This window comes from Hydrogenophaga sp. (assembly GCF_030656115.1).
Classification (GTDB): Bacteria; Pseudomonadota; Gammaproteobacteria; order Burkholderiales; family Burkholderiaceae_C; genus Hydrogenophaga.
In genome coordinates this window covers 1-46592 of the sequence record NZ_JAUSOO010000096.1, presented here as the reverse complement: position 1 = coordinate 46592, position 46592 = coordinate 1, and the positions used below count along the sequence as shown (strand labels likewise).

Below are 46592 nucleotides of genomic sequence, written 5' to 3'. Positions count from 1 at the left end.
CAAGCACCTGCTGATCCAGATGCACAGTGGCGCCAGTGACGACAACGACGAACACGTCGACACCATCGCACGCCTCACCGAACTCGCGCGCAACTCCTACTCAGCCGCATTCCGCAGCCACACCGGGCGCTGGGAGCCACTGCCCGGCACCGGCGATCTCGCCACGGTCGCCGACGGGGTCGTCTCTCTGCTCGGCTCTTATCTCGAATCCAATACGTAAAGCTATTTACAGGATGTTGTGCCAGCAGCTTTTGCATGCCGCCGGGCAGTGGGCGCACGCTGACCTTCAACATCTGCCCACGGTAGTCTTCTCGACTACCAACGCAGAGCCGCCGTGTGAACGGGTGCGCTCCATAGTGAAGACAGTTCGTCGTCAAACAGCGATACCGTTATCGAACCACCGGGGGTGTCCAACGAGGTGGCGTGGTTCCCGACCAGCGAGCGCTGAACGATCAGACCACGTTCCTTCAACTGCTTGGCTGCCGCATTGAACAACACATACAGCTCGACCAGAGGCGTTGCGCCGAAGCCATTGATGCACAACAGCACGCGCTGGCCAAGCTGTGGCTTGAGGTCGGCGAGGATGGTGTCCAGCATCCGGGTCGCCAGGGCGTCGACCGCTAGCATCGGGATTCGCTGCCGTCCCGGTTCCCCGTGCAGCCCGACGCCGAACTCGATTTCGTCTGCACCGATCTCGAAGGTAGGTGCGCCCGTGATCGGGTCCATGCAGCCCTGGAACGACACGCCGACGGAGGCCGTCTTTGCGTTGATGCGGTTGCCAACGGCTTTGCATTCGCTCAGGCTGGCGCCCGCCGCTGCCGCTGCCCCCACGATCTTTTGCACGATCATGGTCCCGGCCGCTCCACGACGCCCCACCGAGTGGGGCGAGCTGTCCACCGAGGCGTCGTCGTCCACCACCACAGTGGCACATTCAAAGTCCAGCATGTCGAGCGCGGTCTCGAAGTTCAGCAGGTCACCCCGGTAGTTCTTGACGATGAAGAGGCAACCAGCGCCCTGCTCGGCGGACTGGGCCGCCGCCAGGATTTGGTCGGGTGTGCAAGAAGTGAAGATCTCGCCTGGGCAGGCCGCTGCCAGCATGCCATGGCCCACATAGCCTACGTCCAGCGGTTCATGGCCAGAGCCACCGCCGGAGATGACGGCCACCCGTCCCTGCGCGCTGTCGCGCCGAATCACATAGGTCGGGTCGAAATGCACACGGAGGATGTCTGCATGGACCTCGGCAAGACCTTTCAAAGACTCGTGCACGAAGCTATGGGTGCTGTTCTTGAACTTCTTCATGGGTGTCTGTCGAGGCGGCAGGCGGTTGACGGGACGGGACTGTGGTCCATGTTGCAACTTTCGGGGCGGGGCTTCAAGCGAGGTTTTCCGGGGTGAGGATCTCGACGCGCGGGTTGCTGACCGACAAGGCACCGCGCACGCCTTCGCACAGGTCGCGCAGCACCTTGGCCGCCGTGTTCACCGCGTAGTGCACGTCCTGGTGCAGCACATAGGTAACGCCATGCGACATGAGCAACGGTCGGTTGACCTCCAGCAGGTCGTGGATGGCGACGGTCAGCCGCGTGTCGTAGCCCAGATCGGTCAGGGCGCGGCTCAGGCCAAACGAGCCCGGCCCCACGCTGTACACCGCGTGCAAGGAGGCCGCTGACGCCGCTGCCGGCACGTGCTGACTCACGAACCGGCGTGTGTCGTCTTCGGTCTCGGGCATGTCGCTGAAACGGACCAGGTCGATGTGCGCGCCGCGCTCCTGCAACACCTGCTCAAAGCCCACCACGCGGTCGATCTCGAAGGCGTAGCGGGTCTGGGGCGAGAGCAACGCACAGCGGGGCGAGGCGATGTGCGCCAGCTCACGGCCGATCAGCAGGCCCGCCGTGCGGCCAGCCGCCTTGTTGTCGGCGCCGATGTAGGTCTCGCGCAGCGAGCCGGCCACGTCTGAAAACAACGTGACGACGTGGATGCCGCTGCGCACCAGCTCATTGACCGCCAGCTTGACCGCCGGCACGTCCGGGGCGAGCAGGGCAATGCCATCGACGTCGGTGAGCTTGGCCAGCTGGGCGGCGAAGGCGTTGCCGTCGTGCGCCGGGATGCGGTGTGTCAGCTCGGCGATGTGTTTGTGGCGGAAGTCGCCGGCCGACTGCGCGATCACCCGGTCCACCAAGTCAAAGAAACCGCGCCGGGCCGCTGGCAACACGAACGCGAACTTGAAACTCTGGCTGGCCCGGGGGCGGCCGCGCACGGGGCTTATTGCACCCAGGGATTCCATCGCGTTGCGCACCCGCTCCACCGTGGCTTGCCCGACGCCGGGGCGGTTGTTCAGTACGCGATCCACCGTCGCTGTGCTCACGCCAGCGGCCTCGGCAATTTGAGGGATCGTGAAGGTGGATGCCATGGGTCCTCGTGCTTGATTGCTTTTTTGATGGAGTCATCCATCAGACAGATGGCCACAAGCATAGCGTTGACCAAGGTGCGATCTCGAGGTTTTTGCCAGATCTGGGTTGGAAGTGGGGGTGAATGAAGGGTAAACCCTCAATTCTTGGGGAGTGGGACCGCCCACTTAGGGTTTGCCATGAGTGATTTATTGATTGATTTATTTATCATTCGCATCACGTCATCGAATCAGCGCCGGCATCGACATGCAGCCCGCGCCAACCCCCGTTCGAGGCGCCCCTGTGGCGATGCCACTTCAACCCGGAGACACAACAAACATGAACCTGAAACCGAAACTGTTGGCGGCCGTGGCCGCTGTGGCGATGGGCATGAGCGCCAGCAGCGCATTCGCCCAGCAAAAGCAACTCACCCTGTGCTGGGCCGCCTGGGACCCAGCCAACGCGCTGGTCGAACTCTCGAAGGACTTCACCGCCAAGTCCGGCGTGCAGATGAAGTTCGAGTTCGTGCCATGGCCCAACTTTGCGCAGCGCATGCTCAACGAGCTGAACTCCAAGGGCAAGCTGTGCGACCTGATGATTGGCGACAGCCAGTGGATCGGCTCGGCCGCCACCGAAGGCCACTACGTCAAGCTCAACGACTTCTTCGACAAGAACAGCATCAAGATGGCGGACTTCATGCCCGCCACCGTTGAGGGCTACACCACCTGGCCCAAGGGCAGCAAGAACTACTACGCGCTGCCCGCCATGGGCGACGCCGTGGCCTGGACCTACCGCAAGGACTGGTTCGCTCGCGCCGATCTGCAACAGGAATTCAAGGCCAAACACGGCCGCGACCTGGCGCCCCCCCAAACCTGGGACGAACTCAAGCAGATCGGCCAGTTCTTCCAGGGCCGCACCATCGACGGCAAGAAGGTCTACGGTGCAGCGCTCTACACCGAGCGTGGCTCCGAGGGCATCACCATGGGCGTGACCAACACCATGTACGCCAACGGCATGCGCTACGACAACCCCGCCAAGCCCTACGACCTCAAGGGCTACATCAACGGTCCTGAGGCTGTGGCGGGCCTGAAGTTCTACAAGGAGTTGTTCGACTGCTGCACCCCGCCCGGGCACACCAACGCCTACATGACCGAGAACCTGGACGCCTACAAGTCGGGTCAGGTGGCGATGCAGATGAACTTCATCGCCTTCTTCCCCGGCATCAACAAAGATCCGGCGGTGGGCGGGGAGAAAACCGGCTTCTTCCCGATGCCGATGGCCAAGATCGCAGCTGCCCAACTCGGCGGACAGGGCATCTCGGTGGTGAACTACTCGGCCAAGAAAGACCTGGCACTGGAGTACATCAAGTGGTTCGCGCAACCCGCGATCCAGCAGAAATGGTGGGACGCCGGCGGCGCCAGCGCTCACAAGGCGGTGCTCGACAAGCCCGGGTTCGAGAAGAGCGCGGCCTACGCCCCGGTGTACCTGGACTCCATGAAGATCGTCAAAGACTTCTGGCAGGAACCCTCGTACGCCCAGCTGCTGCTGGCGATGCAAAAGCGCACGCACGACTACGTGATCGCTGGCAAGGGCACGCCGCAAGAGGCACTGAACGCGCTGGAAAAAGACTGGACCGAAATCTTCAAAGAGGACGGAAAAGTCAAGTGAGCATGACCGCGCGGGCGCAAGCCCGCGCTCCCAGCCCGGGTGCGCGTCACCCGGGCGGTTCATCCCCACACCAGAGTTCACCATGAGCCCCACCGTTCACCCCCAGCAGGGCCTCTCAGACAAGGCGCTCGCCTGGATCTTTGTCACGCCCACCATCCTGTTGCTGCTGGCGTTCAACATTTTTCCGCTGATCTGGACGATCTACCTGTCGTTCACCAACTACCGCGCCAACCGCCCGGGCGCCGAGGTGGTCTCGGTTGGCATCGACAACTACCAGCGCGTGCTCAACAGCGAAGCCATCTGGGAAAGCATGCGCGCCACGGCGGGCTTTCTGTGTGCGTCGATCACGCTGCAGATCCTGCTGGGCTTCGGCCTTGCGCTGCTGCTCAACCGCAAGTTCCGCTCGCACAGCTTCTGGAGCACCGCCATTCTGCTGCCCATGATGCTGGCGCCTGCGGTGGTGGGCACCTTCTGGAAGTATTTCTTCGAGCCGCAATACGGCATCTTCAACTACATCGTCAACTTCTTTGGCGATTTCGGCAGCTTCACCATGCTGGGCGACACGGCGCTCGCGCCCTGGGCCATCGTGCTGGTGGACACCTGGATGTGGACGCCCTATGTGATGTTGCTGTTGCTCGCCGGGTTGCGCTCCATACCGCCCTACCTGTACGAAGCGGCCGAGATCGACCGCGCCTCGGAGTGGACCAAGTTCTGGCGCATCACGCTGCCCATGGTGCTGCCCTTCATCGTGCTGGCCGTGCTGTTCCGCGCCATCGAGAACTTCAAGATGTTCGACCTGGTGGACCAGCTCACCAACGGCGGCCCCGGCTCGGTGACCGAGTTGGCCTCCATCACGCTCAAACGCGAAGCCTTCGAGAAGTGGCGCACCGGCTTCAGCTCGGCGCTCGCCATCATCATGTTCGTCGCCATCTACGGCATGTCGCTGGTGACGGTTCGATTCCTTGAACGGGTGAAACAGCGATGAACCGACCCATCCACAGTCCCATGGACCCCTCGCCGCGCTCGCGCCTGATCGCGGCCGTGCTGGTGATCACCTACGCGGTGCTCTCGCTGATCCCACTCGCGTGGATCTTCATGACCAGCGTGCGCACGCCGGAAGACGCCATTGCCTACCCGCCCAAAGTGATCGCCGCGCCCTCGGCGGTGGGCTTCGTCAACCTGTTCACCACGCGCTCGCGCGTCTCGGCCGATGAGCTGGCCGCGCTGCCGCCCCCCGCCAACTGGGTGGAGCGCACGGTGCGCGAACAGCAGATGATTTTGTCGGGACCGTCGCGCTTCATGGACCGCTACACCAACTCGCTGGTCATCGGTTTCGGCTCCACCATCCTCTCGATCATCCTGGGCACGCTCGCGGCCTACGCCTTCTCGCGCTTTCGCGTGCCGGGCAAGGACGACTGGCTGTTCTTCATCCTCTCCACGCGGATGATGCCGCCGATCGCGGTGGCCATTCCGGTCTACCTGATGTTCCGCGAGCTGGGCCTGAACGACACCCACACCGGCCTCATCCTGCTCTACACGGTGGTCAACCTCTCGCTGTCGGTCTGGCTGCTCAAAGGTTTCATGGACGAGATCCCGCGGGAGTACGAAGAGGCCGCGATGGTGGACGGCTACACCCGCTGGCAGGCCTTCGTGAAGGTGGTGCTGCCGCAGGCCGCCACCGGCATCGCCACCACCGCCATCTTCTGCCTCATCTTTGCCTGGAACGAGTACGCCTTCGCGCTGCTGCTCACCAGCGGCAACGCGCAGACCGCGCCGCCTTTCATTCCCACCATCATCGGCGAGGGTGGCCTGGACTGGCCCGCCATGGCGGCCGGCACCACGCTGTTCCTGCTGCCGGTGCTGTTCTTCACCGTCCTGCTGCGCAAACACCTGCTGCGCGGCGTCACCTTCGGAGCCATTCGCAAATGAACGCCTCACCCCAACCCGCCAAACGCTGGTACCGAAGGGGCCCGTGGGAGGCCGGCACCATGGCCCTCATCGCGCTCGGACTGGTCATGCTCATGCAGCCTTTCTCGCTCGACGTGTACTCCTACGGTTTCGTGGTGTTGCTGGCCGGTGTGCTCGGCTACTCCGTGGCCGGCAAACTGCCGCAGGCCTGAACACCATGGCCCAGATACAGATCAAGAACCTGCAGAAGACGTTCAGCGACTTCACGGCGGTCAAGAACTCGTCGCTGATCCTGGAAGACGGCAAGTTCGTCGTCTTGCTCGGCCCCAGCGGCTGCGGCAAAACCACCACCCTGCGCATGATCGCCGGGCTCGAATTCCCCACCGGCGGCCAGATCCTGATCGACCAGGACGATGTCACCTACCGGCGGCCGCGCGAGCGCGACGTGGCGATGGTGTTCCAGTTGTTTGCGCTCTACCCGCACTTCAACGTGCGCGAGAACCTGGCGTTTCCGCTGAAGAACGAAGGCCTGCCCAAAGCCGAGATCGGCAAGCGCCTGGACGAGGTGGCGGCGATCCTGCGCATCGAGCACCTGATGAACGCCCGCGTCGGCGGCCTCTCGGGCGGTGACCGCCAGCGCGTGGCGCTGGGCCGCGCCATCGTGCGCAAGCCCAAGGCCTTCCTGATGGACGAGCCCTTGGGCACGCTGGATGCCGAGTTCCGCGAGCTCATGTGCGTGGAGCTGCGCAAGCTGCACGACCGCCTGAAGACGACCACCGTGTTCGTCACGCACGACCAGAACGAGGCCATGGCGCTGGCCGACCACATCGTGGTGATGAACCGGGGCGAGATTTTGCAGGCCGACACGCCCGAAGGCATCTACCACTTCCCCAGCTGCATGTTCGTGGCCAGCTTCATCGGGCGCCCGCCCATGAACTTCGTGCCGATCAACGAGGTGGTGCTACAGGGCAGAGACGAGGTCACTGTGGCTGGCGCGTCCATCGAAGTGCCGCGCCTGAACGAGGCGTGTTCGAAAACGGTGCTCGGTATCCGCCCCGAGCACATCCGCCTGAGCGACCACGGCCCGGTGCGGGGCGAGGTCGCACACGTCGAATATTTCGGCTCGCACTGGATCACCGAAGTGATGACCAGCGCCGGCCGCATCAAGGCCGTGGCGCCCAAAGGCGCCGTGCCGGCGGTGGGCTGCCATGTGGGTCTGGGTTTCCAGACCGAGCGCATCGTGATGTTCAACCAGGAGACCGAGTTGCTGCTCGCCAGCGCCACCACCTCCCACCACCAGCAGGGCATGTCTCATGGCTAGCATTTCGATACAAGGCATGACCAAGCGCTTCGGCGCCACCACCGCCGTCGAGGGCCTCGACCTGGCCGTGAACGACAGCGAATTTTTCGTGCTGCTCGGCCCCAGCGGTGCGGGCAAAAGCACCACCCTGCGGCTCATCGCCGGGCTGGAGCAACCCGACGCCGGGCAGATCACCATGGACGGGCAGGACATCTCTGGCCGATTCCCGGCGGCACGCGACTGTGCCTTCGTCTTCCAGCAGTACTCGCTCTATCCGCACCTGAGCGTGTACGACAACATCGCCTTTCCGCTGCGCTCGCCGATGCGCAAGACACCCGAAGCGCAGATCCGAGAGCGCGTGCACGAGGTGGCCACGTTGCTGCACATCGAATCCAAACTGGATCGCAAGGCCACGGCCCTGTCGGGCGGCGAAATGCAGCGCGTGGCCATCGGCCGAGCGCTGGTGCGTTCGCCCAAGGTGTTTCTGATGGACGAGCCGCTGTCTTCCCTCGACGCACGCTTGCGCGAAGAGCTGCGGGTTGAACTCAAGCGCATCCAGAAACGCACCGGATCCACGGTCATCTATGTCACACACGATCAGGTCGAAGCCACCACGCTGGCCGACCGCATCGGCATCCTGGAAGCGGGAAAGATCCAACAGGTCGGCACACCGATCGAGGTCTACGAACAACCGGCCACGCTGCAGGTGGCGCAGCGCCTGGGCTCGCCGGTCATCAATGCCTTGCCAGCGAACTGGACCGGCTTTCGGTCGCCGCGCGGTGCCGTGCACGCCGCCATTCGCCCCGAAGACGTACAGGTCGTCGCCGGCGATGGCGCTTTGGTCTGCCGTGTGATCGAGGCCTCGCTGCTCAAGCACGAGATGGTGGTTGAGCGCGACGGCATTGAAATCCACGTGCACACCGCTCCCGAAGCTGTTTTCCATCCGGGTGACACGGTAACCATCCACTGCGAGCCTGCCCGCTGCCTGTACTTCGACGTCAAGGGACAGCGCATGGACCCGCTCCCCGCGCACCGCCCATCCCATTGAAAGGACTCCCCCATGAACACCCAAGACATCCTCCAATCGATCACCGCCGTGCAGGCCTCGGTGCTGCGCCGCGAACCGGACATTGAAGAGCTGGACCGTGCCATCGGCGACGGCGATCACTTCATCAACGTGCGCCGGGGCTGCGAGGTCATGGTCGAGTTGTCGCCCTCGTTGCAAGGGTTGGCCCCGTCGGATGCGCTCAACCGCATCGGCATGAAGTTGCTGTCGACCATCGGCGGTGCCTCCGGTCCGCTGATCTCCAGCTTCTTCCTGAGCATGGCCTCCTCGCTCAAGGGCATCGACGAACCCGACCGGGCTCAGTTCGCGGCGGCGTTCATGGCCGGTGTAGACGCCATCAAGTCGCGCGGGAAGGCCGATCTGGGCGAGAAGACCATGCTCGACACGCTGATTCCTGTGTCGCGTCTGCTGCTGCGGATGAGTGAGGAAGGCGCCTCGCTCGCCGACCTGTGCGCGGCCGCCAAGCTCGAGGCCACGCAGGGCATGCAGGCCACGCGCGACATGATCGCTACCAAAGGGCGCGCGCACTTTCTGGGTGACCGCGCCATCGGCCACATCGACCCCGGCTCCAAGACCTGCGAAGTCGCGATCCACGCCGTGTGCGACCTCATGACCAGCCGCTGAATCCAGGAGACCGATCATGAAAAAATTCATCAACCACGTGGATGCGGTGCTGCGGGAATCGCTCAGCGGGCTTCAGGCCGCGCACGCCGACATCCTCACCGTGCATTTCGACCCGACCTTCGTGCGCCGTGCAGAACTCAAACCTGACAAGGTGGCGCTGATCTCCGGCGGCGGTACCGGGCACGAACCGCTGCACACGGGCTATGTGGGCCAGGGCATGCTGGATGCGGCCTGCACCGGGCAGGTCTTCACCTCGCCCACACCCGACCAGATGTTGGCCGCCGCCGAGGCGGTGCACACCGGCGCCGGTGTGCTGTTCATCGTGAAGAACTACGCGGGCGACTCGATGAACTTCCAGATGGCTTCCGAAATGCTGGACATTGAAAACGCCACCGTGATCGTGAACGACGATGTGGCGGTTCAGAACTCCACCCACACCACCGGGCGACGTGGCGTGGCCGGCACGCTGGTGGTCGAGAAAATCGTCGGCGCTGCCGCCGAGGCGGGGCTCAACCTGGCGCAATGCAAGGCCATGGGCGACCGCGTGAACCGCGCCACCGCCTCCATGGGTGTGGCCTTCACCAGTTGCACCGTGCCCGCCGCCGGGCGCGCCACCTTCGACATTGGCGACGACGAAATGGAGTTCGGCGTGGGCATCCACGGCGAGCCAGGCCGCCGCCGTGAGCCGGTGCGTCCCGCCCAGTCCATCGTGGACGAACTGCTCGAGTGCATCCTCACCGACCTGAAGCCCGAGCCGGGCGCCGAGGTGCTGCTGCATGTGAACGGTTTCGGTGCCACACCGCTGATGGAGCTGTACCTGCTGCACCATTGCGCGGGCCAGACGCTCGCTGCACGCGGTCTGAAGGTGGTGCGCTCGCTGGTGGGCAACCACACCACCGCGCTTGACATGGCCGGGGCCTCGCTCACCGTGACGGTGATGGACTCCGAGCTGCTGCGTCTTTGGGACGCCCCTGTGCGCACCGCCAGCCTGCGCTGGAACTGAACCATGTCGCCGGATCGTCGCCTGGTGTTGCAAGGGTTGGCCGGAGGTCTTGTGGCTTCAGCATGTGCCAGCGTGTCGGCGGCCGAGACGGCGCTTTCCGGCGAAATCGTCTTGGGTCAATCGGCGCCGTTGTCCGGGGAGCTGGCCAAGACGACCCAGCAGTTCAACCGGGGCGTGCTGGCCTGGCTGAAAGAGGTCAATGAGCGTGGGGGTGTCGCCGGACGATCGCTGCGCTTGCAGAGCCTGGACGATGCCGGTTGGGTGGAGCAAGGAGAGGTCAACGCCAAGTTGCTGATCGCCGAGCACGGCGCTCAGGCGCTGTTCGGGTTCATGGGGGCCAGCGCCAGCCTGTCGTGCGCGCGCATTGCCGACGGGGAAGGCGTGCCATTCGTGGCGGCCGTGACCGGTTCCAGCGCGATCCGCGAGGCGTCGCTGCGAACGACCTTTCTGATGCGCCCGAGCCACCACGATGAGGTGCACCAGGTGGTGAAGCACGGGGCCACGATCGGATACCAGCGCATTCACCTGGTCTTTGACTACAACGCGCAGGGCTTCTCGATCCGACGCAGCTTTGAGGAGGCCTGCCAGCGTTCGGGCATCCCGATCCATCGTTCCGTGTCCATGGCGCGTCTGGACGACGACGTGCCCCAAGCGGTGGAGAAGCTGACCCAGTCTCCATCCGAGGCGATTGTCCTAGCGTGCAACCATGCTGTTTCTGGCGCTTTCATTCAGGGGGCGCGGGCGGCGGGCTACGGGGGTGCTTTCTATGCCCTGTCCACGGTTGACGCCAGCCGGCTGATCGAAAGCATCATGACCCGCGCGGTGGGCGTGAACTTTGTCCAGACGGTTCCCTATCCTTGGTCACGCGCCAGGCGCGTCACAGGAGACTTCCTCTTGTTTGCGCAGCGCCACGCCATCGAGCCCGACTTCGCGTCTGCCGAGGGCTACCTGGCCGCCCGCTGGCTGACCCATGTGGCTCAGCAAACAGGCGGTTCACTTCAAGCCTCGACATTGATACTGGCGTTTCAGAACGCTGCTCCCGTCGAGCTGGGTGGCTTCCGGCTCGCCCTGGAGTCTGGTCCCCGCACCGCCTCTCGGTTCATCGAGCTGGCCACGATCAACCGAGAACTGCGCTTCATCCGATAGCGCATCCTTTTGGTGCCCAGCCGTCTGGTTTCCCGCCCGGCTGGTCTTCCAGTTTCCTGACCCTACCTGTCAAATTCCGTCGCCGACGCTGCTACCCACTCCGCATAAGCAAACGAAGCCCGAACATCGTCCACCAGCCGGTCCATGCGCGCCGGGTCTTCGGTGATGGGCGCAGCCGCTTCGCGCAGCAGAGGTTCCCAGCGCTGCGCCACCAGCCCGGCGGTGTCCGTCAGCCATTGCATGGCTTCGTCGCGGTCCAGGCCCATGCGTTTCGCGGCGTCGGCAAGCCGCGCGATGCCGGTGCCGCAACGGCCATCGGTGCCCGTGGCGAGCAGCAGCAGGGGGCCTTCTTCGATCGGGCGGGGCGGGCTTGTCAGGTTGGGGGTGATGTCGAAGGCGGGCGAGAGGCCCCAGGCCATGCGGTGGCTGTCTTCGGCGTCATCGCTCACGCGGTCGTACAGCAGCCCGGTGTTGCGGGCGTGGTCGTCGGTGTTGCCGACCAGGGCGTTGAAGGCCATGCGTTTCCACAGCTCGGCCAGTTGCGCTTGCAGGCGCTCGGCGTGGTCGGCTGCACGGTCGGGCGCCGTGGGGCGGGTCCAGATGCGCAGGCGGTCGGCCAGGGCCAGGTACGAACGTTCCGGGTCGCCCCGCGTGGCGTCCAGCCGCAGGCGCAGGGCGGTGTGGGCGCTGGCGTAGAGCTTTCGCGTGGGCTTGAAGGGGTCACCGTCGCGGTCAAAGCGGCGGACCATCAACACCTGGTGCGCGCCAAAGGTGTGCAGCTTCACGCCGGCCACGTGCAGGCCGGCCTGTTCGGCCAGGCGCATGGTGACGAATTCGCGCGCGGGCATGGCGGGCCGGTCACCGCGGGCCTGCATCTTTACCAGCCACAGCTGCCCTTCATGCACCAGCGTGGCCTTGGGGCGTTCACCGCCGGCGCTGGTGTCCAGATCGTGGTTGAGGCGGCGCAGGGCGCGGCTGGCGGGTTCGTGGGCATCCAACTCCTGCGTGAGCTGCTGCAGGTCGTCCAGGCTTTTGGGGCGCCACTGCAGTTTGCGTTCGATGTCGTGGCAGGCCTCGATGGCGCCCACGCCGTCGGGCACGCCGCGTTCCAGCAGCTGCAGCGCGTCCAGGTGGTCGCCGTGAATGGCCTTGAGGCGGTCTTCGCCGTAACCGGCGGGCTTGGCATCGCGCACCACGCCGGGCAGGCCGTCGGCACCGAGCACGGCGGTGCCCCGGGACGAGCGCGACAGCCGCAGTTCCACCGGGTCCAGCGCCTGCGCGCCTTCGGTCTGGATGAAGTCCGGGCGGTAGACGAAGCGCGCGCCGACGCCGTGGACCAGTTCGCCCGCACGGGTCGGTTCGTCGCGCCCTGGCAGCCAGACCCAGACCGGCGTGACCACCGTCATGGCCCCCTCAGTTGGCGTTCGGCGTAGGCCAGGGTTTCGGGGTCGTGGCGCGGATCGAGCAGTTGACCCACCTGGCCCAGCAGACCCAGGGCCTGGAGCACCTTCAAGAAGTTGGCCATGGCCACGCCTTCGGCGCCGGCTTCCAGGGCGCGGACGGTGGACGTGGAGACGTCGGCCAGATGGCCCAGCTGTTCCTGCGTCAGCCCGCGCAGTTTGCGGGCCAGCGTGAGCCTCACGCCCAGGTCTTGCAGCGCGCCGCTCACCATCACGGGGGCAGAGCGGGCGGGTGGGGTGCTGCGGGGGGCAGGGGTGGCGCGAAGCATGACAATATTATAGGTGGATTTGTTTTTATCACAACGAAATCAGGTTTGAAAACATCGTCAAGACAACGAAAACACTTATCTCGGTTTGGGTCGAGAGCTTGGATCAGGATGCCGCGCGCCGACGCACCGTCACTTCCTGCGCTCGGGCGTTGCCGCACGAAAACACCCCCACCAACCGTCCACCCACCCCCAGCGCACAAGCCGCCGTCAGTCCACCCGTGATCACCAGATCACCCGCTTCCAGCCGTTGACCAAAAACAGCCAGTTCCCGCGCCAGCCGCGCCACCGCGTCCAGTGGGTGGTCATCCGCGTCAGCGCCCACGCCCTGGCCCAGCGTGCGGTGGCCGTCGCTCAGGCGCACCGCCACGGTGTCGAGCGCCATCAGGTCCAGGTCGAGTGCACGACTTCGAGGCAGGCGTACGCACCTTCCACGGCGGCGGCTACGGTGTGGCGGTCGACGGGCGCGAGCCGCGCGTCGAGGGCGGTGTGCAGGCGCAGCCCGATCTCGGGTTCCACGCGCGGCTGCACCAGGCGGTCGGATACCGCGTCGTCCGAACCGAGCAGCATCCAGTCGGTCAGCGGGCCGACGTTGGGCCGGTCAATGCCCATCTGGCGGTGCATCACCTGGGCCGTGTAGCCCAGCTTCCACCCGATCACCCGTTCACCGGCGGCAATGCGCAGGGCGAGCAGTGCGCGCTGGATGGCGTAGGCGGTGGCGAGTTCGGGCGAGCCGATGGTGGCCTCGGCGTCGAGCGTGCGCCCGGCCTGGCGCGCCGACCAGATCGCTTCGGCACAGCGCGCCACTTCAGGTGGGGGGTCATGCGGTCTCCGTTCTCGCTCTGTCCGGTCGTGAACCTGGGCGGGGCAGTCATGGTAGCCCTTTGAACCCGCTTGTTGGGGCCGTGGCGAAGGCCGCCCGACAGGCGTCAGAAGCGCCGTCCGACCGACAGGGACACCACCAGCGGGTTGAGTCGCACATCGGCCCGCGTTGGGGCGCCGCCGAAGGCCGGCAGCACGCCCGTCGCCTTGGTCTTCAAATAGATCTTTCGCGCGTCGAGCGACACCGACCAGGTCGGGTCGATGGGGAACTCCACGCCGGCCTGCAGCACCGTGCCCCAGGCGCTGCGGGTGTCGAGGTCCTTGATGAAGGCGTCGCGGTTGCGGGTGACGATGGTGTAGTTGATGCCGGCGCCCACATAGGGGCGCACCGGGCCGTCGTCCAGCAGCTTCCAGGTGAGTGATAACACGGCCGGGGCGTAGGTCACCTTGCCCAGCTGGCCGGCGCTGGCCAGGGCGCCCTTGCCGCTGAGCGTGGTCTCGGGCGGAATGCCGGCCAGGAAGCGGGCGGTCAGGCGGTCCGACACGTCATAGGCGAGCTCGATGCCCAGCGTGGTGCTGCCGCTGGCCGAGGCGTCGCCGCCGGGCACCGGGTTGCCGCCGACGCTCACATCGGCTTGGGTGCTGAAGCCGACGTGGGCCGGGCCAAGGCGAACGGTCCAGGGCGAGGTGTCGGCGGCGCTCGCGGCGCCGGCGCTGAGGCACAGCGCGCAGGCGGCCAGGGCGGTCTTGGTGTTCTTCATGGGGGTGTCTCCTCGTTGTATGTCAGACAAAACGGTCGAAGCGGATCTGCCCGAAGGGCACCTGGTGCCGCGCCATCAGCAGGTCTTGCATCGCTTCGATCATGGGCGGCGGACCGGCCATGTAGTGGTCGAATTCGCCGAGGTGCGGCGCGAGCTGGCGCTGAACCTCGGCGTGCACGAAGCCGGTGGCGCCGGCCCAGGCCGATGGGTTGGTCGGGCTGGACAGGACCACCGTGGCCGACAGCCGTTCGCCGGCCAGCGCGAGCAGCTGGTTGGCGGCGCCGAGGTCGCCCTCGTGGCGCAGCCCGAGGAAGAAGTGCACCCGCCGGGCGCTCTGCTCGGCCAGCACGCCGCGCGCGATCGACAGCATCGGCCCCAGGCCGGAGCCGCCGGCCACGCACACCACGTCGCGCGGCGAAGGCCGCAGCCAGGCGTGGCCATAGGGGCCGTCGATGTCCACCGTCGCGCCCACCGGCAGCTCGGCGCACATCACGGCGCTGCCGCGCCCGCCGGGGGTGCGGCGAACGATGAAGCGCCAGTCGCCGCTGCCGTCGTCCAGGTTCGACATGGAGTAGGCGCGCGCGCCGTCGGCGCCCGGCGGGTAGAGCAGGGCGTACTGCCCCGCCAGGAAGCCCGGTGAACGCGGCAGCGTCAGGCGCAGCTCGACCATGTCGTCGCTTATCGTGCGGCGATCGGTCAGCGTGGCGGTCACGCGTTGCGGCGGCACGGCGGGCTGTTCGGCCTCGCCGCCCAGCCGCACCCGGATGCGCGCATCGCCCTGCGGGCGCGACTGGCAGGCCAGGCGCTTGCCGCGCTTGCGGTCGCGTTCCGACAGGCCGGGTGCGCCTTCCCACAGCGTCTGCACCACGCCCTCCAGCAGCTCGAAACGACAGGCACCGCAACCGCCCACGCTGCATTCGTAGGGGAAGGCCAGGCCCGCGCGCAGCGCGGCCCGGAGCAGGGTGTCCTCTTGCGGCCCGGGCTGGAAGCTCGGGCCGTTGTCGATTTCGATGCGGGTGGGCTGGAGCAGTGCGGCGGTCGGCCCGCTCACAGGCCCAGCCCGCGACGGAACTCGCGGGTGGCAGATCGGGCGCGGGCGGCCGCACCGGCGGCGTCGGGCAGGGCGGCGCAGTAGGTGTCGATGGCGGCGTCGGCCAGCGGCTCCCATTTGGCGACCCAGCTCTGCAGCACCGCGCGGTTCTCCGGCTGTTCCAGCGCCATGCGCACCAGGGCTGAGGCCCAGCGACGGTGGCGCTGCGCGTCCAGCAACTGGGCGTCGACCAGCAGGCCGAGCAGGGTGTCGCCGTTGTGGCGGCCGGCGTCGCCCAGGGTGCGCAGCAGGCCTTCTTCGACGGCCGGGCGGATCACCAGGCTGAAGGCGGTGAAGCTCTCGGCCCAGTCCCAGGCCACCAGGGCGGTCTCGACCAGCTTGCGCCAGCCCTGCCAGGCCGGGTCGGTTTCCCAGAAGGCGCGTTCGCCCGTGCCCAGGCCGATGCCGGGGAAGGTCTTGGCCAGCTCGGCGGTGCGGTAGGCGGTGTGGGTCAGCCAGCGCAGCGAGTCGGCGGCCTGGTAGGTGGCGCAGTTGGAGATCGTCGAGGCCGGCGCCATCTGCGTCAGGTAGGCCGAGGCCATCTGCAGCGTGTGGAACAGGTAGCGCGCAGGGGTGTAGAGGCGGGCGAGGCTGCCGGCCCAGGTCTTGTCGAGCATGGCGTCGTGCCCACGCGCGGAGAACTGGTCGAACAGGCCCTGCACATAGGTCTCCTGCCCGTCCTGCTGCAGGTTGTAGGTGCGGTAGACCATCTCGTCCGGGTCGCGGAAGGCGTCCCAGTCGGGGTGTTTCAGCGGCGAGGCGTTGCGGTGCTGCTTGAACCACAACGCCATCGCAAAGTTCGGGTCGAGCTCGAACGGTGCGTCGGGGTTGTCGGTCGAGAAATGCAGGTTGGTGGAAACGATCTCGTATTCGCTGGGCTTGCGGCGGCGACCGGCCAGGTGGCTCCAGGTCTTGAGCGGCTTGAGGACTTCGGGTTGCGACATGGTGTGTCTCCGGTCAGAACGTCTTGTTGAAATAGAAGCGCACCTGCTCTTCGGTGGTCTCGATGCGGCCGGCGAACGAGCCGAGTTCGACCTCGAGCTCAGACATGCGGAAGGGCCGACCCAGCGCGCGCTCCAGCGTCTCGCGGCGCAGGATCAGCTCGCCTTCGCAGTCGATGCGCACATAGGCGACCTTGTCGTCGACGCGGATGGTCTTGTCGGGGTTGTCTTCTTCGGCCGCCTCGATCACGGCGGCGGTCAGCGGGCTGGCGCGCAGCACGGGGCCGACGCGGTTGTTGCGGTAGGCCTCGGCGGTGGTGGTATCGCTCATGGGGTGTCTTTCAGGAATGGGGGCTTCAGGAATGGGCGAACAGCGGCGTCATGCCCTCGACCTGCACCAGCACGTCGTTGCCTTCGATGCGCACCGGGTAGGTCGCCAGCTTGCAGTCGCCGGGGTTCAGGCCCTGGCCGGTGCGGGCGTCGAAGGTCCACTGGTGCGCGCGGCAGGTCAGCACCTTGCCGTCGAACTTGCCTTCGCACAGGGGAATGTCCTGGTGCGGGCAGACGGACTGGAAAGCGCGCACCTCGCCGCCCTCCACGCCGACCAGCAGCACCTCGTGTTCACCGATCTCGACCTCGGTCATCTCGCCTTCCCAGACGTCGTCGAGCGTGCAGACTTTGTGGAACGTCATGTGTGGTCCCTTCAGCTGTCGCAGAAGATGAACTCAAGGGCCTCCATCGGCTTGATGTCGGTCTCGCTGAGCTTGGCCTGGCGCGGGTAGAAACTGTCGCTGCCCTGGCGGCGCACGCGCACCACCTTGTCGGGCCGCGGTGCCACGCGCCGCCCCACCGAGTGGTGGGCGGCGGCAGCAGCCACTTCGTCCATGGTGTTCTCGGTGTCCACCGGAACGAGCTGCAGCACGAAGTCGTACTGGAAGTTGGAAATCACGGGAAAGAGGGCCATGGGTGTCTCCGGGTTCGGTGGGTTCAGGCGGCCTTTTTCTCGGCCCATTTGTCGCGGTAGGCCGCGACCCAGGCGTACTGGTGCGCGTCGTCGCCGATCTCGCCGGGGGCGAGGCTCATGTACTGCAGTGCCCCGCCCAGATTCGGCGGCTGGATGTGGCCGGCCAGGAAGCGGTCGACCAGCGAGAGGTGGTCGCGGTAGCGCACCGGGTCCTGCTGGAACACCCAGCGGTCGATCTCGGAGTTGAAGTGGTAGGTGCGGCCCTTGTAGTCCAGCGGGTAGTCCTTGACGTTCCAGCCCTTGCCGGGGATGGCGCAGATCGGGATCTGGCTCATGTTGCAGACGATGGGCAGCGTCTCCGGGTAGGTCAGCTCGGTGCGGCCGGCCAGCAGGTTGTCGATGATCACGTCCCAGGCCTGGCCGAAGCTGTCGTTCCAGCCGGGGTACTTTTCTTCGAGCCAGTCGCGGCAGTCGGGCGTGACGCCGGCGGCGACGTTCCACCACAGCGTGGGGCGCCAGAACCAGATGCCCATCTGGTAGGCGTGGTGCTGGTAGTCGAACTCGTTGATCATCTGGTCCCAGTACCAGGGCAGGTCCAGGCCCATGTCGAGCAGCGAGCGTTCGAACTGGCCCACGATCCACTCGCGCATGAACTCCTTGAACGACTGCTTGCGGTGGTGCAGCGGCGTGGCGTAGTCCATGGCGGTGCCGGTCAGCAGGCTGAACAGCCGCCAGGCGCGCGCTATCGCGATGTCGACCAGTTTCTGCGCCTCTTCCTTGCGGCCGTTGGCGATCAGGATCTGCAGCGCGGGCCCGCCGATCTGCGCGTGGCGCGACTCGTCGGTCTGGATGCTCGAGATCAGGCTGGAGAAGGTGAAGTCACCGGCCTCGGCCGCGTCGGCCGCCAGACCCAGGAACTGCATGTTGGTGAAGCCGGTCTCGAACGCGAAGGTCAGCATCACCGCGATGTCGGTGGCGCTGCGCGAGAGGAAAAGATCGTCAAAGGCGTGGCGGGCGGCGATGGCACCCCACTCGTTGGTGTGGTACGCCTTGTGGGCCCAGTCGAACTGCCGGTCTTTGGCGCAATAGCTGTGCGGGAAATACAGCTGGATCTGCGCGTGGCGGTTCTCGTCCATCATGCCGAAGGTGGCCATGTTGCGCATGCCCGGGGCACGGCCGAAACGGCACATGCGGGCCTCGGCGCTCATGGCAGCGTACTCGCCCAGTGCGATCGCACCGTAGTGCGATTTCAGGATCGAGAGCCAGCCCGGATCGGCCTCTTCGAACATCCGGCTGCGCTCCAGCGCTGCCTTGACCGAGTAGGCTCCCGCGTCCTTCTCGCGCTGGATCTTGACGTACTCGGGGTAGGACGTCTTGTAGGGTTCGTCGTACGACGTCCACTGTTCCATCGGTACGCCCATCGCACCGGTCATGAGGTCGGGGAAGAGTTCGGAATCGCTGACGTAGGTCGGCGTCCAGTTGGTGGTGCGCGCAATGTCGTACCACTCGCTGCGTTCCAGCAAGGCCATGGTTTGTCTCCAGTCGTTGTTGAAGTGGGTGCTTTCAGGGCCGGTCCGCTTGCGGGACAGAAGGCCGCTGTCACATCAGCAACTGTAGGGAGCACACCGCTCTTGCACCATTGGACTTTGGTTTATTTGGCGCCTAGGGAATTCCCTCGGACCGCCGTCTCCGGGAGCTCTCCAGCCGCGCTGCGCAGACGCTCCAGCATGCCGATCAGCATGGGCACCGAAGTGGCCTGCATCTTCTCCATGAGGTTGTGGCGGTGCACCTTCACCGTAACCTCGCTGATGCCCATGCGGTCGGCGGTCTGCTTGTTGCGCAGGCCCTGCGCGAGCAGGGTGAGCACTTCGTGTTCGCGCGGTGTCAAGGAGGCATGCCGGTCCTTGAGCACCTGGATGGAATCATGTTCGCGCAGCGCGGCTTGGGAGCGCTCCAGCGAGGCCTCGATGGCGTTCAGCAGGTCTTCGTCGCGAAAGGGCTTGGGCAGAAACTCCATGGCACCGGCCTTCATCGCGCGCACGGTCATGGGGATGTCGCCGTGAGCGGTGATGAAGACGATGGGCAGGTGGTGATGCAGAGGCTGCAACTGGCGCTGCAGCTCCAGCCCGCTCAGACCCGGCATGCGCACGTCCAGCACCAGGCACTCGGGCTCGCGCTTCGAGCGCACATAGTGGTTCAGGAAGTCGGTGGCCAGGGCGTAGGTCTCCACGCGCAGACCGAACGAGCGCAGCAGGCTGCTGACCGCCTCGCGCATCGACAGGTCGTCATCGACCACGTGCACCAGGGCGTTGCGTGGACTCACCATGCGCTGTCCTGCGACGCCACGGGTAGACTGAAACTGAAGGTCACGCCCGGCCCGGGGTTGGGCGTGTACCAGAGGCTGCCACCGTGCGATTCGACGATCGAGCGGCTGATGGCCAAGCCCATGCCCATGCCGCCGGCCTTGGTGGTCTGGAAGGCGTCGAGCAACTTGTCCTTGATGGCCGGGGCGATGCCGCTGCCGCTGTCGATCACGTCCACCTGCACCCCGTTGGCTTCCAGGTGGGCCACGATCTGAAGTGTGCCTTGGTGGCCGCCACCACCGCAGGCCATGGCCTCCAGGCCGTTCATCACCAGGTTCAGGATCACCTGCTGCAGCTGGATGCGGTCGGCCAACACCTCGGGCAACGGGGCCGTGTCCAAGTGCACGATGTCGATGTGTCGCGCCTGCGCTTCGCTGCGCACCAGTTCCAGCACGTCACGGATTGCTTCGTTGATGTCGAGCGCCGTGTGCTGGGTTTCGTGGCGTTGCACGAAGCGCCGGATGCGGGTGATCACGTCACCCGCGCGGTTGGCGTCCCGGACGATGCGGCCCAGAGCGGCCTTGGCTTCGGGCTCGTTGGGCGGAGCCGCTTCGAGCCAGCGCAGGCTGGCATGGCCGTTGGCCACGATGGCGGCCAGGGGCTGATTGACTTCGTGCGCGATCGAAGCGGTGAGCTCGCCCAGCGTGCTCACCCGAGCGAACCGGGCCAGCTCACCACGCGCCCGGGTCAGCGACTGTTCGGCGTGCCGCTGCTCGGTGATGTCGGCGGCCACCAGCACCAGCAAGCGCTCATCACCGGGGGCGCCCGGCACCAGCGACACGCTGGTGACGGCCCACACCATGGCGCCGTCCTTGCGCTGGAACCGCCGCTGCACGTGGTGGGTGTCGACCTCGCCGTTGAGCAGGCCCGCCAGACGGCGCAGGGCGGCGGCGCGGTCTTCCACCGGCGTGACCCGTGACAGATGGAGCGCCATCAGCTCGTCGCCGGTGTAGCCCACCATCGTGCGAAACGCCGGGTTGGCCGCCTGGAAGCCGCCACCGGCATCGATCAGGGCGATGCCCACCGGCGCATGCTCGTAAATCGCCCACCAGCGGTGCTCGGAGGCCTGCAGGGCGCGTCGGTTCTCGATCAGGCTGCGGGTCAGTCCGGCCAGGTCGCTGCTCTGAGACAGCAACTCGCGCTGCAGACCGTCGCGGGCCAGCTTCATGGTGGTCAGGTTGCGCACACGCGCACGCAGCTCCTGGGACGAGAACGGTTTGGTCACGTAGTCCTGCGCCGCGCTGGCGAGCAGGCGCGCCCGCAGGGTCGCATCGTCCTTGGCGGACAGCACCAGCACGGGCAGGTCTTTCAGCCCCGGTGTGGCATGCAGGGCATCCACCAGCCTGTCGCCGCCCAGGCGCGGCATCATCAGGTCGGTCACCAGCAGGTCGGGAGGGCAGGCCAGCGCGATCTCGAGGGCGGCCTCGCCGTCGGGCGCCGCGACGACGTTGAATTCGGTGCTCAGCGCATCGCAGACGAAACGCCGCATCTCGGGGTTGTCCTCCACCACCAGGATGCGCGGCGCGCCGGCGGGTGCCCGGTCCATCGGACCTGCTTCGTTGGGCGGGGTGAGCTCGGCCAGCGCGGTGTTGAGGGCAGGCTTCGGGAGCGCGCGCGCCGGTGAAACCGCCGCGTGCAGCGCGACTTCGCCGGGTGGTTCCAGGGGCAGCTCGACCTGGAACAGCGAGCCGCCACCGGCGGCGGCCGTGACCGTGATGGAGCCGTGCATCAGCTCGGTGAACTCCTTGGCAATCGCCAGCCCCAGGCCGGTACCGCCGAAGTTGCGGGTGGTGCCGGTCTGTCCCTGGCGAAAGCGCTCGAAGATCAGCTGTCGCATCTCAGGCGCCACGCCCGGCCCGGAGTCCTGCACCGTGATCAGGCAGCGGTTGTTGCCGGTTCTCTCGAGCGCGCAGCGCACCCGCCCACCCGGTGGCGTGAACTTGAAGGCGTTGGACAGCAGGTTTTGCAGGATGCGCTCGGTCTTGTCCTGGTCAAGGGTGGCGTGCAGCGACGGGGGCGTGGCGATCACATAGCTCAGGTCCAGCTGTGGCGCCACCGCATGAAACTGCTCGGCGTGTTCGCGCACCAGCGCCGCCAGATCGATGCGGGTGTGGTGCAGGTCCATCCGCTGGGCGTCGAGCCTGGCGAGATCCAGCAGATCGTTCACATGCTTGAGCAACGCGGTGGCGTTGCGCTGGATCACGCCAAGCTGGCGCCGCTGCTGCGCCGACAGGTTGGCGCCCGAGGCCAGCAGCTCTTCGGCGGGCCCGAGGATCAGGGCCAGCGGCGTGCGCAGTTCATGGCTGACGTTCGCGAAGAAGTCGTTCTTCTGCTGGTCGAGCAGGCGGATGCGCTCGAGCAGGCTTTCGAGTTCGGCGTTCTTTCGCGCAATCTCGTCCTCGGCGCGTTTCTTTGCGGTGATGTTGCGACCCTCGGCGAGCAGGAAGACCACCTCGCCCCGCTCGTCCTTCACGGGCAGCAGCGAAAAGTCGACCACGATGGTCTCGTCGCCTGCCGCCTGGCCATAGACCTCAAGGTCGCAGCGAATGAACTCGCCGCCCCGGGCGCGGCGGATGAAGTCGCGCTGCAACTCGGTCGTCTCGCGCGACACCTGGAACCAGCGCGCTTCCCAGAAAGGTTTGCCACGGATGTCGGCGAGCGACACGCCGGCGCCTTCGAGCGCGGCCCGGTTGATTTCCAGCGTCCGCCCGTTGGCATCGAGCAGACCGACGAACTGGTACATCGAGTCCAGGACGATGCGGGCGAGTTTCTCCCGCTGCGATTGAAGCGTGTCCGTCTGGTGGAGCGCGACCGAGCCGACCAGGTATTGATCAGATTCCGCGAACAGAGGTGTCATGGACGGGTTGTATCGGGTGAGGGGTAGAAGCAAGGAAACCACTGCCAGGAGCCATCGCTCCTTCGGCGGACAGACACGTTGATCGACCCGGTGTCGCCGGCCGAGAACCGGGCCAACAGACGATCGCCAGGCGCCAGAGGGTGAGCCGCTGTGAGCCCACCGGTGATGACCAGGTCGCCGGGCTCAAGCCGTCGGTCGATGCGCGCCAGTTCTCTGGCGAGGCGAACGAGCGCGTCCAGTGGGTGGCCATCCGCGTCAGCGCCCACGCCATGGTCCAGCGTCTGCGCTCCGTCGGACAACCGGACGCTCACGGTGTCGAGCGCCATCAGGTCCGTCACGGGCAGGCGCGGCCCGACAACGACCTGGCCGGCCGAGGCGTTGTCGGCGGTGTTCTGCGCGAGGTTGAAGCGGTAGCCGGTCCAGGTGGAGTGCACGACTTCGAGGCAGGCGTACGCGCCTTCCACGGCGGCGGCCACGGTGTGGCGGTCAACGGGCGCGCGCCGCGCGTCGAGGGCGGTGTGCAGGCGCAGCCCGATCTCGGGTTCGACCCGGGGCTGCACGAACCGATCCGACACCAGGTCTTCTGACTTGAGCAGCATCCAGTCGGTCAGCGGCCCGATGTTGGGCCGGTCGATGCCCATCTGGCGGCGCATCACCTCGGCCGTGTAGCCCAGCTTCCAGCCGACCACGCGCTCGCCGGCGGCGAGGCGCAGCGCGAGCAGCGCGAGCTGGATGGCGTAGGCGGTGGCGAGTTCGGGCGAGCCGATGGTGGCCTCGGCGTCCAGGGTGAGCCCGGCTTGGCGGGCAGCCCAGATCGCTTCGGCGGACTGGGCCACGGCGCTGGGCACGGTCATGGCGCGGCCCCTAGCGCCCCAGGTCTTCGGCGCTGACCCCGGCGATGCCCCAGTTTTCCTTGGGCATCTCATGTATCCAGACACGAATGGTCTCCCTCTTCGCGTCCGTGGCCTCGTGCGGCGCCTGGGTGACTTGTTCAATCACGGCCTTCTTCTGTTCCGGGGTGCGGCCTTCAAGCATGTAGATTTGTGCAAAGGGCATGGCGTGGACGCTGTCGGTTGGGAAAGACGGTGAAATCAGGACGTTGTCAGGCGGGCGGTCTGAGGTATGAACGGAGAGCGGGCGTTGTCAACCACTTCGAGGTTCCAGCGCCCTTGGGGGGAGTGCGTCCATTGCCCACCCACGGCGGGTGTTGTGCAGACATTCTGGTTCGGATGGCGGTCGCGCCAGTTGACAGGGCCAACAACAGTGTGGACGCGCATCCTGCGCAGGGCATTCCGGATGGCGGCCCGATCTGGTTGCTCGGCGGACCGACCTACTTCCGCAGCCACTTCCATCAACGCGTGGGAGAACCCCAACGTCTGCAACCATGGTCTGCCGGTGTGTGCCTCATATTGCCTGACAAGCGCCGCAGCAGTGGTTCCTGTCAATGACGACTTGAATGGCCAGGCCGGCGACCACCACACCTCGTTCGTCAGGGTCAGGCCTTTCCGGTGTACTTGCTCGACGGTCTCGTGAAAAGGGAAGGCCTTGGCGATGGACGCCATCTCCGGGCGGTAGCCCACCTTTTCGGCGGCCTTGAAGAAGGCAACGGTCACTGGCGGAGGCAATACACCTGTCACCATCCGAATCCCGGTATCCCTCAGCTTGACCGCCACGCTTTCCCAATCCGGGTTTGCCAGGCTGACGCGTCGTGGCACCACCAGTTCGATGCCTCTCTTGGCGAAAGCAGGTGGAAATGCGTTGAGAAAGGCGTCTGCGTCGATATCGTCACCAAAGAGGCCCCCGGAGCGGTTGCCCAACTTGGCATTCGACTGGAGTGAGCTGTACACATCGGCAAAGTCCTCCAGTCCGGCAAAGAAGTGGTAGGTCCAGTTGAACCCTTTGACCGGATCGCCCCCGCGTGCCAGGAACCATGCCTGCCACGGCACGATGCTCGACACGCAGGGCACGCCGGCCTGCTCGCACACGTCGGAGACCGGATTGACGATCTCGGGTGTGGCCGTGGCCAGCACCATATGGACGCCAGCATTCACAAGGTCGCGGGTCAGTGTCTGCGCCCTTGCGGATGTGGATGCCGCGTCATGCAGCGTGACCTCGATGCGGCGGCGCACGCCACCCGGTCCGTCGAGGCCGGCTGTCAGCACGGGGGCGAGCAGCTGATGCGCGAACTGATCAGTGACTCCGAACGAGGAGAGGGTGCCGGTCTGGGGGCTGACCCAGGCGACTTTGATCACCTGATCGTTGGCTGCATGTGTGGGTCTGCTCATCCATTGGAGGCTGGTCGCCGCGACCGCCGAAGTCAGCAGTCGGCGGCGACTGAGGTCGCGATGCAGGGTGGTGCGGATCGGGTCGGTCATGTTCTGTCTCCTTCAAAGACCCTGCGCCCTTGTTTTCAGGCGTCCAGTCTGCCAAGTGGCGCAGGTGTGCGGAAGAACGTTCATCCGCAAGAGTCAATGCACTGAATCGACGGATCAGGCGGAACGTTGCTGGCACACCTGGTTCCGCTCCCGCACCATCGTCATGGCCGTGTCTTCGATCATGTCTTCCTGCCCGCCGACCATTTTCTTGCGGCCCAGTTCGACCAGGATGTCGCGGGCCGACAGGCCGTATTTCACGGCGGCGCGTTTGGCGAACAGCAGGAAGCTGCCGTACACACCGGCGTAGCCCAGCGTGAGTGCGTCGCGGTCGATGCGGATCGGGAAGTCCATGATCGGCACCACCAGGTCTTCGGCCACGTCCTGGATCTTCCACACGTCCACGCCGGTGGTTACTCCAAGGCTCGGGCCCATGCGGTCGAGCACGGCGACCAGCACTTCCATGGGCGTGTTGCCCGCGCCCGCGCCCAGGCCTGCTGCGGCGGCGTCGATGCGGGTGGCGCCGCATTCGATGGCGGCGATGCTGTTGGCGATGCCCATGGCCAGGTTGTGGTGGCCGTGAAAGCCCAGCTCGGTCTCGGGCTTGAGCGCGTCGCGCACCGCCTGCAGCCGCGCCTTCACGTCGCCCGGCAGCATGTAGCCCGCCGAGTCGGTGATGTAGATGCAGTTGGCGCCGTAACCTTCCATCAGCTTGGCTTGTTTCACCAGGCCCTCGGGGCTGTTCATGTGGGCCATCATCAGAAAGCCCACGGTGTCCATGTCCAGCCCGCGTGCGTAGCTGATGTGTTGCTCGGACACGTCGGCCTCGGTGCAGTGGGTGGCCACGCGGATGGTGTGCACGCCCAGGCCGTGGGCCATTTTCAAATGGTCGACGGTGCCGATGCCCGGCAGCAGCAGGGCGGACACTTTGGCCTGCTTCATCAGCGGGATCACGGTGCCCAGGTATTCCTCGTCGGTGTGGGCGGGGAAGCCGTAATTGACGCTGGAGCCGCCCAGGCCGTCGCCGTGGGTCACTTCAATCAGCGGCACACCGGCGGCGTCCAGGCCGCAGGCGATGCTTTTCATCTGGTCCAGCGTCATCAGGTGGCGCTTGGGGTGCATGCCGTCGCGCAGGGTCATGTCGTGCAGGGTGATCTTTTTCATGGCTTCTCCTTCAGGCGGTGACGGCGTCGAGTTGCAGCGAGCCGTTCAATATTTCTTCGGCAAACATCTCGGCGGTGCGCGCGGCGGCGGCGGTCATGATGTCCAGATTGCCCGCGTATTTGGGCAGGTAGTCGCCCAGGCCCTCCACCTCCATGAACACGCTCACGCGCTGGCCGTCGAACACCGGGCCGTTGACCAGCCGGTAGCCCGGCACGTACTTCTGCACCTCTTTGATCATGTCGTGCACCGACTGCGTGATCGCGGCCTGGTCGGGCGCACCGGCGGCTTCGTCCACCAGGCAATGCACCGTGTCGCGCATGATCAGCGGCGGCTCGGCGGGGTTGATGACGATGATGGCCTTGCCTTTCTTGGCACCGCCCACTTTTTCGACCGCGCCCGCCGTGGTGCGGGTGAATTCGTCGATGTTTTTGCGCGTGCCGGGGCCGACCGATTTGCTGGACACGGTGGCAACGATTTCGCCGTAGGCGACCGGCTGCACGCGGCTCACCGCGAACACCATGGGGATGGTGGCCTGCCCGCCGCAGGTGACCATGTTGACGTTCATTTCGCGCTGGCCCACATGCTGTTTCAGGTTGACCGGCGGCACGCAATAAGGCCCGATGGCGGCGGGCGTGAGGTCGATCATCATCGCGCCTTGCTCGTTGACTTTGCGCGAGTTTTCGGCGTGCACATAGGCGCTGGTGGCGTCAAACACGATCTGCACGCCGTCGGCCTTCATGTGCGGGATCAGCCCGTCCACGCCGTCGGCGGTGGTTTTGATGCCCATTTCGCGGGCGCGTTTCAGGCCGTCGGAATTCGGGTCGATGCCGACCATCCACACCGGTTCCAGCACCGGGCTGCGTTGCAGCTTGGCCAGCAGGTCGGTGCCGATGTTGCCTGGCCCGATCAGGGCGCATTTGATTTTCTTGCTCATGGTCAATGTCCTTGTGTGGCTCAGCGGCCCAGGTCTTTTACGGTGACGCCGGCAATGCCCCAGTTGGTCTTGGGCACTTCGGTGATCCAGACGCGCACCGTTTCTTTCGGTGCGTGGGTGGCCTCCACCAGCGCGGCGCTGACCTTTTCGATCACGGCGCGTTTCATGTCTTCGGTACGGCCTTCGATCATGTAAATCTGTGCAAACGGCATGGGTGAAATGCTCCTTAAAAAGTCAGATGAAACGCAGGCTGGTGCTGCCCATGCCTTGCACACGCAGGCTCACGTGGTCGCCCGCCGCCACAGCCACCGCTTCGGTGATGCCGCCCGAAAGAATCAGCGTGCCCGCCGGAATTTCTTGCCCGCGTGCGCCCAGGTGGTTGGCCAGCATGGCAATGGCCGTGGCGGGGTGCCCGAGCACGGCCGCGCCCGCGCCAAAGGCCACCGGCAGGCCGTTCTTTTCCAGCACGATGCCCACGGTGCGCAGGTCCAGGCCGCTCACACGCGCCGGGCTGCCGCCGACCACGAAGCGTGCGGCCGAGGTGTTGTCGGCGATCACGCTTTTCAGGTCGAACTTGAAGTCGCGGTAGCGGCTGTCGATCACTTCGATGCCGGGCAACACGAAGTCGGTGGCGTCGAGCACCGTGCCGATGTGGCAACCCGGGCCGCGCAGGGCTTTTTGGGTGACAAAGGCAATTTCTGGCTCCACCTTGGGGTGGATCAGTTCGGCCATCTTGGCTTCACCGCCGTGGGGCACGGCGTAGTCGTCGGTCATGAAGCCAAACACCGGGGAATTGACCCCCATTTGCTTCATCTTGGCAAACGAGGTGAGCCCCGCCTTGAGGCCCATGAGGCGCTGCCCGCGGGCGAGTTTGCGCGCCAGTATGGCGGCCTGGATGGCGTAGGCGTCTTCCCAGTCCATGCCGGGAAAGTCGTCGGTGATTTTGTGCGTGTCGTGCACCTGCAACTGGCAGTTTTCCAGCCGTTCTGCCAGGGCGTCGATGGTGGGGGTGTCGAGGGTCATGGTGTGGGGTTTGGAGCGGTGGAAAATCAGTTGAAGCGCACCGAGCACTCGCCCAGGCCGCCAATGGACACGCGGAAGTGGTCGCCCTTTTGCGCCGGAAACATGGCGGCGAGCGCGCCCGAGAGGATCACGTCACCGGCCTTCAGGCCAATGCCCAGGCGGCCCATGGTGTTGGCCAGCCAGGCCACGGCGTTCAGCGGCGAGCCCAGGGCGGCAGCGCCCGCGCCGGTGGCCACAATTTCGCCGTTTTTCTCCAGCACCATGCCGCAGGTGTGCAGGTCGATGTCCAGGGGGCTGACGGCGCGGTCGCCCAGCACGAACACGCCGCACGAGGCGTTGTCGGCCACGGTGTCGGTGATCTTGATCTTCCAGTCGCGGATGCGCGAATCGACGATCTCAAAGCAGGGCATCACGCACTCGGTGGCGGCCAGCACATCGGCCACACCCACGCCCGGCCCCATCAGGTCGCGCTTCAAGAGAAAAGCGATTTCGCCCTCGGCCTTGGGCTGGATCAGGGTGGCCGTGTCGATGGCCTCGCCCTGGTTGACGATCATGGCGTCGGTGAGCCAGCCAAAGTCGGGCTGGTGCACGCCCAGCATGTTCATCACGGCGGCAGAGGTCACGCCGATCTTTTTGCCGACGATGCGCTCGCCGTCTTGCCGGCGGCGCAGCATCATGCGCTCCTGGATGCGGTAGGCCTGCTCGATGGTCAGTTCGGGGTGCCGGTCCGAGAGGGGTTCGATGGTGTGGCGGCCGCGCAGGGCGGTGTAGAGCTCGTCGCCGAGGGTGTCGATGGAGATCATGGTGTCAGGGGTGTGGAGGGTTGTTGTCGGCTTCAGCCAGGAAGTTGGCGACCAGCTGCGCAAAACGCGCCGCGTGTTCAATCTGCGTCCAGTGCCCGCAGTGGCCAAACACGTGCAACTGGCTGTTGGGAATCCACTGGCTCAGCGTGAGCGAGGTTTGCAGCGGAATCACCTGGTCTTCGCGGCCATGCACGACCAGCGTTTCGTGCGGCAGCGCCCGGATGGCGGTTTCGGGGCTGGCCATCGCGTCCACCCAGCGCTGGCGCGGGGCGGGGAACATGGCCGAGAACGATTCCTGGAAGCCCGGGCGGATGCTGGCCTGGTAGCGCAATTGCGCCAGCTCGTCGGTAACCAAGGCGCGGCTGTGGGCAAAGATGTCGAGCAGGTCCTTCATGGCTTCCAGCGAGGGCTGGTAGCCCCACACCGCATCCAGGCCCGGCGTGATGGGAAACGGCACACCGACCGAGCCCATGAGCACCAGGCGGCGCACGCGCTGCGGTGCGCGGATGGCCAGCGCCAGCGAGAGCGCACCGCCAAAACTGTTGCCCACCACGTCGGCCTGTTCAATCTCCAGCGCGTCCAGCAGATCCAGCGCCTGCTGCACCCAGGTGTCCATGGAGTAGGCGATGTTGGCCGGGCGGTCGGTGTAGCCAAAGCCCACCATGTCGGGGGCGATGACGCGGCGGTCTTGCGAGATGACGGGCATCGCCAGGCGCCAGTTGGCCCACGCGCTCACGCCAGGGCCGGAGCCGTGGATGAACAGCACCGGCGGCTGGCCCGGTTTGGAGGCGCCGAGGTCGTGCACGTTGCTGTTGAACGCGCCGGTGCGCACGCTGCGGGCTATTTCGGGGTTGTGCGGGGCGTTCACAGCTTCACCATCACGTTGCGCAATTCCGTATAGAACTCCAGCGAATGCACGCCGCCTTCGCGGCCAATGCCGCTGGCTTTTGCGCCGCCAAACGCGGTGCGCAGGTCGCGCAGGAACCAGCTGTTGATCCAGCACAGGCCCACCTCAATCGCGGCGGCCATGCGGTGCGCGGTGCCCAGGTTTTGCGTCCACACGGTGGTGGCCAGGCCGTATTCGGTGGCGTTGGCCAGGGCAATGGCTTCTTCTTCGGTGTCGAACGGGGCGATGTGGCAGCAGGGGCCGAAGATTTCTTCGCGGACCACGCTGGCGCTCTCGGGCAGGCCGGTCCAGATGGTGGGCTGCACAAAGTGGCCGTTGGCGAATGCGCCTTGCATGGTGGGCGCGCCACCCCCGGTGACCACCGTGGCGCCTTCGGCCTGGGCCTTGGCGTAGTAGCCCAGCACCTTCTGTTTGTGTTCAGCGGAAATCAGCGGGCCCAGGTTCACGCCGGGTTCGTCGGACGGGCCCACCTTCAGACCCTCGGCGCTGGTCTTCAGCGCGGCCACGAACTTGTCAAAGATCGGGCGCTGCACATAGACGCGCTCGGTGCCCAGGCACACCTGGCCGCAGTTTTCGAAGGCGCTGCGGGTGATGCCCGCGACGGCCTTGTCGAAGTCGGCATCGGCAAACACAATGCCGGCGTTTTTGCCGCCCAGCTCAAAAGACACGGGGCGCACGCCCTTGGCGGCAGCGGCCATGATGGCCTCGCCGGTGCGGGTTTCGCCGGTGAAGGTGATGCCGTTGACGCGCGGGTGTTTCGTGATGAACTCGCCTGCCGAGCCGGGGCCGAAACCGTGCAGCACCTGGTACACGCCCTTGGGCACGCCCACGGCGTTCATCACCTCGCCCAGCAGCGTGGCGGTGGCGGGGGTTTCTTCTGAGGGCTTGACGATCACGGTGTTGCCGCAGGCCAAGGCCGGGCCGACCTTCCAGGTCATGAGCAACAGCGGCAGGTTCCAGGGGCAGATCACACCGACGACACCCAGCGGCGAGCGCAGGGCGTAGCTCACGGCGGTGCCGCCGTCGGGCGTGGTCATTTGAAAGCTCTCGGTCGGCACGTTTTTCACGATGTCGGCAAACACCTTGAAGTTGGCCGCGCCGCGCGGTATGTCGATGTGGCTGGCCAGCGAGCGCGGCTTGCCGGTGTCGGCCAGTTCGGCTTCCAGAAAATCGTCGAAGCGGCGGGTGATCTCGTCGGCCACGGCGTGCAGCAGCTCGGTGCGCTGGACCACGCTCATGCGACCCCAGTCGCCCTTGAGTGCGGCATGGCCCGCAGCGACCGCTGCATCGACTTCGGCCTGTCCGGCTTCATGGACCAGGCCCACCACGGCGTTGGTGGCCGGGTTGCGGTTCTCAAAGGTGTTGCCGGTGGCGACAAATTCGCCGTTGATGAAGTTGTGGAACTGTTTCATGGGAGCGGTGCGGAAGTTGGAAAAAGCTTGTTGGGTGGTTTTGTAAACACGTTGCGTCACAGGCCCAGGGCTTGCAGACCGGCGCGGGCGCAGGCTTCGTCTTGTTCGGCGGATCCACCGGAGACGCCAATGCCACCCAGGCGCACGCCGTTGGAGGCGATGGGCAGGCCGCCGCCGAACACCACCAGGCGCGGGCGCTGCGGCAGGCCCAGGCGCAAGGCTTCGTCGCTCGCCAAAATTTGAGGCCATTGGCTGGTGGGGAAGCCGAAACTGGCCGCTGTGTAGGCCTTGTCGATCGCGATGTCGATGGAGTGCAGAAACGCATGGGGCATGCGCAAGAAGGCAGCGAGGATGCCCGAGGCATCGGTCACGGCCACGTTGATGCGTATGCCCAATGCCTCTGCGTGCGCAATCGCGGCCTGGCACGCCAGCGAGGCCGCTGGTGCAGTGATGACTGAAGAGGGAACTGAGAGAGCGAGTGACATGAAAAGAAGACGAGGTGTTGGCGGGAGGTGACTTCTATCCAGGGGCACCGTGGAACCGGCTCTGCCGGGCCACAGGTGCCGTCCCCCCTCCAAGCGCCGCAGGCGCGCCAGAGAGGGGGGAAGCCGCGTCAGCGGCGCAGGGGGGCGATCAGGTATAGACGTCGGTGAACGATGGCACCGCTTCACCCGTGTGGTAGAAGATGCCGCTCCAGAGTTGGTCTTCTGTCCAGGTGGTCACCGGGCGGTCGCGTTGGGCCAGGTAGCCCAGGCCGGCGAAGGTCTCGTTGCGGTTGCCGCTGGGGTCGAAGAAGTAGATCGTTTCGCCGCGCGTGATGCCGTGGCGGGTGGGTGCCACGTCGATCTTGGTTTTGTTCTTGGCCATCACGTCGGCGGCCTTGAGCACGTCGTGCCACGAGTCCAGGAAGAACGCAATGTGGTGCAGGCCGCTGCGCGGACCACCCACGAAGGCGATGTCGTGCGGCGTGGTGGTGCGGCTCATCCAGGTGGCGGCCTGCATATTGCCTTCGGGGCCCACCAGCACCTGCTCGGTCAGGAAGAAGTCCAGCGCCTCGGTCATGAAACGCGTGTTGTCGGCCACGGTGTTGATGCCCTCGGGCGGGTTCATCTCGCACATCAGCAGCAGGTGGTCCAGCCAGTGCGCGCCCGCACCTTTGAGGCCGTCGGGCCACGGGTCGGGGTTGGTGATGCCGACTTCCGTGCCCACGTACTCTTTCATGGCGTACAGGCGCATTTCGTGGCCGCTGGGCAGGTTGAACTGCAGCATGCGGCCCGTGGACGGCAGTGTGCCTTCGGGCAGCACGGTGGTCTTCACGCCCCAGGCTTCGATCTTGATTTGCAGCTCGTCAAGGTCGCTGTCTTTCTCAACCTTGTAGGCCACGTGGTTCAGGCCGGCCTGGTCCGACGGGGTCAGGATCAGCGAGAACTTGTCCCATTCGTCCCAGCACTTGAGGTAGACGTTGCCGGCCTTGTCCTTCATGGTGGTCTTGAGGCCGAGCACGTTTTCGTAGTGCTTCACCGCAGCGTCCATGTCCATCACGTTCAGGCTCGCGTGCCCGATTCGCATCACACCCATGATTTGTCTCCTTTGGTTGGGTTACTGCTGTTGAGAAAGGGGGCTTGCAGTCGCAGACTCTGCCCGCCCTTTTGAAAACGGTTTGTTCAGCTTGCCGGCCACTTCCAGGTGAACCGGCGTGGTGGGGGCCACGCGGCAGGCCAGCGTGTAGCCCTGGGCTTCTTCGTCCACGGTGACGTGGGCACGGCTGATCGGGCCGAGTGCTTTGATGTCGCCATTCAGGATGCGCACCTTGCAGACGCCGCAGCCGCCGTTGACGCAGCCCACCGGTATGCCTTTTCGACCCAGGCGCAACATGCCGGTGAGCAGGCTCTCGTTGCTGGCGCAGGGGTACTGCTCACCGGTTTGCGCAACGTGAACAGCCACTTTGGATCGGGTGTCAAACAGGCTCATGCGTCAGACCTTGCGAAACAAGGGGCTGCGCGTGGCGTTGGCGTCGGCCGCCGAGAGGAACTTCTCGGTGTAGATGTCGCGCTCGAACAGGCGGCCTTGCATCAGCGTGCCGATGCAGGCTTCGACCATGGGCGGCGGTCCGCAGAGGTAGGCCTTGTGGCCCGCGAAGTTGCCGCCGAAGTGCGCCTTGGCCGCGTCGTGCACGAAGCCGCGTGCGCCGACCCAGTCCGAGCCTTCGGGCTCGTTGGACAGCACCGGCACATAGGTGAAATTCTGGTGCTGGCTGGCCAGCGCCAGAAACTGGTCGTGGTGGTACAGCTCCTCAAGGCTGCGTTGTCCATAGACCAGGGTGATCGGCAGCGTGCAGCCGTGTTCGAGCAAGTCCAGGATCATCGAGCGCGGGCTGGACAGACCCGAGCCTCCGGCCATGAACACCATGGGCATTTGCGCGGACTGGCGCACAAAGAAACGCCCATAGGGACCGCTCAGGCGCAACCGGTCACCGGTCTTGAGTTGCTCGTGCAGCCAGCCGGTGCCCGCGCCGCCGGGCACGCGGCGCACATGCAGTTCGATCGTGTGGTCGCGCTGCACGGTGGACGGCGCGTTGGCAATCGAGAAGGCGCGGCTCTCGCCCAGCCCCGGAATGTCCAGCTGCACGTACTGCCCGGCCTGAAAGTGCAGGGGCTTGTCCAGCGCCAGGTGGAGCGCCTTGATGGTCGGCGTCAGGTCTTCGATGCGGGTGGCGGTGGCGGCGAAGTCCTTCACCGGAATGGTCTCGGCGTCGGGCTCGTCGTCGATGTCGGCCTCGATGGTGGTGTCGCTCTGCAGCGTGCAGCAGCAGGCCAGCGTCTTGCCTTCGTCGCGCTCAAAGTCCATCAGCGCAAACGGGTTCGCCGCGCCGTGGTCCACCTCGCCATCGCAGACCTGCACCTTGCAGCTGCCGCACAAGCCGTGTCCACAGGCGTGCGGCAGGTAGATGCCCTGGCGCAGTGCCGCGTCGAGCACGGTTTGCCCGTCTTCGACCTCGATGGTCGCGCCCAGGGGTTCAATCGTCAGTTGGTACATGGGATGCAGAGTGGTTGGAGAGAAGGCATTTCGTCCAGGCCGCAGCGGAACCGGCTTTGCCGGGCCGCCAGCGGCGCCCCCTGGGGGGGTGACGCCGAAGGCGGCGCGGGGGGAGTCAACTCCCGCTGCCCTTGATGCCGGTCAGGCCGGGCGTGCGAAAGCGAATCGCGTCCTTGTGTGTCAGGCCGTTGTCGGCCAGCGACTTGGCCGGGTCGGGCACCCAGGGCTGGCCGTTCTTCTTCCATTCGGCCTGGTTCCAGTCGATCTTGGCGAAGTCGGGGTGCTCGCCGTAGATGCCGGGCAACACGGCGGCCGACAACGCGCCGAACGGGGTGTCGGGCGGCAGTGGGAGGCAGAAGGGGGCGCAGAACATCAGGTGGTTTTCCCAACCGATGTAGAGCAGGGGTGCCGGAAAGTTCTCGCGCACGTCCTTCATGGGGAAGTCGTACGTACCAATCGCTGTCACGCTCATTTCGCTGCTCCCTTCGCGGTCTCACCGCGCCAGGCGGCAAAGTTTTTCTGGTCTTCCGAGCCTTCAAAATCGAAGTTGTCCCGGCCCACATTCATCTCGTAGTAGTCCAGCACGGCCATCAGCGGATCGAAGCCTTCCACGGTCGGGTCGGTGCCGGGCTTGAAACAGTGGCCCTGGTAGATCTGGTGCACCGGCAACCAGCTCTGCACGTATTTCTCGGGTTCGTGGTCGAAGATGCCTTTGCAGTGGTCCGAGCAGAAGTGGTACTTGTTGCCGAGGTAGTCGCTGTCGCGGTAGCAGATCTGGCTGGCGTCACGGGGCTCGGTGAACAGCATCGGAATCTGGCAGGTGGTGCACAGCATGGGCAGCGTTTTGTTGTAGAAGCGCTTGCCCGCTTGCTGCTGTTCGCGGTAATGCTCCAGGCGCGGGCGGTAGTACGTGTCGAAGGTGTCGGGGTACTTCTCCGAAAGCCACTGCATTTCTTCGTCGCTGGGCACCCAGGTGTGGAAGGGCGCGGCCGCGTTGTAGTTGTAGAAGGTGTTCCAGGCCTGGTGGCTGATGTGGTCCTTGCCTTCGCAGGCGTCCTTCCAGCCCTTGGGCTCGCGGATGCCGTAGCGCGCCAGGTCCTTGAACAGGGCGCCGCCGTTTTCTTCGGCGTACATCTCCCAGGCTTCCTTCCAGCTCATCACGCGCTTGGGCAGCATGTAGTCCTGCATCATGGCCACCAGGGTGAGCAGGCGGTAGCCGCGCCAGAACCATTTGTCGATCCAGCCCTGCACGATCGGCACGTTGGCCGGGTCTTGCTCCAACAGGAACTTGATGCATTCGATGCCCAGCGTCATGTGGCGGCTCTCGTCGCTCTGCGCGCTGAAACCGAAGGTGACGGTGGACATGTCGCCGTTGTGCGCCGCGCCGCTCATGAACGGCACGAACAGCAGGTTGGTCAGCACGTACTCGAACGAGAAGCTCACGGCCACCAGGAATTCGAACGGGCCACCGGTGATGGCGTCTTCGAAAAAGCTCTTGGGCACCGACAGGTACCACACGCGGTCGAACCAGTGATTGGACTGGTGCATGCCGTTGAAGTACTTGTTGTAGTGGCTGATGGCGTGGGTTTCGGTCTGGTAGTGGCGCAGTTCGTCCACGCTCTGCATCTGGGCTGCGACCCGTGCGCCCTCGCCGGTGAACTGGCGGCCGACGTGCGCGAAGCCGCGGTGGGCGTAGTACTCCAGCGGCGTCACGCCCTGGATGAAGAGCTTGAGCGCGTTGATGTAGCGCGCATCGCTCACACCGAGCTGGCCGTTGTTCTGCGCAAACGCTTCGATCACGGCGTAGAGCTTTTTCTCCTTCTCGCCCTGGTACTTCCAGTACGCATCCATGGTCAGGCGGAACGGGTCTTCCCATTTGTTCCAGTCGTGGATCTGGATGCCTTCGTACTTGTCGTACGGAAAAACCTTGTCCATCGGCTGGTACGTGGTTTCCCAGCCGAGGCCGCGGGTCATGGCGGCGTAGCGGTCTTTGAGGCCGAGTTTTTTCTTGGTGACGCGGGTGTCCATGGTGTCTCCTGGGTGGTTTTTTTCAGTGCCTCCAGCTCAGGGTGAGCTGGTCGTCGTCTTCGTCGATGTGGCCCGAGAGCGTGACGAGGTTGATGTGGATGGCCTGCAGGTCGTACGGCTGGCCGGTCTGTTCCTCGATGGTCGAGCGGCGGATCGTCAGGCTGTTGGGCGCGTCGATCTTGACCAGGCCGGGCGAGTGCACGACCTGGGCGCCGGGGTTGTCGGCCACGATCGCGTCGATCACCGGGCGGGACTCTTCGTTGTGCTGAAAGGCGATGAATACGTTGGACATGGGGCTTCCTGGTGGGTGGGGGTCAGAGCGCGAGACCGGCTTTTTTGCAGCGCGCCTGGAACTGCTCCACCCCGTCGCTCAGCGCGGCAGGGCCTTGGGCACCCAGCGCGCGTTCGGCCACCGGTGTCAGCGCGGCTTGTGCGCGGTCCGACCAGTGGGCGGCCCACTGCGAGATCAGAGCGCGGTTGGCGTCGGACTCGGCCGCCGCCGCCTTCACCAGTGCGTCGACCCAGCGCGCCGTTTCGGCATGCCACTCGGGCATGAAGCTGGTCAGCATGGCCACCGCTGTGCCGCCTTGCAGCGCGACGTGGTCGTCCACAAAGGCGCCGTAGACCAGCGGATACAGCAGGCCGTCGATGGCCAGGTTCTGGGCGACGAACAGCTCGAACGGGTCCTGGACCACCAGCGTGTCTTCGACCAGGCGGCGCAGGCCTTGCCACTCGGGCGCATCCAGCCAGCGCTGCTTGCCGTCGTCCAGCGTCTGCGCATCGCCCATCGCGAGGCCCAGGCGCGTCAGGTACTGCGCCACACCCAGGTTGTCCATGGCATGGAACATGGCCGGGGCGGTGAAGGCCGTGCCGTAGCCGTAGGCGCAGATGGACGCGTTGTTCATGTTGGCGCCCCAGGCCGCGTGGCGCAGCGGCATCAGAACGTCCAGCGTTTTTTCGCGCAGGGCGTCGGACATCATGGACAACATGCCGCGCTGCTCGACGAACTGGAAGTTCGATTCCATCGCGTCTTGCTGCCTGGCGCGGGTCATGGTCCAGGTGGCGTAGTAGAACTGGCGCGGGTCTTTGAGCACGTACCAGTCGGCCAGCACGATCTGGGACCGGCTGGCGTCGAACAGCGCATGGGCCGGGTCCCAGGTGGGGCGGTAGTGGAAGTTCACCATCGGCTGCGCGCCATAGGTGGCCTCCTGGTAGCGCGAGGCCACCTTGTCGCCGATGTGGCGGGCGACGTGGTCGAAGGTGTTGCGCAGCGGGGTGATCTCGCGCGCCTGCAGGTCGATGTTCATGGGGGTCTTGTCTCCTGGAGTTGTGGGGGCTGTGCGCCGGGCTTCAGTTGTCTCGCCAGATCACCTGGTGTCTGGCGCAGAACTCGTCGAACGCCGCCGTGGGCAGCATCAGTTCCACCGCCAACTCGGGCCAGCCGATGGAAAACTCGAAGCTGACCTGGCCATCGCTGCGTCTCTCCAGCACGCGCACGAAGCGGCGGTTCAGGTCCACGCTGGGCAGGCTGAGGGGGTCGGTTGCGGTGGCGGTGTTCATGGTTGAGCGGTGGTTGGACACGGCTGCTCTTGCACGGGGTGTGCCCGAAAGGGCTCCATGCACCAAAAATCTCGATATTTAAGGGAAAACCCCTAAAAATGGCAACGTCAAGCCGTCGGGTTTTCCCGGATGAACGGGGCGCGTCGGGGTGGTTCGGCACGGATAGGTGCCTTTAAAAGCCGAACGGATTGACGAAATCATCGACGGCTTGGGTGGGTTTTGATGAAATGGTGAAAGTCACCCCCAACCCGAACAGGCTTGCCCCGTGGGGTGGGATGGGTAAAAATATCGAGAATTCAGGCGAACACAGCCCGATGCACAGGAGACGCCTTGGATCCCCATCTGAACTACCCCCCCGACACCGACTTGAGGAATCTGTTGCGCTTTGAACCCGACAGCGGGGCGATCTGGCTGGGCGAGCGCCGCATGGTGCTGCTGCACACGGCGGCGCTGAGTGCGCTGCGCCGCGACCTCATCACCTCGGTCGGCACCGACCACACCCGCCGCCTGCTCACGCGCATGGGCTACGCCAGCGGTTTGCACGATGCCGGTTTTGCCCACAAAACCCGGGGCAGTCGCAGCCTGGAAGAAATGTTTCTGGTGGGTCCGCAGCTGCACATGCTCGAAGGTGCGGCACGGGTGACGCCGCTGCACCTGAAGATGGATGCGGTCACCGGGCTGTTCGAGGGCGAGTTCCGCTGGGACGATTCCTGGGAGGCCCACGCCCACCGGCTGGCCTATGGCGTGGTGGACGAGCCCGCCTGCTGGATCCTGCTGGGCTACGCCAGCGGGTACACCAGCGCCTTCATGGGCAAGCTGATCCTGTTCAAGGAGATCCAATGCGGCGCCTGCGGCGACGACCACTGCCACATCGTGGGCAAGCCCATCGACGAATGGCCCGACGGCGCGGCCTACCGCCAGTACTTTGAAGACGACTCGCTGCTGCACAAGCTGGACGTGCTGAGCCAGCAGGTGCAGGCGTTGAAGACCACGCTGGAGCCCACCACCTCGGGCGGCATGCTGATCGGCGCCTCACCGGCGTTCCAGCATGCCCACGATCTCATGCAGCGTGCTGCGTGCACCCAGGTGACGGTGCTGCTGACCGGCGAGACCGGGGTGGGCAAGGAGCGTTTCGCGCGGGCCCTGCACGAGCATTCCGACCGCGCCACGGGCCCCTTTGTGGCGGTGAACTGCGCGGCACTGCCCGCTGAGTTGATCGAGTCCGAGCTGTTCGGGGTGGAGAAGGGGGCGTACACCGGGGCGCATGCGGCGCGCGCCGGGCGTTTCGAGCGCGCCGAGGGCGGAACGCTGTTCCTCGACGAGGTCGGCGACCTGCCGCTGGCGGCGCAGGCCAAGCTGCTGCGGGTGTTGCAGGAGGGCGAGATCGAGCGTCTGGGGGCCGAGTCCACGCGCAAGGTCAATGTGCGCATGGTCACCGCGACCAACGTGGACCTGGAGGCCGCCGTGGCGCAGGGCCGGTTCCGGCGCGATCTGCTGTACCGCCTCAATGTCTACCCGATCTGCATCCCGCCGCTGCGCGAACGCAGCGCCGACATCGAGCCGCTGGCGCGCCACCTGCTCGCACGCTTCATGGCGCTGCACAACAAGCGCCTGAGCGGTCTGGGCGACCGGGCCCTGCAGGCGCTGATGCGGCACGACTGGCCGGGCAATGTGCGCGAGCTGGAAAACCTGGTGGAGCGCGGCGTGATTCTTGCCGCCCAGGGCGGCACGGTGGAACTGGAGCACCTGTTTCCGAACCAGCCCGGCGCGCGCCAGGACGGGGTGGACCCCCGAGGGCGGCTGGCCCGGGTCTTGCCTGCGGGCGAGAGCGAACTCTGCGAGCGCATTGTGAGCAGCGGCCTGCCGCTCGAACAGCTGGAAGCGCGGGTGCTGGCGCTGGCGGTCGAGCGCAGCGGCGGCAACCTGTCGGGCGCTGCGCGCCTGCTGGGCCTGACGCGGCCGCAGCTGGCCTACCGGCTCAAGCGCCAGCAGCTCGATGATGAATCGCCTTGAAAACCGTGACCGGGACCAACCCTATGCTGCCCAACCAGACGTTCACCGACCACCTGCTGCGCTCGGCCAGCGAATCGCCGCGCACCCTGTCCGAGCGGGCGTACCTGGCGGTGCGGCAGGACATCGTGCAGGGGCGCCTCGCGCCGGGCGAGCGCCTGCGTGTCGAACACCTGAAAGACCGTTACGCCGTCGGCGCCGGCACGCTGCGCGAAGCGTTGGCGCTGTTGGTGTCCGATGCGCTGGTCACGGTCGAAGGCCAGCGCGGCTACCGCGTGGCCGAGATCTCGCTGGCCGACCTGAAAGACCTGACCGACACCCGCGTGATGCTGGAAACCGAAGCCCTGCGCCAGTCGATCCGCCTCGGTGACGCGCGCTGGGAGAGCGACCTGACGCAGGCCTTTGCGGCCCTGACCGACGCCGAGCAGCAGCCGGGCGGTCTGGAGCATCAGCGCTGGGAGGTGGCCAACAAGCGCTTTCACGAAGCCTTGATTTCTGCGCACCGATCGCCCTGGAGCAAACACCTGCTGGGCCTTCTCTACCGCCATGGCGAGCGCTACCGGCATGTCGCCATTCGCATGGGCGCCACGCAGGCGGTGCACCGGGACGTGCACGACGAGCACGCCCGCATTTACACCGCCGCCATCGCGCGCCAGGAAGCGCGCGCCGCGCTGGCGCTGGAGGCACACATCCGGTTGACCTGTGACATCCTGGTGCAACAGGCGGCGAACCACCCGCCGCCAGCGCAGCCGTCGGGCGCCGAGCTGGGCTTGGCGGCCTGAACATGGCGGGAAAGCCCGGTAGACGGGTGGTTGCCGGCCCCCCAGAATCGCTTCATGTCACCCATCTGGGATCTGCCCACCCCCCACACCGACGCGGCGGTGCCGTCGCGTGCGGTCGCGGCCCTGCTCAATGTGGCCTTGTCGCCGTCCAGCGCCGACGCCCTGCTGCAGGCGGTACAGACGGTGGTGCCGGTGGACTACCTCTCGCTGGTGCGCCTGTGCAGCAACCAGCCCGAGCTGGTGGAAGGCAGTGCGTCGCGCCCGCAGGAGCGCTCGGTGGTGGCGCACTGTTTTGGCATTTACCGACGGCACTATTACCGGCGCGACGCCATCTTGCCGTTGGCGCACCAGCTCACGGGGCGGCCCGGACGCGAGGGCGTGGCCCTGCATTGCCGGGCCGACCAACTGCCTGACGCCGGCTGGCGCGCCGACATCTACGAGCGCGAGCGGTTGACCGACCGTTTCACCCTCATGCACGCGCCCGCGCCGGGCCAGGTGCAGGTGATCCACCTCTACCGCGACGAACGCCAGGGTTGCTTCATGCCGCAGGAGGTTGAGTGCCTGCTGGGTCTGGCCCCGCTGCTGCGCCAGGCGCACGCGGCAGGCTGGCGCACCGGTGTGGCCGCGCAGTTGGGGCGCGAGCACCGTCTTACCGAGGGTGAGCGGCGCCTGCAGCGGCTGGCGCCTTCGCTGTCGCCACGCGAGCGCGCCGTGTGCGCACGCATCGCGCTGGGGTTCAGCGCCGACGGCATCGCTGCCGATCTGGACGTGGCGCCGTCCACCGTGATCACGCTGCGCAAACGCGCCTACCAGAAGCTGGCAGAGGCCGGTCTGCCGGCGCAGCGTTTCGGGTTGGCTCGGTTGTTGGGGTGATCCTGCCCGGGGGCGCTGCAAAGCCCCTGTCTGTCCCCCTCGACGGGGACAAGGCGTGTGTTCACTGCGCCTAGCATGGAGACGCACAGCAACACCGACCAAGGAGACCGCCCATGTGGCTACGCAACTGCTGGTACGTCATCGCCTGGGGGCACGAGATTCCCACTGCTGACGCGCCCCAACTCTTCACCCGCACCGTGCTCGGCGAGCCGGTGCTGGTCTACCGCACAGCGGACGGCGGGCTGGTGGCGCTGGAAGACCGCTGTTGCCACCGCCACGCCCCACTGTCGGTGGGGCGCCGCGAAGGCGACAACGTGCGCTGTGGCTACCACGGCATGAAGTTCGAACCCTCGGGCCGCTGCATCGAGATTCCGGGGCTGGACGTGGTGCCCCCCAAGGCCTGTGTGCGCAGCTACCCGGTGGTGCAGAAGAACAACTGGGTGTTTGTGTGGATGGGCGACCCGGCGCTGGCCGACACCGCGCTGCTGCCCGACAACTTTTCGTGCGAGAGCCCCGACTGGAAACACCAGCCGGGCTACCTGCACTACGGCACGCCCTACCTGCTGATCTGCGACAACCTGCTCGACTTTTCGCACCTGAGCTACGTGCACGAAAAAAGCCTGGGCGGCTCCACCCGCATCGCGCAGGCCCGGCCCACCATCGAGCCGGTGCCCGGCGCCACCCCCGACTGGCCGCAAATGGGCATCCAGGTCTCGCGCCACGTGAACGATGTGCCGGCGCCACCGTTCTACCAGCGCTTCCGCCGCTTCGACACCAACCTCGACCGCTGGTTCGTCTACGACTTCCTGCTGCCGGCCACGCTGCTCATGCACTCGGGCGGTCGCCCCACCGGCGCCGCGCCCGACGCGCCCGGCCCCTCGGTGCGGCTGCACAGCTGCCAGACGCTCACGCCCGAAACCGAAACCAGCACGCACTACTTTTTTCAGCAGTCGCATCGGGCGGACGAAGGCGATGAGAGCGTGACCGAGAGCATTTACAACAGCCTGCTCGGTGCCTTCAACGAAGACCGAGACATGATCACCGCGCAGCACCGCAACATCGCGCTGGACCCCACGCGGCCCATGCTGCCGCTGGCCATGGACGCGGCGCTGATCCAGTTCCGTCGCCTGCTTGAAACCCGTGTGGCGGCCGAGCACCAGGCCAGAGCGCACGCCCCAGGCTGATGTTTTTCCGTTCGGATTTCCCCGTTCCCTTTGCCCCATCACCACCAGGAGACACCATGACAAAGACCTTCTTTCGCTGGGCCCCGATCGCCGTGGCCTGTTTCGCGGCCAACGCCGCACAGGCGCAGACCGTGCTGCAGGTGTCGACCTGGCTGCCGCCTTCGCACGGCGCCACCGTGGCGCAAAACCAGTGGTGCGAAGCGGTGGAGAAAGGCACCAGCGGCAGTGTCAAATGCAACCTGCTCGCCAAGCCGGTTTCCGCGCCGCCGGGCACCTTCGACGCCGTGCGCGATGGCCTGGCCGACGTGTCCTACACGGTGGACGGCTACACGCCCGGGCGCTTCGTGTTCACCCAGGTGGCCGAGTTCCCCTTTCTGGGCGATTCGTCTACCGCCACCACCGTGGCTTACCAACGCATTTACGACAAGTACTTTGCCCCGCTGGGTGAGCACCGCGGCGTGAAGACGCTGGCCGTGTTCACGCACGGCCCGGGCATCATCTTCACGGTCAAACAGCCCGTGACCAGTGCTGCTGAAGCGGGCAAGCTCAAGTTCCGCATCGGTGGTGGCAACATCAATGAGTTGTCCAAATTGATGGGCTGGAACACCACACTCAAGCCCGCCACCGATTCGTTCGAGTTGCTGTCCACCGGCGTGATGGACGGCACTTTTTTCCCCGACGAGTCGCTGCAGTCCATGCGGCTGTCCATGGTCAAGTACGCCACCACCTTCCCGGGAGGGCTCTACAACACCAGCTTCGTCTTCATGATGAACCCGGCCAAGTACAACAGCCTCAAGCCCGAAGAGCGCGCCGTGATCGACAAGGTGTCGGGCGAAGCGGCGGCCCGCTTGTTTGCCGCCGGGTGGGACCGCACCGACGCCGCTTCCCGCGACATTCAAAAGCAGACCGGTGTGCAGCGCCAGATGGCGAGCGCGGCGTTTGTGGACGATGTCAAGGCCAAACAGGCCGCGCTGGAAGACCGCTGGGTGGCGGCGGCGGAAGGGCGCGGTCTGAAGAACGCCCGCGCGGTGCTGGCCGAGTTCCGGGCCGAGACGCAGAAACTGAAATAAAACCACGCGGTGTCCGCACGGCCTGCGCAGGCGGGTTTGAACCGCCGTTGCTGGCGGCGGCACGGCCGTTGTGCCGGGTTCTTCAGCCAGCCAACGCCGGAAACAGCTTCACCAACCCGGCCGCCATCACCTCCACCGCCAGCGCGGCCAGGATCAGGCCCATCAGCCGGGTCATGACGTTGATGCCCGTCTGGCCCATGAGGCGCGCAATGGGCCGTGCCAACGCAAAGCACACGGCGGTGGCCAGCGCGATCACCACGCCGTAGCCGACCAGCGCGGCATGCTGGAAGAAGGTCTTGGCCTGGTCGGCGTAAATCACCACGGTGGACATGGTGGCCGGGCCGGTGAGCAGGGGAATGGTGAGCGGCACCACCGCAATGGAGGCGCGGGCCGAGGCGTCGTCCACCTCGCCCTGCGTGGTCTTGGCTTCCGCCGGCTGGGCGTTCAGCATCGACAGCGCCGAGGTGAGCAGCAGCATGCCGCCGCCGACCTGAAAGCTGGCCAGCGAAATGCCGAAAAACTCCAGAATCTGCAGGCCGACAATGGCGCAGGTGGCGATGACCGCAAACGCGCTGACGGACGAGATCAGGATGGTGCGCTTGCGCTGCGCCGACGTGAAGCCCTGCGTGTAGTGGATGAAAAACGGAACGATGGCCAGCGGGTTGACGATGGCCAGCAAGGTGATGAGGGGTTTGAAATCCATGGGGCGGATTGTGGGGCAGGAAGCGCGCCAACGCACCGCATCAGCACCTTTCAGGGTGCATTCATGCGTTGCCTGGAGCACCGGGCGTGCGTCTGCGGAACATGCCGTAACCCTCCATGTGCAGCACCTTGACGCCATGCTGGTTGAACATTTCCCAGACCGTGCGCACCAGGCCCACATCAAGCCGTTTGCTCATGGCGCGCTTTTCGGTGATGGTGTGCTGCAGCCGCAGCACATCGCCAGGATAGACCGGTTGGGTCCATTTCAGGCTTTCCAGACCGGGCGAACCCAGGCTGGACGTTTCATGCAAAAAGTTCGTCACCATCAGCCGCATGGCCATGGCACAGGTGTGCCAGCCGCTGGCACTCAAGGCGCCAAACACGGAAGCCTGGCCGCCTTCTTCGCTCAGGTGAAACGGTTGCGGGTCGAACTGGCTGGCAAACGCGATGATCTGTTCCTTCGTCGGCGAGACGCTGCCCAGGTCACGGACCTGGCCGATCTCCAGGTCTTCCCACCAGATCTTGATGTGCGGGCTTTGTTCGGGGGTGGTGGCGGTCATGGGGTTCTTTCTGAATCAGCGGCCACCGGACACATCCAGCAGGCTCATGGTGGTGTAACTGGCTGCGGGTGACAACAGCCAGACAATGGCCTGCGCCACCTCGTCGGCCGTGCCGCCGCGCTGCATGGGCACCAGGTGCTTCAGGTCTTGCACCCGGTTGGGCAGGCCGCCCGAGGCGTGAATCTCGGTCTCGATCAGGCCCGGGCGCACCGCGTTGACGCGAATGCCCTCGGCGGCCACTTCCTTGGCCAGCCCGATGGTGAAGGCGTCGATGGCGCCCTTGGCTGCCGCGTAATCCACGTACTGGCCCGGCGAGCCCAGGCGCGATGCCGCGCTGGACACGTTGACGATGGCGCCTCCGCTGCCGCCATGCCGGGTGCTCATGCGCCGCACGGCCTCGCGGGCGCACAACATGGAGCCCAGCACGTTGATGTCAAACATGCGGCGCCAGCGGGCCATGTCCATCTCGTCCACGCGCGCGCTCACGTCCACCACGCCGGCGTTGTTCACCAGACCGCTCAGCGGCCCGAGCTTGGCGTCCACGCGGGCAAACATGGCCAGCACCTGGGCCTCGTTGGCCACGTCGGCCTGCACCGCCATGGCGGTGCCGCCGCCGGCGCGGATGCGGCGCACCACCTCGTCGGCCGCCAGCGAGTTGGCGGTGTAATTCACCGCCACCGCCCAGCCCTGCTGCGCGGCCAGCCAGGCGGTGGCGGCACCGATGCCGCGGCTGGCGCCTGTGATCAAAAGCACGGGGTTCATCACCGATCTCCTGCAAAAAAGGGTGGCATCGCTTACAACACGGGCTCACAGAATTCCATCATTACAACAGCGCCAGGAGACACCCATGCGTCGCACACTCGACTATTACTTCGCCCCCCAAAGCCCCTGGATGTACCTGGGACATGCCCGGCTGACCGAATTGCTGCAGCGCACGGACACCGAGGTGCGCGTGCGCCCGGTGGACTTTGGGCAGGTATTTGCGGTGTCGGGCGGTCTGCCCTTGCCGCAGCGTGCCCCGCAGCGCCAGGCCTACCGGCTGGTGGAGTTGCGCCGTTTCAGCGAAGCGCTGGGCGTGCCTTTGAACCCGCAGCCGCGCCACTTTCCGTTGTCCGGCGACCCTGCAGCCCTGCTCATCACGGCGGTGGCCACGCACGACGGCGCAGCCGCTGCCATGCGGCTCACGGGCGCCATCGGGCAGGCCATCTGGGCGCAAGAGCGCCACATGGCCGACGCCGCCGAACTGGCCGCTGTGCTGGCCGACTGTGGGCTGGACGCCCAGCGGCTGGCGCAGGCCCAGGACGCTGACAACCGGGCGCTGTATGCGCAGCACACCCGCGAGGCGGTTGACGCCGGGGTGTTTGGTGCGCCAAGCTACGTCGTGGAAGGCGAGATTTTCTGGGGCCAGGACCGGCTCGATTTCGTTGAGCGCCGCTTGGCGGCCTGAGTTTCCATTTCAAAAACCAACACACAGGAGCATTGCATGGGCCAGTTCGTTGAACTCACTTCCGCCGACGGTTTCACCTTTCCCGCCTACGTGGCGCAACCC

At 65.9% G+C, this 46592-nt stretch carries 53 protein-coding genes; 16 read left to right on the top strand and 37 right to left on the bottom strand.

Annotation, left to right across the window (positions count from 1 at the left end; genetic code table 11):
- Window positions 1-220, top strand: a 220-nt coding sequence (locus Q7J58_RS12700) for a hypothetical protein (RefSeq protein WP_304828448.1), incomplete at its 5' end; no start/stop codon positions are given.
- Between the two features lie 95 nt (window positions 221-315).
- Here Q7J58_RS12700 and Q7J58_RS12695 read toward each other — a convergent pair.
- Together Q7J58_RS12695 and Q7J58_RS12690 are read right to left on the bottom strand one after the other, a co-directional pair.
- Window positions 316-1299 carry a dihydroxyacetone kinase subunit DhaK gene (locus Q7J58_RS12695; RefSeq protein WP_304828445.1) on the bottom strand — a complete coding sequence of 328 codons (984 nt, stop codon included), beginning with the start codon at window positions 1297-1299 and terminating at the stop codon, window positions 316-318.
- A gap of 73 nt (window positions 1300-1372) precedes the next feature.
- On the bottom strand, window positions 1373-2407 hold the full coding sequence (locus Q7J58_RS12690) for a LacI family DNA-binding transcriptional regulator (RefSeq protein WP_304828442.1): 1035 nt from the start codon (window positions 2405-2407) through the stop codon (window positions 1373-1375).
- Between the two features lie 316 nt (window positions 2408-2723).
- Between Q7J58_RS12690 and Q7J58_RS12685 the strand changes: the two genes are divergently transcribed.
- From Q7J58_RS12685 to Q7J58_RS12645, 9 genes are all read left to right on the top strand, one after another.
- Window positions 2724-4052 carry an extracellular solute-binding protein gene (locus Q7J58_RS12685; RefSeq protein WP_304828439.1) on the top strand — a complete coding sequence of 443 codons (1329 nt, stop codon included), beginning with the start codon at window positions 2724-2726 and terminating at the stop codon, window positions 4050-4052.
- A gap of 82 nt (window positions 4053-4134) precedes the next feature.
- Complete coding sequence (locus Q7J58_RS12680; protein ID WP_304828436.1) at window positions 4135-5037, top strand: sugar ABC transporter permease; 903 nt, start codon at window positions 4135-4137, stop codon at window positions 5035-5037.
- Window positions 5034-5981, top strand: coding sequence for a carbohydrate ABC transporter permease (locus Q7J58_RS12675; RefSeq protein ID WP_304828433.1), 948 nt, complete (start codon window positions 5034-5036; stop codon window positions 5979-5981). Before Q7J58_RS12680 ends, Q7J58_RS12675 begins: the two co-directional genes overlap by 4 nt.
- On the top strand, window positions 5978-6172 hold the full coding sequence (locus Q7J58_RS12670; protein ID WP_304828430.1) for a hypothetical protein: 195 nt from the start codon (window positions 5978-5980) through the stop codon (window positions 6170-6172). The genes Q7J58_RS12675 and Q7J58_RS12670 overlap by 4 nt, the downstream gene beginning before the upstream one ends.
- Window positions 6173-6177: 5 nt before the next feature.
- Entirely contained in the window at window positions 6178-7281 is a 1104-nt protein-coding gene (locus Q7J58_RS12665) for an ABC transporter ATP-binding protein (RefSeq protein WP_304828427.1), read from the top strand.
- A complete protein-coding gene (locus Q7J58_RS12660) occupies window positions 7274-8308 on the top strand; it encodes an ABC transporter ATP-binding protein (protein WP_336623497.1) in 1035 nt (344 codons plus the stop codon). The genes Q7J58_RS12665 and Q7J58_RS12660 overlap by 8 nt, the downstream gene beginning before the upstream one ends.
- A gap of 12 nt (window positions 8309-8320) precedes the next feature.
- Window positions 8321-8950, top strand: coding sequence for a dihydroxyacetone kinase subunit DhaL (dhaL, locus tag Q7J58_RS12655; protein WP_304828421.1), 630 nt, complete (start codon window positions 8321-8323; stop codon window positions 8948-8950).
- A 16-nt stretch (window positions 8951-8966) separates the two neighbouring features.
- Window positions 8967-9953 carry a dihydroxyacetone kinase subunit DhaK gene (gene dhaK, locus Q7J58_RS12650; RefSeq protein WP_304828418.1) on the top strand — a complete coding sequence of 329 codons (987 nt, stop codon included), beginning with the start codon at window positions 8967-8969 and terminating at the stop codon, window positions 9951-9953.
- Window positions 9954-9956: 3 nt separating this feature from the next.
- The gene (locus Q7J58_RS12645) at window positions 9957-11099 is read left to right on the top strand and encodes an ABC transporter substrate-binding protein (protein WP_304828415.1); all 1143 of its coding nucleotides are present in this window, start codon (window positions 9957-9959) and stop codon (window positions 11097-11099) included.
- 62 nt (window positions 11100-11161) lie between these two features.
- Here Q7J58_RS12645 and Q7J58_RS12640 read toward each other — a convergent pair whose 3' ends face one another.
- The 32 genes from Q7J58_RS12640 to Q7J58_RS12485 form a co-directional block, all read right to left on the bottom strand.
- Window positions 11162-12505 carry a HipA domain-containing protein gene (locus Q7J58_RS12640; RefSeq protein WP_304828412.1) on the bottom strand — a complete coding sequence of 448 codons (1344 nt, stop codon included), beginning with the start codon at window positions 12503-12505 and terminating at the stop codon, window positions 11162-11164.
- Entirely contained in the window at window positions 12502-12828 is a 327-nt protein-coding gene (locus Q7J58_RS12635; RefSeq protein ID WP_304828409.1) for a helix-turn-helix domain-containing protein, read from the bottom strand. Before Q7J58_RS12635 ends, Q7J58_RS12640 begins: the two co-directional genes overlap by 4 nt.
- Window positions 12829-12931: 103 nt before the next feature.
- Window positions 12932-13210, bottom strand: a complete 279-nt coding sequence (locus Q7J58_RS12630; protein ID WP_304828406.1) for a hypothetical protein — start codon at window positions 13208-13210, stop codon at window positions 12932-12934.
- On the bottom strand, window positions 13210-13632 hold the full coding sequence (locus Q7J58_RS12625) for a hypothetical protein (RefSeq protein WP_304828402.1): 423 nt from the start codon (window positions 13630-13632) through the stop codon (window positions 13210-13212). The genes Q7J58_RS12630 and Q7J58_RS12625 overlap by 1 nt, the downstream gene beginning before the upstream one ends.
- A gap of 122 nt (window positions 13633-13754) precedes the next feature.
- Window positions 13755-14408: an OmpW family outer membrane protein gene (locus tag Q7J58_RS12620; protein ID WP_304828399.1), complete on the bottom strand. Its 654-nt coding sequence runs from the start codon at window positions 14406-14408 to the stop codon at window positions 13755-13757.
- 22 nt (window positions 14409-14430) lie between these two features.
- On the bottom strand, window positions 14431-15459 hold the full coding sequence (locus Q7J58_RS12615; protein ID WP_304828396.1) for a 2Fe-2S iron-sulfur cluster binding domain-containing protein: 1029 nt from the start codon (window positions 15457-15459) through the stop codon (window positions 14431-14433).
- Window positions 15456-16442, bottom strand: a complete 987-nt coding sequence (locus tag Q7J58_RS12610) for an aromatic/alkene monooxygenase hydroxylase subunit beta (protein WP_304828393.1) — start codon at window positions 16440-16442, stop codon at window positions 15456-15458. The genes Q7J58_RS12615 and Q7J58_RS12610 overlap by 4 nt, the downstream gene beginning before the upstream one ends.
- 13 nt (window positions 16443-16455) lie before the next feature.
- Entirely contained in the window at window positions 16456-16770 is a 315-nt protein-coding gene (locus Q7J58_RS12605; protein WP_304828391.1) for an MmoB/DmpM family protein, read from the bottom strand.
- 25 nt (window positions 16771-16795) lie between these two features.
- Complete coding sequence (locus Q7J58_RS12600) at window positions 16796-17131, bottom strand: Rieske 2Fe-2S domain-containing protein (protein ID WP_304828388.1); 336 nt, start codon at window positions 17129-17131, stop codon at window positions 16796-16798.
- 11 nt (window positions 17132-17142) lie between these two features.
- A complete protein-coding gene (locus tag Q7J58_RS12595; RefSeq protein ID WP_304828386.1) occupies window positions 17143-17403 on the bottom strand; it encodes a toluene-4-monooxygenase system B family protein in 261 nt (86 codons plus the stop codon).
- A gap of 23 nt (window positions 17404-17426) precedes the next feature.
- Entirely contained in the window at window positions 17427-18932 is a 1506-nt protein-coding gene (locus Q7J58_RS12590) for a toluene monooxygenase (RefSeq protein ID WP_304828383.1), read from the bottom strand.
- A 122-nt stretch (window positions 18933-19054) separates the two neighbouring features.
- Complete coding sequence (locus tag Q7J58_RS12585; RefSeq protein WP_304828381.1) at window positions 19055-19729, bottom strand: response regulator transcription factor; 675 nt, start codon at window positions 19727-19729, stop codon at window positions 19055-19057.
- Complete coding sequence (locus Q7J58_RS12580; RefSeq protein WP_304828378.1) at window positions 19723-22623, bottom strand: ATP-binding protein; 2901 nt, start codon at window positions 22621-22623, stop codon at window positions 19723-19725. The genes Q7J58_RS12585 and Q7J58_RS12580 overlap by 7 nt, the downstream gene beginning before the upstream one ends.
- Window positions 22620-23549 (bottom strand): fumarylacetoacetate hydrolase family protein, encoded by a 930-nt coding sequence (locus Q7J58_RS12575; protein WP_304828375.1) that lies wholly within the window; start codon window positions 23547-23549, stop codon window positions 22620-22622. Before Q7J58_RS12575 ends, Q7J58_RS12580 begins: the two co-directional genes overlap by 4 nt.
- Window positions 23488-23679: a 2-hydroxymuconate tautomerase gene (locus tag Q7J58_RS12570; protein ID WP_304828372.1), complete on the bottom strand. Its 192-nt coding sequence runs from the start codon at window positions 23677-23679 to the stop codon at window positions 23488-23490. The genes Q7J58_RS12575 and Q7J58_RS12570 overlap by 62 nt, the downstream gene beginning before the upstream one ends.
- Before the next feature lie 35 nt (window positions 23680-23714).
- Window positions 23715-24998, bottom strand: a complete 1284-nt coding sequence (locus tag Q7J58_RS12565; protein ID WP_304828369.1) for an ABC transporter substrate-binding protein — start codon at window positions 24996-24998, stop codon at window positions 23715-23717.
- A gap of 114 nt (window positions 24999-25112) precedes the next feature.
- Window positions 25113-26159, bottom strand: a complete 1047-nt coding sequence (gene dmpG / locus Q7J58_RS12560; protein WP_304828366.1) for a 4-hydroxy-2-oxovalerate aldolase — start codon at window positions 26157-26159, stop codon at window positions 25113-25115.
- A gap of 10 nt (window positions 26160-26169) precedes the next feature.
- Window positions 26170-27093: an acetaldehyde dehydrogenase (acetylating) gene (locus Q7J58_RS12555; RefSeq protein WP_304828363.1), complete on the bottom strand. Its 924-nt coding sequence runs from the start codon at window positions 27091-27093 to the stop codon at window positions 26170-26172.
- A gap of 20 nt (window positions 27094-27113) precedes the next feature.
- Entirely contained in the window at window positions 27114-27305 is a 192-nt protein-coding gene (locus Q7J58_RS12550) for a 2-hydroxymuconate tautomerase (RefSeq protein ID WP_304828360.1), read from the bottom strand.
- A 22-nt stretch (window positions 27306-27327) separates the two neighbouring features.
- Window positions 27328-28116, bottom strand: coding sequence for a 2-oxo-3-hexenedioate decarboxylase (gene dmpH, locus Q7J58_RS12545; protein WP_304828357.1), 789 nt, complete (start codon window positions 28114-28116; stop codon window positions 27328-27330).
- Window positions 28117-28142: 26 nt separating this feature from the next.
- On the bottom strand, window positions 28143-28919 hold the full coding sequence (dmpE, locus tag Q7J58_RS12540; protein WP_304828354.1) for a 2-oxopent-4-enoate hydratase: 777 nt from the start codon (window positions 28917-28919) through the stop codon (window positions 28143-28145).
- A 4-nt stretch (window positions 28920-28923) separates the two neighbouring features.
- A complete protein-coding gene (locus Q7J58_RS12535) occupies window positions 28924-29787 on the bottom strand; it encodes an alpha/beta hydrolase (protein ID WP_304828351.1) in 864 nt (287 codons plus the stop codon).
- The gene (locus Q7J58_RS12530) at window positions 29784-31238 is read right to left on the bottom strand and encodes a 2-hydroxymuconic semialdehyde dehydrogenase (protein ID WP_304828348.1); all 1455 of its coding nucleotides are present in this window, start codon (window positions 31236-31238) and stop codon (window positions 29784-29786) included. Before Q7J58_RS12530 ends, Q7J58_RS12535 begins: the two co-directional genes overlap by 4 nt.
- 56 nt (window positions 31239-31294) lie before the next feature.
- The gene (locus Q7J58_RS12525; protein WP_304828345.1) at window positions 31295-31723 is read right to left on the bottom strand and encodes a heme-binding protein; all 429 of its coding nucleotides are present in this window, start codon (window positions 31721-31723) and stop codon (window positions 31295-31297) included.
- A gap of 148 nt (window positions 31724-31871) precedes the next feature.
- Window positions 31872-32816, bottom strand: a complete 945-nt coding sequence (locus tag Q7J58_RS12520) for a catechol 2,3-dioxygenase (protein ID WP_304828342.1) — start codon at window positions 32814-32816, stop codon at window positions 31872-31874.
- Window positions 32817-32837: 21 nt separating this feature from the next.
- Complete coding sequence (locus Q7J58_RS12515) at window positions 32838-33209, bottom strand: 2Fe-2S iron-sulfur cluster binding domain-containing protein (RefSeq protein WP_304828339.1); 372 nt, start codon at window positions 33207-33209, stop codon at window positions 32838-32840.
- A gap of 3 nt (window positions 33210-33212) precedes the next feature.
- Complete coding sequence (locus Q7J58_RS12510) at window positions 33213-34274, bottom strand: phenol 2-monooxygenase domain-containing protein (protein WP_304828336.1); 1062 nt, start codon at window positions 34272-34274, stop codon at window positions 33213-33215.
- Between the two features lie 115 nt (window positions 34275-34389).
- The gene (locus Q7J58_RS12505; RefSeq protein WP_304828334.1) at window positions 34390-34746 is read right to left on the bottom strand and encodes a phenol hydroxylase subunit P4; all 357 of its coding nucleotides are present in this window, start codon (window positions 34744-34746) and stop codon (window positions 34390-34392) included.
- Window positions 34743-36302 carry an aromatic/alkene/methane monooxygenase hydroxylase/oxygenase subunit alpha gene (locus Q7J58_RS12500; RefSeq protein ID WP_304828331.1) on the bottom strand — a complete coding sequence of 520 codons (1560 nt, stop codon included), beginning with the start codon at window positions 36300-36302 and terminating at the stop codon, window positions 34743-34745. Before Q7J58_RS12500 ends, Q7J58_RS12505 begins: the two co-directional genes overlap by 4 nt.
- Window positions 36303-36324: 22 nt before the next feature.
- A complete protein-coding gene (locus Q7J58_RS12495) occupies window positions 36325-36594 on the bottom strand; it encodes an MmoB/DmpM family protein (RefSeq protein ID WP_304828330.1) in 270 nt (89 codons plus the stop codon).
- 22 nt (window positions 36595-36616) lie between these two features.
- Window positions 36617-37609, bottom strand: a complete 993-nt coding sequence (locus Q7J58_RS12490; RefSeq protein WP_304828327.1) for an aromatic/alkene monooxygenase hydroxylase subunit beta — start codon at window positions 37607-37609, stop codon at window positions 36617-36619.
- Window positions 37610-37652: 43 nt separating this feature from the next.
- The gene (locus tag Q7J58_RS12485; protein WP_304828324.1) at window positions 37653-37862 is read right to left on the bottom strand and encodes a phenol hydroxylase subunit; all 210 of its coding nucleotides are present in this window, start codon (window positions 37860-37862) and stop codon (window positions 37653-37655) included.
- Window positions 37863-38192: 330 nt separating this feature from the next.
- Between Q7J58_RS12485 and Q7J58_RS12480 the strand changes: the two genes are divergently transcribed.
- From Q7J58_RS12480 to Q7J58_RS12460, 5 genes are all read left to right on the top strand, one after another.
- Window positions 38193-39875: a sigma-54-dependent Fis family transcriptional regulator gene (locus tag Q7J58_RS12480; protein WP_304828321.1), complete on the top strand. Its 1683-nt coding sequence runs from the start codon at window positions 38193-38195 to the stop codon at window positions 39873-39875.
- 23 nt (window positions 39876-39898) lie between these two features.
- Complete coding sequence (locus Q7J58_RS12475; protein ID WP_304828451.1) at window positions 39899-40654, top strand: GntR family transcriptional regulator; 756 nt, start codon at window positions 39899-39901, stop codon at window positions 40652-40654.
- Window positions 40655-40708: 54 nt separating this feature from the next.
- Window positions 40709-41527, top strand: a complete 819-nt coding sequence (locus Q7J58_RS12470; protein ID WP_304828320.1) for a helix-turn-helix transcriptional regulator — start codon at window positions 40709-40711, stop codon at window positions 41525-41527.
- A 113-nt stretch (window positions 41528-41640) separates the two neighbouring features.
- Complete coding sequence (locus tag Q7J58_RS12465) at window positions 41641-42711, top strand: aromatic ring-hydroxylating dioxygenase subunit alpha (protein WP_304828317.1); 1071 nt, start codon at window positions 41641-41643, stop codon at window positions 42709-42711.
- Between the two features lie 56 nt (window positions 42712-42767).
- Window positions 42768-43781: a TRAP transporter substrate-binding protein gene (locus Q7J58_RS12460; protein ID WP_304828314.1), complete on the top strand. Its 1014-nt coding sequence runs from the start codon at window positions 42768-42770 to the stop codon at window positions 43779-43781.
- A gap of 82 nt (window positions 43782-43863) precedes the next feature.
- Here Q7J58_RS12460 and Q7J58_RS12455 read toward each other — a convergent pair whose 3' ends face one another.
- The 3 genes from Q7J58_RS12455 to Q7J58_RS12445 form a co-directional block, all read right to left on the bottom strand.
- Window positions 43864-44484 carry a MarC family protein gene (locus Q7J58_RS12455; protein ID WP_304828313.1) on the bottom strand — a complete coding sequence of 207 codons (621 nt, stop codon included), beginning with the start codon at window positions 44482-44484 and terminating at the stop codon, window positions 43864-43866.
- Between the two features lie 61 nt (window positions 44485-44545).
- Window positions 44546-45043 (bottom strand): MaoC family dehydratase, encoded by a 498-nt coding sequence (locus tag Q7J58_RS12450; protein WP_304828310.1) that lies wholly within the window; start codon window positions 45041-45043, stop codon window positions 44546-44548.
- A 15-nt stretch (window positions 45044-45058) separates the two neighbouring features.
- Window positions 45059-45805 carry an SDR family oxidoreductase gene (locus Q7J58_RS12445; protein WP_304828307.1) on the bottom strand — a complete coding sequence of 249 codons (747 nt, stop codon included), beginning with the start codon at window positions 45803-45805 and terminating at the stop codon, window positions 45059-45061.
- An 85-nt stretch (window positions 45806-45890) separates the two neighbouring features.
- Between Q7J58_RS12445 and Q7J58_RS12440 the strand changes: the two genes are divergently transcribed.
- Window positions 45891-46490 (top strand): 2-hydroxychromene-2-carboxylate isomerase, encoded by a 600-nt coding sequence (locus tag Q7J58_RS12440; RefSeq protein ID WP_304828304.1) that lies wholly within the window; start codon window positions 45891-45893, stop codon window positions 46488-46490.
- Window positions 46491-46592: the final 102 nt, after the last annotated feature.

Coding starts and splice junctions, on each gene's coding strand:
- Q7J58_RS12695 (WP_304828445.1), bottom strand. CDS start 1,299: ATGAAGAAGTTCAAGAACAGCACCCATAGCTTCGTGCACGAGTCTTTG.
- Q7J58_RS12690 (WP_304828442.1), bottom strand. CDS start 2,407: ATGGCATCCACCTTCACGATCCCTCAAATTGCCGAGGCCGCTGGCGTG.
- Q7J58_RS12685 (WP_304828439.1), top strand. CDS start 2,724: ATGAACCTGAAACCGAAACTGTTGGCGGCCGTGGCCGCTGTGGCGATG.
- Q7J58_RS12680 (WP_304828436.1), top strand. CDS start 4,135: ATGAGCCCCACCGTTCACCCCCAGCAGGGCCTCTCAGACAAGGCGCTC.
- Q7J58_RS12675 (WP_304828433.1), top strand. CDS start 5,034: ATGAACCGACCCATCCACAGTCCCATGGACCCCTCGCCGCGCTCGCGC.
- Q7J58_RS12670 (WP_304828430.1), top strand. CDS start 5,978: ATGAACGCCTCACCCCAACCCGCCAAACGCTGGTACCGAAGGGGCCCG.
- Q7J58_RS12665 (WP_304828427.1), top strand. CDS start 6,178: ATGGCCCAGATACAGATCAAGAACCTGCAGAAGACGTTCAGCGACTTC.
- Q7J58_RS12660 (WP_336623497.1), top strand. CDS start 7,274: ATGGCTAGCATTTCGATACAAGGCATGACCAAGCGCTTCGGCGCCACC.
- dhaL (WP_304828421.1), top strand. CDS start 8,321: ATGAACACCCAAGACATCCTCCAATCGATCACCGCCGTGCAGGCCTCG.
- dhaK (WP_304828418.1), top strand. CDS start 8,967: ATGAAAAAATTCATCAACCACGTGGATGCGGTGCTGCGGGAATCGCTC.
- Q7J58_RS12645 (WP_304828415.1), top strand. CDS start 9,957: ATGTCGCCGGATCGTCGCCTGGTGTTGCAAGGGTTGGCCGGAGGTCTT.
- Q7J58_RS12640 (WP_304828412.1), bottom strand. CDS start 12,505: ATGACGGTGGTCACGCCGGTCTGGGTCTGGCTGCCAGGGCGCGACGAA.
- Q7J58_RS12635 (WP_304828409.1), bottom strand. CDS start 12,828: ATGCTTCGCGCCACCCCTGCCCCCCGCAGCACCCCACCCGCCCGCTCT.
- Q7J58_RS12630 (WP_304828406.1), bottom strand. CDS start 13,210: ATGGCGCTCGACACCGTGGCGGTGCGCCTGAGCGACGGCCACCGCACG.
- Q7J58_RS12620 (WP_304828399.1), bottom strand. CDS start 14,408: ATGAAGAACACCAAGACCGCCCTGGCCGCCTGCGCGCTGTGCCTCAGC.
- Q7J58_RS12610 (WP_304828393.1), bottom strand. CDS start 16,442: ATGTCGCAACCCGAAGTCCTCAAGCCGCTCAAGACCTGGAGCCACCTG.
- Q7J58_RS12605 (WP_304828391.1), bottom strand. CDS start 16,770: ATGAGCGATACCACCACCGCCGAGGCCTACCGCAACAACCGCGTCGGC.
- Q7J58_RS12600 (WP_304828388.1), bottom strand. CDS start 17,131: ATGACGTTCCACAAAGTCTGCACGCTCGACGACGTCTGGGAAGGCGAG.
- Q7J58_RS12595 (WP_304828386.1), bottom strand. CDS start 17,403: ATGGCCCTCTTTCCCGTGATTTCCAACTTCCAGTACGACTTCGTGCTG.
- Q7J58_RS12590 (WP_304828383.1), bottom strand. CDS start 18,932: ATGGCCTTGCTGGAACGCAGCGAGTGGTACGACATTGCGCGCACCACC.
- Q7J58_RS12585 (WP_304828381.1), bottom strand. CDS start 19,729: ATGGTGAGTCCACGCAACGCCCTGGTGCACGTGGTCGATGACGACCTG.
- Q7J58_RS12580 (WP_304828378.1), bottom strand. CDS start 22,623: ATGACACCTCTGTTCGCGGAATCTGATCAATACCTGGTCGGCTCGGTC.
- Q7J58_RS12575 (WP_304828375.1), bottom strand. CDS start 23,549: ATGAGATGCCCAAGGAAAACTGGGGCATCGCCGGGGTCAGCGCCGAAG.
- Q7J58_RS12570 (WP_304828372.1), bottom strand. CDS start 23,679: ATGCCCTTTGCACAAATCTACATGCTTGAAGGCCGCACCCCGGAACAG.
- Q7J58_RS12565 (WP_304828369.1), bottom strand. CDS start 24,998: ATGACCGACCCGATCCGCACCACCCTGCATCGCGACCTCAGTCGCCGC.
- dmpG (WP_304828366.1), bottom strand. CDS start 26,159: ATGAAAAAGATCACCCTGCACGACATGACCCTGCGCGACGGCATGCAC.
- Q7J58_RS12555 (WP_304828363.1), bottom strand. CDS start 27,093: ATGAGCAAGAAAATCAAATGCGCCCTGATCGGGCCAGGCAACATCGGC.
- Q7J58_RS12550 (WP_304828360.1), bottom strand. CDS start 27,305: ATGCCGTTTGCACAGATTTACATGATCGAAGGCCGTACCGAAGACATG.
- dmpH (WP_304828357.1), bottom strand. CDS start 28,116: ATGACCCTCGACACCCCCACCATCGACGCCCTGGCAGAACGGCTGGAA.
- dmpE (WP_304828354.1), bottom strand. CDS start 28,919: ATGATCTCCATCGACACCCTCGGCGACGAGCTCTACACCGCCCTGCGC.
- Q7J58_RS12530 (WP_304828348.1), bottom strand. CDS start 31,238: ATGAAACAGTTCCACAACTTCATCAACGGCGAATTTGTCGCCACCGGC.
- Q7J58_RS12525 (WP_304828345.1), bottom strand. CDS start 31,723: ATGTCACTCGCTCTCTCAGTTCCCTCTTCAGTCATCACTGCACCAGCG.
- Q7J58_RS12520 (WP_304828342.1), bottom strand. CDS start 32,816: ATGGGTGTGATGCGAATCGGGCACGCGAGCCTGAACGTGATGGACATG.
- Q7J58_RS12515 (WP_304828339.1), bottom strand. CDS start 33,209: ATGAGCCTGTTTGACACCCGATCCAAAGTGGCTGTTCACGTTGCGCAA.
- Q7J58_RS12510 (WP_304828336.1), bottom strand. CDS start 34,274: ATGTACCAACTGACGATTGAACCCCTGGGCGCGACCATCGAGGTCGAA.
- Q7J58_RS12505 (WP_304828334.1), bottom strand. CDS start 34,746: ATGAGCGTGACAGCGATTGGTACGTACGACTTCCCCATGAAGGACGTG.
- Q7J58_RS12500 (WP_304828331.1), bottom strand. CDS start 36,302: ATGGACACCCGCGTCACCAAGAAAAAACTCGGCCTCAAAGACCGCTAC.
- Q7J58_RS12495 (WP_304828330.1), bottom strand. CDS start 36,594: ATGTCCAACGTATTCATCGCCTTTCAGCACAACGAAGAGTCCCGCCCG.
- Q7J58_RS12490 (WP_304828327.1), bottom strand. CDS start 37,609: ATGAACATCGACCTGCAGGCGCGCGAGATCACCCCGCTGCGCAACACC.
- Q7J58_RS12485 (WP_304828324.1), bottom strand. CDS start 37,862: ATGAACACCGCCACCGCAACCGACCCCCTCAGCCTGCCCAGCGTGGAC.
- Q7J58_RS12475 (WP_304828451.1), top strand. CDS start 39,899: ATGCTGCCCAACCAGACGTTCACCGACCACCTGCTGCGCTCGGCCAGC.
- Q7J58_RS12470 (WP_304828320.1), top strand. CDS start 40,709: ATGTCACCCATCTGGGATCTGCCCACCCCCCACACCGACGCGGCGGTG.
- Q7J58_RS12465 (WP_304828317.1), top strand. CDS start 41,641: ATGTGGCTACGCAACTGCTGGTACGTCATCGCCTGGGGGCACGAGATT.
- Q7J58_RS12460 (WP_304828314.1), top strand. CDS start 42,768: ATGACAAAGACCTTCTTTCGCTGGGCCCCGATCGCCGTGGCCTGTTTC.
- Q7J58_RS12455 (WP_304828313.1), bottom strand. CDS start 44,484: ATGGATTTCAAACCCCTCATCACCTTGCTGGCCATCGTCAACCCGCTG.
- Q7J58_RS12450 (WP_304828310.1), bottom strand. CDS start 45,043: ATGACCGCCACCACCCCCGAACAAAGCCCGCACATCAAGATCTGGTGG.
- Q7J58_RS12445 (WP_304828307.1), bottom strand. CDS start 45,805: ATGAACCCCGTGCTTTTGATCACAGGCGCCAGCCGCGGCATCGGTGCC.
- Q7J58_RS12440 (WP_304828304.1), top strand. CDS start 45,891: ATGCGTCGCACACTCGACTATTACTTCGCCCCCCAAAGCCCCTGGATG.